The following is a 57,671-nucleotide window of genomic DNA, read 5'->3' on the forward strand; positions in this document are numbered from 1 at the left end:
GTCAACCACCCGTCGAAACCGACTGCCGTACCGCGCTCCGTTCAACCATCCAACCGTCGACCGGGCCGCGCATCTTACAGCTTCGTTTCAGTTCGTCAACACTCACCGAAACCGCTGTTTTCTGCGCCCCGACAAACCATCCAACCGTCTGCCGGGCCGCGCATCTTACAGGCTCGTTTCGATTCGTCAACACGTTTCGAAGCCGCTGTTTTTTGCGCGTCCCGCGGACCGGAGAAAGCGTCGTTGGGAGCCGCACATTATGCTCAGATGAATGGGGCTTGGGAAGGGGGTCTGCCGGGTTTTCGGCAGAAATTTTCCGGGACCGGTTCAGGAGACTGAAACGGCAAAGTCCTGGAGGGGTTTCGGCGGCGGGAGGCCCTCATCCCCCCCCACGCCAGCCCGAACGCATAGCGCTCGGTGCTTCGCGAGCCGGTGGCTCGCAAGCGCAGCCCCTCACCCTGCAGGCGGGAGAGGGGCTTTGGAGACGCGGCGCTTAGGCGGAGACGAGGCGGACGCGGGCGAAGGTGCGCTTGCCTACGGTCAGGACGCCTTCGAACCCTGGGGCGAACACTTGCTGGGCGTCTTCTATTACGACGCCGTCGACCTTGACCGCGCGCTCCTTGAGCTTGCGGTTGGCTTCCGAATTGCTCGGGGTCAGCCCGGCCGCGGTCAGCAGCGCCGCGATGCGCAGGCCTTCGGCCGGCACCGTCACGTCGGTCAGCGGCAACGACGACAGGTCGCCCTCGCCGCGCACCGCCGCATTCCAGCCTTCCACCGCCGTCTCGGCCGCAGCGGCGCCATGGAACCGCGCCGCCAGCTCGCGCGCCAGGCGCAGCTTGAGGTCGCGCGGGTTCAGCTGACCGGCCTCGATGTCCTGCTTCAACCGCGCGGCCTCCGCGATCGATATCTCGAAGCTCAGCAGATCGATCCACCGCCACATCAGCGTGTCGTCGATCTTCATCGCCTTGGTGACGATGTCGATCGCGGGCTCGTTGATGCCGATGTAGTTGCCCAGCGACTTGGACATCTTGTTGACGCCGTCCAGGCCTTCCAGCAGCGGCATGGTCAGCACGATCTGCGGCGGCTGGCCGTGGTGCTCCTGCAGGCCGCGGCCCATCAGCAGGTTGAACTTCTGGTCGGTGCCGCCGAGTTCGACGTCGCACTTCAGCGCGACCGAGTCGTAGCCCTGCACCAGCGGATACAGGAATTCGTGGATCGCGATCGGCTGCTGGCCGGCGTAGCGCTTGGCGAAGTCGTCGCGCTCGAGCATGCGCGCCACGGTGTGCTGGGCCGCCAGCTTGATCATGTCGGCCGCGCCCATCTTGCCGAACCACTCGGAGTTGAAGCGCACTTCGGTGCGCTCCTTGTCGAGCACCTTGAACACCTGTTCGGCGTAGGTCTCGGCGTTGGCCAGCACGTCCTCTCGGGTCAGCGGCTTGCGGGTGACGTTCTTGCCGGTCGGGTCGCCGATCATTCCGGTGAAGTCGCCGATCAGGAAGATCACCTGATGGCCGAGGTCCTGGAACTGCCGCATCTTGTTGAGCAATACGGTGTGGCCGACGTGCAGGTCGGGCGCGGTGGGGTCGAAGCCGGCCTTGATGCGCAGCGGGCGGCCGAGCTTCAAACGGGCCTCGAGCTCCTCGAGCTTGATGATTTCGTCGGCGCCGCGGGCGATCAGGTCCAGGGCTTCTTGTACGGATGTCGACACAGGGGGACTCGCAAGACGGTCGCGAGCGGTTTTGTTAACCGCGTCACGAATTCAGGTTAATTGGGGGTTAAACGAAACGGTACCCATCGGAGGCGAAAAACCCTATTCAGGACAAGGGTTTGACGCGTACTGCTCGCGTGTCTATGGTAGCGCCGCAACGTGGCCTTCACACCTCGTCCGAGGATTCCTTCCATGACAGTACCCGAGCAGGCTTCCAGTGTGGGCGCCGAACGACGCGAACGCCTGAGAGCCCTGCGCGAGAAAGCACTGAAACGGAAGGTGTTGGCGCGCCATTTGTCCGACGGCTTCAACGGCCGCTGGAGCGGGCGCCAGTGGGTCCAGGCCGGTCTGTTCGCGACCCTGGGCATGATGGTCGCCGCGGTGATTCCCGGTTTCAGCCAGTCCACCGCCTCGGTGCGCGCGCACGAGCCGCGCCAGTCGCTGGCCTTGGCGCTGCCGCCGCTGACCCTGGCCCGGCTCAAGGGCGAGACCGGCGACAGCTGGCAGCTGGTGCGGGTCAACCGCGGCCAGACCCTGGGTTCGGTGTTCAAGGACATGGACATTCCCAAGTCCACGATGAGCCAGATCCTCGAGCAGCCCGGCGCGCGCGACGCGCTGATGCGGATGAAGCCGGGCACCGAGCTGGGCTTCGACATTCCGGTCAACGGCTCGCTGCGCACCTTCCGCTACGACCAGGACGAAGGCCACCGGGTCGAGCTGAGCATCGCCGGCGACAAGGTCACCGACAAGAAGGTCATCGCCCGCCAGAGCCAGGTCCGCACCGTGGTGCTCAGCGGCAAGGTCGGCAAGTCGCTGTTCCGTTCGGCGCGCAAGGTCGGGCTGACGCCGGCCAACATCAACACGCTGACCGACGACATCTTCAAGTACGACATCGACTTCAACGAGGACGTCGGCGCCGACGACCGCTTCAGCGTGGTGGTCGAGCAGACCTGGCGCGAGGGCGAACTGATCAGCACCGGCCCGATCCTGGCCGCGACGTTCACCAGCGACGGCAAGCTGCACACCGGCTTCCGCTTCGACCGCGGCGGCAAGCCCGAATACTTCACCGGCGAAGGCCGCCCGCTGAAGAAAAGCTTCATCCGCATGCCGATTCCGTACGCGCGCCTGACCTCGGGCTTCGGCACCCGCCGGCATCCGGTGCTCGGCAGCATCCGCATGCACGCCGGCGTCGATTACGCGGCCGGCACCGGCACGCCGATCATGGCCGCCGGCGACGCGCGCGTGCAGTTCGTCGGCTGGAAGGGCGGCTACGGCCGCGCGGTGATCCTCGACCACGGCCGCGGCTACACCACGCTGTACGGGCACATGTCGAACTTCAGCAAGATCAAGCCGGGCCAGCGGGTTCCGCAGGGCACGGTGATCGGCTACGTCGGCAGCTCGGGCCTGGCCACCGGTCCGCACCTGCATTACGAATTCCGCGTCAACGGCGTGCACCGCAATCCGCTGTCGATCACCATGCCGCCGCCGGAGCCGCTCAGCGGCGTGGCGCTGGCGCAGTTCCGCCAGCAGAACGCGGTGGCGCTGGGGCGCATCCGCCAGGTCGAGAACGTCATTTACGCCGATGTCGGCCCGGCGCCGGCCGCGGACCCGACCGCGGCGCCGGTGGCCAAGACGGTCGCGGTGGCGAAGAAAGCCGGCAAGAAGAAGACCTCGCGCGGCTGAGCGGCGCGGCGGTCGCGAACCAAAGGGCCCTGCGGGGCCCTTTTGCTTTTGTCGCCGACGCCGCCGTGCCGAGCCTCTCGGCTTTTGTTGCCGATACCGCCCTGCGGGCCTTTGTTTTTGCCGCGAATGCCGGGATGCTGCGCGGCAGTGCGCCGCGACCTGGGCGCGGACGCGAACCTTAGTCGCCGCTACGGAACCGACTCATGAGCGAAACCTCCACTCCCGCCGCGGGCCTGTTCCTGGGCATGATTTCCGGCACCAGCGCCGACGGCATCGACGCCGCGCTGGTGCGCTTCGAGGCAGGCGCGCCGACCCGCTGCGAACTCGTGCTCGGCCGCACCTACGCCTGGGACGCGGCGCTGCGCGAGCGGCTGGTCGCGCTCGGCCAAGGCGGCGATGCGCGTTCGCTGGAGGAGTTGGGCACGCTCGACATCCAGACCGCCGAGGCCTTCGCCGCGGCCGCGCAGGCGCTGCTGGCCGAAGCCGGCGTGGCCGCGTCCGCGGTCGCGGCGATCGGCTCGCACGGCCAGACGGTGCGCCATCGCCCGGCCGGCGCGGGCTTCGACGGGCGCCATCCCTTCACCTGGCAGATCGGCGACGGCGCGGTGATCGCCGAACGCAGCGGGATCGCCACGGTCGCCGACTTCCGCCGCCGCGACGTCGCCGCCGGCGGCCACGGCGCGCCGCTGATGCCGGCGTTCCACGCCGCGCTGCTGGGTTCGCCAGCGCAAGACCGCGCCGCCTTGAACCTCGGCGGCATCGCCAACTTCACCCTGTTGCCGGCGCGCGGCGAGGTGCGCGGCTTCGACACCGGGCCGGCCAATTGCCTGATGGATGCGTGGGCGCTGCGCCATCTCGGCCAGGCCTTCGATGCCGACGGCGCGTTCGCCGCGCAGGGCCGGGTCGATGCGGACTTGCTGGCGCGGCTGCTCGACGAGCCGTGGTTCGCGCTGGCGCCGCCCAAGAGCACCGGGCGCGAGCAGTTCCATCTGGCCTGGGTCGAGGCGCGCCTGCGCGGCGGCGAGCGGCCGCAGGACGTGCAGGCGACGCTGCTGGAGCTCAGCGCGGTCAGCATCGTCCAGGCGCTGCGCGCGCAGCAGCCGGCGACGCAGCGGGTGCTGGCCTGCGGCGGCGGAGTGCGCAACGGCGCGCTGCTGGCGCGGCTGGCGGCGCTGCTGCCGGAGGCGGTGGTCGAGACCACCGCGGCGTACGGGCTGGATCCGGATTTCGTCGAGGCGATGGGCTTCGCCTGGCTGGCGCGGCAGACCCTGGCGGGGTTGCCGGGGAATCTGCCGAGCGTGACCGGGGCGCGCGGGTTGCGGGTGTTGGGGACGGTGCATCCGGCGGCGTAGGCGCGGGGGCGGTCGATCGCTGGAGCGAAGCGAACCCCCAGCCGGGCTGGATCCGGGCTGCGGCAAGTGGCGCGGGAAGTCGCGGTGGCGCGGTCGCGGCTTGCGCCGCTCCTACAGGGGGATTCCTGCCGGGGAGACGGATCAGCCGTCGCGGTCGGGGCGGAATTCGTCGAGCAGTTCCAGGCCGCTGAGGTCGGGGCCGGCGGCGCGGCGGACCGGCGCGTCCTTGGGCTCGGCGCGGCCGATCATGGCGAAGCCGGGGTCGCTGGGGATGCCTTCCAGCGCCTCGATCGCTTCGCGCAAGGCGCGGCTGTCGTGATCCTCGAAACGGCCGGCCATCTCGGCCTCGACCGCGAACAGCCCGGTCTCGATCAGGTGCAGGGCCGTGCGCTGCAGGCTCCAGCCGCGCGTCTCCGCCACCCGGCGCAGCCGGTCGGAGATCACAGGGTCCAGGTTGTGCAGGAGAATGTCGGTCACTGCGTGGCAAGTTGCCATCCGGGCATGCGCCGCGCAACACAAAATTGGCCAAATCGCGTTCAGGAACGCTACTTTTCGGCCTGTTCGCTGCGCGCTAGACGGACCCGGGCGGCGGCGCGGCCGGCCGGCGCCAGGCCAGCGCGAGGCACAGCACCAGCGCCGGCACGCCGACCAGGGCGGTGCCGACGAAGAACAGCGCATAGCCTTCGAGCAGGGTGCGGCCGACGGCCAGTTCGGTCACCGCGACGCCGGACAGTCCCTTGAGCAGCTTGCCGAGCAAGGCATAGAACGAACTCAGCAAGGCGTACTGGGTGGCGGTGTAGCCGACGTTGGTCAGGCTCGACATGTAGCCGACCAGGGCCACGCCGGCGTAGCCGTTGCAGAAGTTGTCGATGACCATCGCCGCCGCGAACACGGTCGGGTCGTTGCCGTGCAGGGCGAGGTAGGCGAAGGCCAGATTCGACACTGGGCCGAGCACCGCGCCGGCGACCAGGGTCGGCATGAAGCCGAAGCGCACCGCGGTCAGGCCGGCCGCGGCGACGCCGGCGATGGTCGCGACGAGGCCGAACGAGCCGCGCACCGCGCCGACGGTTTCCTTGTCGAGCTTGAGGTCGGCGTAGAACGGGTTGGCCATCGGCCCGAACAGGAAGTCCGGCAGCCGGTACAGGCTGATCGCCAGCAGGATCAGCAGGGCCAGCCGGCCGTGCTGGCGGAAGAACGCCACGAACGGCCCGATCACCGCGTCGAACAGGCCGCGCGCAGTGAACAGCGCCGGATGCGGCGCGGCCGCGGCCAGCACGCTGGCCTGCGGCTCGCGCGCGGTCAGCGTGGCGACCACGCCGACGCCGAGCAGCAGCGCCATGATTTCGTACGACAGCGACCAGCCCGCGTGCGCGGCCAGGATCAGGATCAGCGAGTCGGTGACGAGCAGCGCGCCGCGATACCCCAACGTCGAGGTCGACGTCAGCAGGCCTTGCTGCTCGGCGTTGTCGGCGCTCTCGATCCGCCAGGCGTCGATGACGATGTCCTGGGTGGCCGAGGCGAACGCGACCACCAGCGCCAGCGCGCCGAACACCGTCAATTGGTTCAGCGCGACGCCGCCGAGCAGCAGCTCGCCCGAGCGCGGTTCGACCAGGGCCATGCCGACCAGGGCCACGGCGGCGACCAGTTGCGACAGCAGCATCCAGCCGCGGCGGCGGCCGAGCCAGCGCCCGGCCAGCGGCGCGTCGATCTTGTCGACCAGCGGCGCCCAGGCGAATTTCAGCGAGTACGCCAGGCCGACCCAGGACAGGAAGCCGATCGTGCTCAGCTCGATGCCGTTCTCGCGCATCCAGTAGCCGAGGGTGTTGCCGACCAGATAGATCGGGATGCCCGAGCTGAAGCCGAGCAACAGCATCGTCAGCACCTTGGGCTGGCGCAGGTTGCTCAGCACCAGCCGCCAGCCCTTGCGCGCCGGGCGCGCCGGCGCGGCGGAGGCGTCCGCCTCAGACGTCATAGTCGACCGTGAACGGCGCGTGGTCGGAGAAGCGCGGGTCTTTCAGGATCGAACAGCCGCGCAGCTTGGCGCGCAGGCTCGGGGTCGCGAACTGGTAGTCGATGCGCCAACCCACGTCGTTGGCGCGCGCGGCGCCGCGGTTGCTCCACCAGGTGTAGTCCTGGCCTTCGGCGTTGAGCGCGCGGTAGGCGTCGACCCAGCCGCTGTCGTCGGCGCACACGCCGTTGAGCCAGTCGCGTTCGGGCGGCAGGCAGCCGGAGTTCTTCTGGTTGCTGGTCCAGTTCTTGATGTCCAGGCGGCTGCGCACGATGTTCCAGTCGCCGCACAGGACGTAGTCGCGGCCACTGGCCAACCACTGGTCGAGGATCGGCTTGAGCCATTCCATGACTTCGAACTTGAAGCCCTGGCGCAGGTCGCCGGACGAACCCGAGGGGATGTAGAACGAGACCACGCTGAGGTTGCCGAAGCGCGCCTCGATGTAGCGGCCCTCGTCGTCGAACGGGGCCCAGCCCAGCGCGGTGCGCACTTCGTCGGGTTCGCGCTTGGCGTAGATCGCCACGCCGCTGTAGCCCTTCTTGGTGATCGCGTCGCGGAAGAACGCGCGGTAGCCGTCGGGCAGGAATTCCGGGCCGCTGAGCTGGTGCTCCTGGGCCTTGGTCTCCTGCACGCACAGCACGTCGGCGCGCTGGGTCTTGAACCAGTCGAAGAAGCCTTTGGTCGTGGCCGAACGCAGGCCGTTGGCGTTGAAACTGATGATGCGCATGCGCGTTCCGGGGCAGGAAGTGCGCACGATCATAGCAACCGGCCGGGCGCGGGTATCATGCCGCGCATGACCGATACGCCCCCGCCCGACCGTCCCGCGCCGCCCGCCGTGCGGGTCGGCGTGGTCTCGCCGATGCTGGCCCCCGCGGTGCGCAGCCTGCAGGTCGCGCCCGAGCAACTGCCCTTCGTCGGCGACACCGCCTACAACCTCGAACAGACCCGCCTGGACCGCAACAGCGAAGCGATGGCGGTGCTGGCCGGCGAGCGCGTGGTCGGCTTCTACCGGCTCGACTTCAGCGTCGAGGCGATCGCCGGCCGCGCCCTGGGCGAACCCAGCGTCGGCCTGCGCGCCTACGTCATCGACCGGCGCGAACAGGGCCGCGGCTACGGCACCGCGGCGATGCGCGCCTGCATCGAGGACCTGCGCCGGCGCTACCCGCAGCGCAGCCTGCTGGCGCTGACGGTCAACGTGCGCAACCAGGCCGCCATCGCCGCGTACCTGAAGGCCGGCTTCCACGACACCGGCGAGCTTTACCACGGCGGTCCGTCCGGCCCGCAGCACCTGATGCTGTACCGGCTGGCGCCCGCGCCGGCCCCCTCCCCTTCCCCCATCGCGACCGCGCCATGACCGACCACCGCACCCGCTTCCTGCAACTGGCCCTGAAGGCCGAGGCCCTGCGCTTCGGCGAATTCACCCTGAAATCCGGGCGGGTCAGCCCGTACTTCTTCAACGCCGGACGCTTCGACTCCGGCGCCGCGCTGGCCGCGCTGGCGGCCTGCTACGCCGACGCGATCGACGCCGCCGGGCTCGATTTCGACCTGCTGTTCGGCCCGGCCTACAAGGGCATCCCGCTGGCCAGCGCGCTGGGCTGCGAGTACGCCGGCCGCGGCCGCGACCTGCCGCTGGCGTTCAACCGCAAGGAAGCCAAGAGCCACGGCGAGGGCGGGATGCTGATCGGCGCGCCGCTGGCCGGGCGGCGGGTGCTGATCGTCGACGACGTGATCACCGCCGGCACCGCGATCCGCGAAGCGCTCGGGCTGATCCGCGACGGCGGCGGCACGGTCGCCGGCATCGTCATCGCGCTGGACCGGCAGGAAGCCGTGGACCCTGCACAATCCCGACGCTCGGCGGCAGAAACTGTCGCAATCGAACACGGCCTGCCGGTCGTGGCGATCGCCGGGCTCGACGATCTGCTCGCCTTCACCGGCGCCAGCGCCGAGTTCGCCGCCCAGCGCGAGCGCCTGCTGGCCTATCGCGCCGCCTACGGCCGCGAGGGCTGAGCGCCGGCCGCGCCCGCGCCGCCGCGGCGGCCGGGCGCGCCAGCGTCGAAATGAGCGGTCGGTCACAGGTAAATTTTCCGCCGTGGCCCGACTCTTGCGTCACGCCTTGTCGACCGACAGCCCCCGAAGGCGGGAACGCGACATGAAATCCATCCATACCCTGATCGCCGGCGCGGTGTTGCTGGCGCTGGCCGCGCCGCTCGCCTTGGCCCAGGACGGGGCGAAGAAGAAGCTGTATTGCTGGGACGAAGGCGGCCGCAAGGTCTGCGGCGACGCCCTGCCGGCGAACGCGGTCGACAGCGCGCGCACCGAGATCAGCGCCAAGAGCGGCCTGGCCACGGCCCGGGTCGAGCGCGCCCAGACCGCCGAGGAGCGCGCCGCCGCCGAACAGGCCGCGCGCGACGCGCGCAGCGCGGCGATGAAGGCCGAGGCGCAGAAGCGCCGCGACCATGCCATGGCCGAGTCCTACGCGACCGAGGAAGACCTGCGCAAATCCTTCCAGGAGCGGATCGTGCTGCTGGACGAGACGGTCAAGGCCTCGCAGCTCGGCATCGAAGGCCGCCGCCAGACCGTGCTGGCCCTGCTGCGCAAGGCCGGCGAAGCCGAACTCAACGGCAAGCCGGTGGGCTCGGGCCTGGCGGAGAACATCCGCGGCCAGCACGACGAACTGCTGCACCAGCAGGAAGTGCTCAAGCAGCAGTTGGTCGAACGCGGCCTGGCCGACCAGGACCTGGCCACCGCGCTGGATCGCTACAACGCGCTCAAGGCCAAGAACGCCGGCGGCTGAGCGGCGCGCCCGAACGCGCGATCGCCTGTCGCATCGTCCGGAAACGAAAAACGCCGCGGCTGGGCCGCGGCGTTTTTCGTTGGGCGGGCGGCGCACGCGCCGCCCGTCGGCCCGGCTCAGAACGGCAGCGCCAGATCCGGCTTGATCGCGTGCAGCTGGGCGCGGAACAGGCCCTGGATGCGTTCCATCGCCGCCTGGCTGTCGGCGTCGAAGCGCATCACCAGGATCGGCGTGGTGTTGGACGCGCGCACCAGGCCCCAGCCGTCGGGGAAGTCCACGCGCAGGCCGTCGATGGTCGACAGGCGCGCGCCCTCGAACGAGGCCTCGTTGCGGAAGCGCTCGACGAAGCTGTGCGGGTCGCCGTCGGGCGCGTCGACCTTGATCTCCGGGGTGGCCACGCCGTTGGGCAGCTCGTTGAGGGTCTGGGTCGGCGTGTCGGCCTGCGCGGCCAGGATCTCGAGCAGGCGCGCGGCCGAGTAGATGCCGTCGTCGAAGCCGTACCAGCGCTCCTTGAAGAAGAAGTGGCCGCTCATCTCGCCGGCCAGCTCGGCGTCGGTCTCGCGCATCTTGGCCTTGATCAGCGAGTGGCCGGTCTTCCACATCAGCGGGCTGCCGCCGTGGCGCAGGATGTGGCCCGGCAGGCGGCCGGTGCACTTCACGTCGTAGATGATCATCGCGCCGGGGTTGCGCTCGAGCACGTCGGCGGCGAACAGCATCAGCAGGCGGTCGGGGAAGATGTTGTGGCCGTCGCGGGTGACCACGCCGAGGCGGTCGCCGTCGCCGTCGAAGGCGATGCCGAGGTCCGCGTCCAGGCGCTGCACCATCTTGATCAGGTCGATCAGGTTGTGCGGCTCGCTCGGGTCGGGGTGGTGGTTCGGGAACTCGCCGTCGATCTCGCAGTACAGCGGGGTGACCTCGGCGCCGATCGCGGCCAGCACGCGCGGGCCGATGTCGCCGGCCACGCCGTTGCCGGCGTCGACCACGACCTTGAGCGGGCGGTCGATCTGGATGTCGGACGCGATCCGCTGGACGTAGTCCTCGGAGATGTCGCGCGGGGTCAGCGTGCCCGGCTCGGCCGCGGTGTGCAGGCGGCCGCCGACGATGCGCCGGTACAGGTCGGTGATCGCGTCGCCCGACAGGGTTTCGCCGCCGACCACGATCTTGAAGCCGTTGTAGTCCGGCGGGTTGTGGCTGCCGGTCAGCGAAATGCAGGAGCCGGCGCGCAGGTGGTAGGCGCCGAAGTAGACCACCGGCGTCGGCGCCATGCCGATGTCGACGACGTTGCGGCCGGCCTTGCGCAGGCCGGCGATCAGGCCTTCCATGAGGCTCGGGCCGGACAGGCGGCCGTCGCGGCCTACGACAATTTCGGTCAGGCCCTGGTCGTGCATCACCGAGCCCACCGCCTGGCCGATCAGTTCGGCGATGCCCGGATCGAGGCTTTGGCCGACCACGCCGCGGATGTCGTAGGCGCGGAAGATGCCGTTGTCCACGGCCAGCGGCCGCGGTGCGGCTTCGAGGGTGTTATCGCTCACGTTTATCGCATTCGCATCGGCAATAGGAGCGCTCATGGTCTCAGCCAGCGTCTGAACGGGACCTTCGTCCTCGACCGGACCGGTCGTCCGGCCCAGGCGCTGACGCAGCCGCGCCGCCACGAACGCGAGCAGGGCCAGCACCACCGCGGCGATGAAGCACGGCAGCGCGCCCATGCCGAGCGGGCCGCCGGCGATGTCGGGCACCGCCGCGGCCACGCGCAGGTCGCTGCCGGGGATCGGCGCGGCCATCGCCTCGGCGCCGTTGTTGAGCGCGGTGTCGCCGCGCTCGATCGCGCTGAAGCCGCCCTGGCGCAGGGCCAGATAGCTGCTGCCGCCGATCTCGGCCTTTTCCACGCCGTCGCTGACGCGCTGCAACGGCAGCTGCACGTAGGCCACGCCGACCAGCTGCTCGCCGGCGCGCGCCGGCGCCGCCAGCGCCAGCACCGGCTTGCCGCCTTCGCGCACGATCGCCGCCATCGGCTTGTCGGCGACGATCGCCGCCTCCATCGCGCCGAGCCGGCCGTAACCGCTGCCGGGCAGGGCCGCGTACTGCTCGGCCAGATCGGCCGGCAGCACCGCGCCGTTGCTGGCGCCGGGCCAGTCCTTGCCGAGTTCGGCGCTGGCGGCCTTGAAGTCGCCGGCCTGCAGCGCGGCCTGCATCGGCGCGGTCGCGAGGCGGTCGCGCAGGCGCTTGTGCTCGACGCCGAGCGCGTTGTGGGCGCTGGTCACCGCTGCGTCGCGCACCTGGATCAGGTCGTTGCGGCGCGAGGAATCCAGATGCTGCTGCACCCCGGCCCAGGCCATCCACAACGCCAGCACGCCGCACAGCGCCGCGACCGGCAGCAGCGCGGGCCTGAGTTGCGCCGCGGAGATCTGCGGCTTTTCCAGCTTCACATCGACCATAACCGGCAACTTCCCCTAAAAATGTTCGGTCCTGCGCGTGCGCGGCGCGGGCACGGCCCCGCAGTCTGCCCCGCGGGGCGCGGCCGCGTCCGTCGACTGCGCCTCGTCGCACCTATTGACGTGACAAAAACGCGATCACGGTCGGTCGCCGCGGCACACCCGCTGTACGCACCCGCCACTAAGCACCCGCAAAGTACAAGCACGATGCGTGCCAGCCCTCCCCCCGACGGCGCGGCCGCGCTCAGCGCACGCCGGTATGGCCGAAGCCGCCCTCGCCGCGTTCGCTGGCCTGGAACTGTTCCACCACCTGCAACTGCGCGCGCACGATCGGCAACAGCACCAGCTGCGCGACCCGGTCGCCCGGCTGGATCGTATAAGCCTCGCGGCCGCGGTTCCACACGCTGATCAGCAAAGGGCCCTGGTAGTCGGCGTCGATCAGGCCGGTGCCGTTGCCGAGCACGATGCCGTGCTTGTGGCCCAGGCCGGAACGCGGCAGCACCACCGCGCACATCGTCGGATCGCCGACGTGCACGGCCAGGCCCGACGGCAGCAGCGCGGCGTCGCCGGGTTGCAGCACCAGTTCGTGCTCCAGCGCCGCGCGCAGGTCCAGGCCGGCGCTGGCCGGGGTCGCGTAGGCCGGCAGCGGCCATTCGTCGCCGAAACGCGGGTCGAGGATCTTCAGTTCCAGGGTGTGGTGCATGCGTCTTCCAAAAACGTCCAAACAAAAAAAGGGCGGCGCGCCGGTCGGGGCCGGCGCGCGGACGCGCTCAGGCCGGCCAGCGCGCCAGGATCAGGTCGAGCAGTTGGTCGGCCAGCGCGGTCTTCGGCGCCGGCCCGAGCGCGCGCTCGCCGCCGATCCAGTACACGGTCAGGGCGTTGTCGTCGCTCTCGAAACCGCTGCCGGACACGCCGACGCGGTTGGCGGCGATCATGTCGACTTTCTTCTTCTCGAGCTTGCCGCGCGCGTAGAACTCCACGTCGTGGGTCTCAGCGGCGAAGCCGACCACCACGGTCGGGCGGCGCGCGTGCACCGCGACTTCGGCCAGGATGTCGGGCGTGCGCACCAGCGCCAGGGTCAGCTGTTCTTCTTTCTTCTTGATCTTGCCCGGGGCGATCTCGGCCGGCGCGTAGTCGGCGACCGCGGCGGCGCCGATGTAGACGTCGGCCGGAAGCTGGCCGATCACCGCCTCGCGCATCTGCCGGGCCGAGCGCACGTCGACCCGCTCCAGCCCGGCCGGGGTCGGCAGCGAGACCGGGCCGGCGACCAGCACCACCTGGGCGCCGCGGCGCGCCGCGGCTTCGGCGATCGCGAAGCCCATCTTGCCGCTGCTGCGGTTGCCGATGAAGCGGACCGGGTCGATGTCTTCGAAAGTCGGGCCGGCGCTGACCACGATGCGGCGCCCGGCGAGGTCGGCGGCGCTCATGCGCGCACCTCCCGGGCCAGGGCGGCGACGATCTCGAGCGGTTCCAGCAACCGGCCGGGGCCGGATTCGGGTTCGGCCATGCGGCCCTCGCCGGGTCCGAAGAAGACCACGCCGCGCCCGCGCAGGGTGGCGACGTTGGCCTGGGTCGCCGGGTGGCCCCACATGCGGTGGTTCATCGCCGGAGCGATGCGGACCGGCGCCTCGGACGCCAGGCACAGGGTACTGATGAGGTCGTCGGCGAAGCCGTGGGCGAGCTTGGCGATCATGTCGGCGGTGGCCGGCGCGATCAGGATGCGCTGAGCCCAGCGCGCCAGTTCGATGTGGCCCATCGCCAGTTCGGCGGCTTCGTCCCACAGCGAGGTGCGCACCGGCTGGCCGGACAGCGCCTGGAAGGTCGCCGGCCCGACGAAGCGGGTCGCGTTTTCGGTCATCGCCACGCGCACCTGGGCGCCGGCGTCCTGCAGGCGGCGCACCAGGTCGGCGGCCTTGTAGGCGGCGATGCCGCCGCAGACGCACAGCAGGATGCGTTGTGAGTGCAGCGGCAAAGAAGGGTCTTGCGCCATGTTCGGCGGGGCTCGCTGGTGTTCGTAGTGCATGCGGGGCAGGTCGCTGCGGCCGCCGCGGCGGCCCGGCGATTTCCTACCTCCGCCCGGGCCGATAGCTTACCCGATGGGCCGCAGGCTCCCGATCACGCGTGGCCCGCGCCCCCGCCAGGATGGCGGCATGCGAATCCAAGAATGGCCCAGCGCGGAGCGGCCGCGCGAAAAACTGCTCGCCAGCGGCGCCGCCGTCCTCTCGGACGCCGAGCTGCTGGCGCTGATCCTGGGCTCCGGCGTGCGCGGCCACGACGCGGTCGGCACCGCGCGCCGCCTGCTCGCCGAACACGGCCCGCTGGCGACGCTGCTGGAGCAGTCGCCGGCGCGGCTGCTGCGCATGCGCGGCATCGGCCAGGCCCGCGCCTGCGCGCTCAAGGCCGCGCTGGAACTGGCCGCGCGCAGCCAGATGGCCGACCTGGAGCGCGGCAGCGCGGTCACCGATCCGCCCTCGGCCGGGCGCTATCTGGCGCAGAAGCTGCGCGGCCGCCCGCACGAGGTGTTCGCGGCGATGTTCCTCAACAGCCGCCATGGCGTGATCGGCTACCAGGAGCTGTTCCACGGCAGCGTCGACGGCGCCGAGGTGCATCCGCGCGAAGTGGTGCGGCAGGCGCTGCAACGCAACGCCGCGGCGGTCATCGTCGGCCACAACCACCCCAGCGGCAACGCCGAACCCAGTCCGGCCGACCGCGCCGTGACCCTGCGGCTGAGGGAGGCGCTGGCGCTGATGGACATCCGCCTGCTCGACCATTTCGTGGTCGGCGACGGCAAGCCGGTGTCGATGGCGCTGCGCGGCTGGGTGTGAGCGCGCGATCGCGCGCCGCCGCCGGCAGACAGCGCAGGCCGCGGCGTTCACTTTTCGCCCGCCGGCGCGCCGATGCCCGGCCCCAAAGCCGGCGCGGAAACGCGTAAAATGCGCGGTTCCGCAACGCCCCGCGAAAGCGCATCTCACGTGAAAACCACCCTCCACGCTCTGGTCGCGCAGGCCATCGAAGCACTGCGCGCCGCCGGCACCGTGCCGGCCGACCTGCCCACGCCCGATTTCGTGATCGAGCGCCCGAAGAACCGAGGCCAGGGCGATTTCTCGACCAACGCCGCGATGCTGCTGGCCAAGCCGGCGCGCGCCAATCCGCGCGAACTCGCGCAGAAGCTGGTCGCCGCGCTGCCGGCCGACGCCGACATCGGCAAGGTCGAGATCGCGGGCCCGGGCTTCATCAATTTCCATGTCGACGAAGCCGCCTGGCGCCGCCAGATCGGCGAGGTCTTCGCCCAGGGCGCCAACTACGGCCGCAACGCCAGCGGCGCCGGCCGCCGCGCCGGCGTCGAATTCGTCTCGGCCAACCCGACCGGCCCGCTGCACGTCGGCCACGGCCGCGCCGGCGTGATCGGCGACTGCATCGCGCGCGTGCTCGACGCCAACGGCTGGGACGTGATGCGCGAGTTCTACTACAACGACGCCGGCGTGCAGATCAACAATCTCGCCGTCTCCACCCAACTGCGCGCGCGCGGCCTCAAGCCCGGCGACGAGGGCTGGCCGGACAGCGCCTACAACGGCGACTACATCGCCGACGTGGCCCGCGCGTATCTCGACGGCGCCACGGTCGAGTTCGAGAACCACGCCGTCACCGGCAAGGGCGACATCGACGATCTCGATGCGATCCGCCAGTTCGCCGTGGCCTACCTGCGCCGCGAGCAGAACGAGGACCTGGCCGCGTTCGGCGTCGGCTTCGACGTGTATTTCCTGGAAAGCTCGCTGTACGAGCAGGACAAGGTCGAGGAGACCGTGCGCGAGCTGGTCGCCCACGGCCACACCTACGAGGAAGGCGGCGCGCTGTGGCTGCGCTCGACCGACTTCGGCGACGACAAAGACCGGGTGATGCGCAAGTCCGACGGCACCTACACCTACTTCGTGCCGGACGTGGCCTATCACCTGAGCAAGTGGCAGCGCGGCTACGAGCGCGCGATCACCGAGCTGGGCTCGGACCACCACGGCTCGCTGGCGCGCGTGATCGCCGGCCTGCAGGCGCTCGACGCCGGCATCCCGAAGGGCTGGCCGGAGTACGTGCTGCACCAGATGGTCACGGTGATGCGCGGCGGCGAAGAAGTGAAGCTGTCCAAGCGCGCCGGCAGCTACCTGACCCTGCGCGACCTCATCGACGAAACCGGCCGCGACGCGGTGCGCTGGTTCCTGATCGCGCGCAAGCCCGATTCGCAGCTGACCTTCGACATCGACCTGGCGCGCTCGCAGTCGATGGACAATCCGGTCTACTACGTGCAGGTCTCGCACGCGCGCATGCACGGCCTGCTGCGCCAGCTGAACGAGCGCGGCCTGTCCTACGACCAGGCCGACGGGCTGGCCCAGCCGCTGGACCTGAACGACGTCGCCGCGCACGAACTGATCGCCGCGATCGCGCGCTATCCCGACGTGGTCGCCGCCGCCGGACGCGATCTGGAGCCGCATCAGGTGGCCGGCTACCTGCTGGAGTTGGCGCAGACCTTCCAGACGTATTACAACGATCACCAGTTCCTGGTCGACGACGCCGCCCAGCGCCACGCGCGGCTGGTGCTGGCGATGGCGACCCGCCAGGTCCTGGCGAACGGTCTGGAACTGTTGGGGATCCACGCCCCGGAGGTGATGTAAGTGGCAGCACGACGCGGCAAATCGCAGGCCAAGCGCAACCACCAGAGCAACGACGGCCTGCCCGGCTGGGCCTGGGGCGTGCTCGGGCTGCTGCTCGGGGTCGTGCTGATCCTGGTCGTCCCCAAGTACCTCAAGTCCGACGGCAAGGGCGACGGTTTCTTCCGTCCGCAGCCCAATCCCGACGCCCAGCCCGCCGCGGTCAGCGCCGACGAGGATTCGGTGGCGCCGGAAGGCAGCCCGCGCCCGGCCCGCGCCGACGCCGCGCAGGGCAAGAACGGCAAGCCCAAGGACGCGGCCGGCAAGGACCCCAAGTCCAAGGACGGCACCGAGTACGACTTCTACACCCTGCTGCCGGGCCGCGAAGTGGAAATGAGCGACGCCGAGCTGGCCGCGACCGAGGCCGCCGAGGAGCAGCGCCGCGCCGCCCAGCAGCGCCGCGCCGGGCAGACCGCCGCGGCCAACCCCGCGGCCGCGAATCCTGCGTCCAGCCACGCCGCGTCCAATCCGGACGCCGCCCAGCCGCGCAACGCCGCGCAGACCTCGGGGCCGGCCACGGCCAGCCTGCCGCGGCCGGTCGACACCATCGCCCCGGCCGCGTCGAAGCCGCCGACCCAGGTCGCCAGCGCCACGCCGCCGCCGTCCACGGTGACGCCGAAGCCGCCGGTCGTGTCCGCCGCGCAAGGCAGCGCCGCGACGCCGGCCGCGACCGTCGCCAGCGCCGCCGCGGCGGCCGCCGACGACAACACCCGCTACCTGCTGCAGGCCGGCGCGTTCCAGGCCTCCGGCCAGGCCGAGGAAATGAAGGCCAAGATCGCCATGCTCGGCCTTGGCGCGCGGGTCGAATCGGCGCAGATCAGCGGCAAGACCGTGTACCGGGTGCGCATGGGGCCGTACGGCACCGCCGGCGATCTGGCCGAAGCCAAGCGCAAGCTCGCCGACGGCGGCTTGCCGGGGATGGCGATCAAGGTTCAGTAAGCCGCCAGCGCATCGGTCGCCCTCCGCAACGCCCGGCACTGCCGGGCGTTGTGCGTTGGGCCCGACCTTCCCGGCGCCGCGAGGGCCGCGGCCCGATGCTTGCGTTCGGGATCGCCGAGGCCGCAGCGGAATGCGTCGGGGCCAAGCCCGTCCCATCGTTCTCAAGCGCCTCGCGCAGGACTGCGCGGCGGATCCGGCACGCGCTGCGCGGACGATCCGATCCGCACGCGGCGCAGTTCGGCGCCGGAAAGGCCGCAACCCGACGCCTTCGTTCAGGATCGCGGAGATCGGAGCGAAAAATGTCGGGGCTGAAGCCCTCCCACAGTTCTCGAGCGCCTTGCGCAAGACTGCGCTGCGGACCCGCCGCGCACTGCGCGGACGACCCGATCCGCGCGCGCGGCGCAGCGGAAGACACAACCCAGAATGCCGATTGCCCGCAACCGTGCGTCGGCGCGCGGGCGCCTTCCGGCAGCGCGCCCGGCTACAGCGCGACGCCGGTCACCCTGGCCCGTACCCGCCGCGCATAGACTTCGCCGGCTGATGCACGTCGTTGGGGATGGGATGGACAAGCGCATTCTTCTGGGCTGCCTGGGCGGAGCAGGCATGCTCTTGCTGTTCGCGTTGTTGACCAAGCTGTTCGGCCTGGATGCGCGCCAGGCGATCGATACCGGCGTCGGCCCGCTGCCGGTGATCGATGTGTTCGCCGCGCTGGTCGCGATGTTCCTCGGCGGCGCGCTGGCCCGCCACGCCTGGTTCCGCTGGATCGCCGTGTTGCTGATGACGGCGATGTGGGCCCTGACCCTGTACACCGTGGTGTCGATGGCGCTGCCCGACAGCCCGCCGCCGATGCGTTCGATCGGCGGCGCGCTGAAGTTCAACGCGCTGGCGATCGTGCTGACCCTGGCCGCGGCGTTCGCCGGCGCCCTGCTCGGCGAACGCTTCGGGCTCAAGCGCGCCGGCGCGCTCGGCCGCGACGGCTTGATGCGCCGCTAAGGCCGCCGCCAAACGACCGCGAACCTGTCCGCTCCTGTAGGAGCGGCGCAAGCCGCGACCGCGCCACCGCGCCTACGGCGCAATCCTCTGGCCCCCTCCGCCATACGACTTGCGGCGCAATCGTTCGAGCCGCGCAAGCGCCCACGACGCCGCCCGCGCGAACTCATCCTCGCCGCCGCATCGCTCGCGCGCGCATGAAGCGACGTGCAGCGGGCGCCGGCGGTCGAGAGCGGTCGTCGTAGTTGCAGTGTCGCGGTCGCGGCTTGCGCCGCTCCTACAGGGGGCCGCCGCGAGATCTCGGCGTCGCGCGGCCCGGCATCGCGCCGGGCCAGCGCCGACGCGGCTCAGGCCGCGTCGCTCTCCGCCTGCGCCCGCGCGCGCTTGAGCGCGATCAGCGCCGAGGTGTCGGCTTCGCCGTAGCCGCGTTCGATCAGCTCGGCGTAATCCGCCGCGGCCTGGTCGAGGGTCGCGGTGCGCACGCCGGTGTCGCGGGCGATGCCCTGGACGATGCGCAGGTCCTTGAGCATGTGCTGGCACTTGAAGCCGGGCGCGAACTCGTCGCGCAGCATGGTCGCGCCGCGCTTGTCGAGGAACCAGTTGCTGGCCGCGCCGGCCATCAGCGTCGGCAGCAGCTTGTCCGCCTCCAGGCCGAGCTTCTCGGCCAGGGCCAGGCCCTCGCAGACCGCTTCGTTGATGCCGGCGACCAATACCTGGTTGATCGCCTTGGTCGCCTGGCCGGCGCCGGTCGCGCCCATGTGGGTGATGCGCGCGGCGTAGCTGGCGACGATCTCGTGCACGCGTTCGAGCTGCGCTTCGTCGCCGCCGACCATGATCGACAGCTTGCCGTTGCGCGCGCCTTCCGCGCCGCCGGAGACCGGCGCGTCGAGGAAGCCGATGTCGTGCACGGCCAGCATCGCCGCGGAACGGCGCGCGGTTTCGATCGACACGGTGGAATGATCGACCACGATCGCGCCGGGCTTGAGCACCTCGGCCAGCGCGGCGACGTTCTCGAGCACGTCCGCGTCGAGCGAGACGCACAGGATCACCACGTCGCAATCGGCGAAGTTCGCCGCCGAACGCGCCGCGCGTACGCCCAGTTCCGACGCCAGCGCGTCGGCCTTGGCCTGGGTCCGGTTGCCGACCGCGGTCAGCCCGCCCATGGCATGTACGTAACGCGCCATCGGCGCGCCCATCGCTCCCAGACCGATCACCCCTGCTTTCATTTCGACCTTCTGCCCGTCCGGGCGTTGATTGTTGCCAAACCATGATGCGGCATCGCCGCCCTGCGCGCTCGCTCTGGCGCTACGCGATGCGGCCGCGGCCGCCGAAAACGCGGCAGCCCCGGCGCGGATCGCGCGCCGGCCGGCCCCGCAGGGCGCCCCTGTCGCCTGTCCCCGCCGCCCGGCTGCCCGTCCCACGGGCCGCCGGGCGGCTCAAGCGGCGCTCAGGCCGCCTTCCACTCGTAGACGTCGACCCGCGACGAGCCGGTCAGATGCAGCGGGTCGGCGAACGCCAGCACCCGCGCCTCCTCCAGGTCGGCCGCGCGCAGCACGTAGGCGCCGCCGCTCTTGTCGGCGAAGCCGCCGGCCAGCTCCAGCCGCGCCTGCGCGCGCAGGCCGTCGAGGAAATCGCGGTGCGGGCCGATCTGATCGGTATCGAACTGCGGCAGGCGCATGACCATGACCAAATAGCGGTTCATCGCGCCTCCTCAGGCCAGCGGGGTGTCGTCGAGATAGGTATACCCGGTCAGGCCGGTCTCCAGCGCCGCTTGCAGGCGCGCGGCCTCCTCGGCCGGCAGGCCCGCGGCGGCGACCTTGGCGGCATAGGCCTCGCGCAGCTCGGACAACTTGTAGCCGACGTAATCGAGCATGACGTCGGTGGTGTCGCCGCGGCGCTGCTGGGCGAAGCGGTAGCCGTCGCCGTCGGCGCGCACTTCCACCGCGTCGGTGTCGCCGAACAGGTTGTGGATGTCGCCGAGGATTTCCTGGTACGCGCCGACCAGGAAGAAGCCCAGCCGGTAACGCTCGCCGGGCTGCAAGGCATGCAGCGGCAGCGAGCTGTCCAGGCCCTCGCTGTCGACGTAGGTGTCGATCTTGCCGTCCGAATCGCAGGTCAGGTCGGCGATCACGCCGCGCCTTAGCGGCTTCTCGTTCAAGCGCTCGATCGGCGCGATCGGGAACACCTGATCGATCGCCCACACGTCGGGCATCGATTCGAACACGCTGAAATTGACGAAGTACTTGTCGACCAGCCGCTCGTTGAGCTCGTCGAGCAGGTCGCGGTGGCTGCGTTCGCTGACGTCCAGCCGCGCGCGCACGGCGTGGGCGATGGCGTAGAACAGGTCGTCGATGCGCGCGCGGTGGGTCAGGTCGATCTGGCCCAGCGCGTACAGCGATAGGCCTTCGCCGTGGTGGTGCTGGGCCTCGTGGAACAGCTCCACCGCCGGGCGCTGGCCGAGTTCGTCGTGGATCTCGCGCAGGTGGCGGATCACCGCCGGCTCGTCCTCGTGCGCGGGCGGCACCCGGCCTTCGGGCGCCTCCTCGATCTCCGACACGTTGGCGACCAGCACCGCATGGTGCGCGGTCATCGCGCGGCCGCACTCGGTAACCACGCGCGGCGGCGGCAGCCCGTATTCCTGGCAGGCCTCGGCCAGCGGCTGGACGATGTTCGAGGCGTATTGGTTGACGCCGTAGTTGATCGAGCAATAGCTGCGCGAACGGGTGCCTTCGTAGTCGATGCCGAGGCCGCCGCCGACGTCCATGTAGCGCACCTTGGCGCCGAGCTTGGACAGTTCGACGAAATAGCGCGTGGCCTCGCGCATGCCGTTGGCGATGTCGCGCACGTTGGAGATCTGCGAGCCCATGTGGAAGTGCAGCAGGCCCAGGCAGTCCTGCAGGCCGTTGTCGCGCAGCTGCTTCCACAGGTCCAGCACCTGGCGCGGGCTGAGCCCGAACTTGGCCTTGTCGCCGCCGCTGTTCTGCCATTTGCCCGCGCCGAGCGAGGCCAGGCGCATGCGCACGCCGAGGCCCGGCTTGACCCCGAGCGCCTTGGCTTCCTCGAACACCAGCGCCAGCTCGGACGGCTTTTCGACCACGATGTAGGTCTCCATGCCGAGCTTGCGGCCGATCAGGGCCAGGCGGATGTACTCGCGGTCCTTGTAGCCGTTGCACACGATCAGCCCGCCGGGCCGGCTCAGCGCCAGCACCGCCATCAGCTCGGGCTTGCTGCCGGCTTCCAGGCCGAAGCCCTCGCCCGCGTGCGAGGCCAGCGTGCCGGCCACGCCCTGGTGCTGGTTGACCTTGATCGGGTAGACCGCGGTGTAGCCGCCGGCGTAGTCCCAATCCTTCATCGCCTGCTCGAACGCGCCCTGCAGCTTGCCGAGGCGGTCGCCGAGGATGTCGGGGAAGCGCACCAGCAGCGGCAGCTTGGCGCCGGCTTCGCGCGCGGCGTCGACGACCTCCGGCAGCGGCACGGTCGGGCCGCGCTCGCCGCGCGGCTTGACCACGATGCGGCCGGCGCCGTCGATGTCGAAATAGCCTTCGGACCAATGCGGGATCGAATAGGTCTTGCGGGCCTGATCGAGCGACCAGTCGGACATCGGCGCGGTACCGTAAAAATCGTGGGGAAGGCGCATTCTACAGGCCGCGTCCGGTTGGGGGGCCGTTCGCGCGCGGCGGGTGAGCGCGCCGGGCCGTCCGGACTCGGCCCGATCCGGCCGGATCGGCAAAAACCGCCGCGCCCAGGCGCCGGCAAGCGGTCGGCGCGGGCGCTGAGGCCGCTGGCCGGACACCCTCGCGACGAGTGTTCATACCGGTCCGCTACAATTCGCGCCCCAAGCCGGGTCCCCAGCCCGGCGCCGCCGGCCGGGCCCGCCCGCACCGACCCCACAGGCTGGCCGCACCAGCAACCGTCTTACTTCAGGAGCACGCGCATGACCAACGAAGCCCAGTGGCACTACGAGAACTTCGAGCCGACCGGCTCGTCCATCGGCTATCGCATCACCCGCAAGCTCGATGAGGTGCAGTCGCCGTTCCAGAAGATCGAGATCTTCGAGACCACCGACTGGGGCAACCTGATGCTGATCGACGGCGCGGTCATGCTGACCACGCGCGACAACTTCCTCTACCACGAGATGATGTCGCACCCGGCGCTGTTCACCCACGCCGCGCCGAAGAACGTGGTCATCATCGGCGGCGGCGACTGCGGCACCCTGCGCGAAGTGCTCAAGCACCCGGGCGTCGAGGAAGCCGTGCAGTGCGACATCGACGAGCAGGTCACGCGCATGGCCGAGAAGTGGTTCCCGGAACTGTGCGACAGCAACGGCGACAAGCGCGCGCAGCTGCTGTTCGACGACGGCATCGCCTACATGGCCAACCGCCCGGCCGGCAGCGTCGACCTCATCATCGTCGACTCCACCGACCCGGTCGGCCCGGCCGAGGGCCTGTTCAACAAGGCCTTCTACGACAGCTGCTTCCGCGCCCTGCGCGAGGACGGCATCCTGGTGCAGCAGTCCGAATCGCCGCTGATGCTGCTCAAGCTGATCCAGGAAATGCGCACCGAGATGGGCAAGGCCGGCTTCAAGACCTTCAAGACCCTGCCGTTCCCGCAGCCGTGCTACCCGACCGGCTGGTGGAGCTGCACCCTGGCGCGCAAGGCCGGCGGCTTCGAATTCCGCCAGGACGATGCGCAGGGCAAGGCGTTTGCGACCAAGTACTACAACGCCGGCATCCACCATGGCGCGTTGTCGACGCCGGCGTTCGTGGCGCAGGCGCTGGGCGAGTAAATCGCCTTTGCCGGTGCTGCAAAGAAAAAGCCCCGCACTCGCGGGGCTTTTTCGTAGTACGACTGTAGGAGCGGCGCGAGCCGCGACCGCGACAACGCAACCACGGCGCAGGTTTCGGCATAGTTGAGTTGTCGCGGTCGCGGCTTGCGCCGCTCCTACAGACCCGGAGCCCGCCGGGCTCCGGGTCGCAAGGCGATCAGCGGAACGCCGCCATCGCCGCCGCGCGCTCGCGCATGACCCGCTCGTTGTCGCGCGTGCTCGTTCCCAGCGACCGGCTCACGCCGCCGGACACATAGCTCTGGTCGGTCGTGGAGAAGTAACCGATGCGCGGCTGCGGATTCGAGTTCACCGCCATGATCGTGCGGAAATTGCCGGCCGAATTGACGTAGCCGTGGCCGTAGGAGAACGGCGTGGTGTTCGGATCGTTGTCGTGGCGCGCGCCGAACAGATGCGCCGCCTCGTGCACGAAGGTGAAGGTGCTGCACGAATGGTTCTGCACGAAGAATCCGTTCGCCGCGCTCGCGCCGATCGCCGCGGCCTGGCCGCACAACAGGCCGCCGCTGCTGCTGACCAGGCCGTCGCGCACGACCAGGGTCACCAAGTCCGCCGCGGTGTTGTTGCGCTCGGTGGTGGAATAGGCGTCGTACCAGCCGTCGCTGGTGCCCTTGATGCGCGACACCAGGGTGTCGGAGTTGTCGGTCGCCTGGCCCTGGGTCGGGAAACGGGTCCCGGCGCTTTCGAAGCGCACCGCCAAACCGTTGTTGGCGAACGCGGTGTTGGACTGGGCGATGAAGAACGCCGCGCGGTCGTTGGCCGAGTTCACTCCGCCGAGTTCGGCCACCGCTTCCGGGGTGTAGACCTGGAGGACGCGCACCACCGGATCGGCCAGCAACGGCGCCGCGGCCAGCGAGCGCGCGGCGCGGTCGGACTGCGGCGGCAGGTCGACATGGGTCGGCGTGTCGTCCGCGCCTTCCAGGCTGGCCGGATCGCGCTTGACCAGATACTGCTGCGCGCCGTTCTCGGAGGTCAGCAGTTCGTACACCTCGCCGGTGGTCGCGACGATCTGGCCGGTCACGCGCTCGCCGCGCACCACGAACAGCGCGGTCGACGGCGCTTGCGCGCCGAGCGCGAGACTGCCGTCGGGCCGCAGCCGGTCCGCGCCGGACCACACCACCTCGCCGCCGGGCGCGCGATACGACTTGGCAAGACGCATCTGCATGCGCGCGCCTTCGGGCAGGCTCAAGCTCAGCTCGCGACGGCCGTCGACCAGCATCTTGCGGTCGACCGACACCGCCGCCGCCCACTGCGCGGTCTTGCCGCGCAGCATGCCGGCGACGTGGGCCGGCGCCGCGGCCGCGGCGCGCGACGACTGCGCCTGGAACAGTTCCGGCGCGGCGGCCGATTGTGCGCTGGCGGCGTTCGCCGTGAGCGCGATGGCGCCGGCGATGGCCGCGACCAAGAGTGCTTTTTGCATCGGTTCTCTCTCCCTAATGCGTTGCAGCGATGATGGGCGGCGGTAACCGCCCGCGAAGTTCATGGCTGCATCGCCGCTGACCGCTCGCTGGCGAACGAGGGCGCAGGGGTACGGTCGAGCTACCGCGAACGGAGCTGAGCTTAGGCACGCGGGGTGTGGCGCGAATCGTAGTCGCAAGCGTCGTGTGTGCGCTGAAGTACGCGGCACATCACATATTCACAGATAACTACCGTTGCTGCGGTAGCGCAGGTATACGGCTCAAGACGGTCTACTCACGTCTGACGCGCACTTGCTGCGCGAAATCCTCAAGCAAAACGACTGTAGGAACTGCGCGAGCTGCGACCGCGTTACCACGCTTGCGACGTAGGTGCGGTGTCGCGGTCGCAGCTCGCGCAGCTCCTACAGACAGTCAGCCGAACAGCTTCGCCGCGCCGACATTGAGCGCATAGCCGCCGACCGTCAGCGTCGCGAACAGGATCGCCGCCAGCAGCATCGGCTTGGCGCCGGCCTGGCGGATCGCGCCGATGTGGGTGCGCAGCCCCAGCGCGGCCATCGCCATCGCCAGCAGCACCGTGTCGATCTGGATGATCGCGGCCTTCCACGCCGCCGGCAGCAGGTGCAGCGAGTTGATTCCGCTGACCGCGACGAACAGCAGCGCGAACCACGGAATCACGATCTTCGACTGGGTCGCGCCCGCGCCGCCCTGGCCGCCCAGACGCGAGGACAGGATCAGCAGGAACGGCGCCAGCAGCATCACCCGCAGCATTTTCTCGATGACCGCCGCCGATGCCGCCTGCTCGCTCACTGCGCGTCCGGCGACGACAACCTGGGCGACTTCGTGGATGGTCGAACCGGCGAACACGCCGTACGCGTGCTCGCTCAGGCCCAGATACGGATAAGCCCAGGGGTAGACGAACATGCCCACGGTGCCGAACACCACCACCGTGGCGACCGCGACCGATACCTTGTGCGCCTGCCCCTTCACCACCGGCTCGGTCGCCATCACCGCCGCCGCGCCGCAGATCGCGCTGCCGGCGCCGATCAGCATCGAGGTTTCGCGGTCGAGCTTGAGCACGCGCGTGCCGAGCCAGGTCGCCAGGCAGAAGATCCCGGCGACCACGACGATGTCGACCGCCAAACCGGCCGCGCCGACTCCGGCGATCTCCTGGAACGTCACCCGGAACCCGTACAGCACGATGCCGGCGCGCAGCAGCATCGCCTTGCTGAAGTCCACGCCGCTGCCGACCCGCCCGGCGATGGCCGGAAACACGGTGTTGCCGACCGCGATGCCGAGCATGATCGCCAGGGTCAGCGCGCTGAGCCCGGCCGACTGCAGCGCCGGCAGCCCGGCCAGGCCGGTCGCCGCGGCCGCGATCGCCGCCGCCAGCGCCAGTCCCGGCCAGAACCCCGGCTGCCGGTGCGCGCCTTGCGGGGCGACGGGGGCGGACGAGGTCGGAGTCATGGCGGCGGACACGGGGGCGTACTCGGGCTGGAAAGAAGGCGCCACGGTAGGCCCGCCCCCAAACGGAGTCCAATACATATAATTCAAGAATCCATGAGTTGGACTCATAGCCATGAACCTGCACCTGCTGCGCGTGTTCCTGACCGTGGTCGAACAGCAAGGCTTCTCGCGCGCGGCCGAAACCCTGTTCGTGAGCCAGTCGGCGGTGTCCAAGGCGGTGCGCGAGCTGGAAAGCCAGCTCGACCTGCCGCTGCTGGAGCGCACCGGCAGCGACGGCAAGGCGGTGCGCGGCGGCGTCCACGGCATCGCCCTGACCGACCACGGCCGCGCCCTGTTCGAACACGCCCGCGCGATCTTCGCCCTGGAGCGCATCGCCATCGAGGACATCCGCGACCGGGTCGAACTGCGCCAGGGCCGGCTGCGCATCGGCGCCAGCACCACGGTCGCGGCGTACTGGCTGCCGCAGCAGCTCGGGCCGTTCATGCGCCGGCACCCGCAGTTGGCGACCGAGCTGATCGTCGGCAACACCGAACAGATCAGTCGCGCGGTGATCGATTGCGCGGTCGACATCGGCTACGTCGAAGGTTCGGTCGACGACCCGCGCATCGCCGCCAGCCATTGGCGCGACGAACCGCTGCGCCTGATCGCCGCCGCCGACAGCGCGCTCGGCGCGCGCCGGCGGCCGACCATCGGCGAACTCTCGCGCCAGACCTGGCTGCTGCGCGAACCCGGCTCGGGCACGCGCCAGGTCGCCCAGTCGCTGTTCGCCGCGCGCGCCATCGCGCCCGCGCGCACGGTCGAGATCGGCAGCAACGAAGCCATCGCCCGCGCCGTCGCCGCGGGCGCCGGCATCGCCCTGCTGCCGGCGACCGTGGTCGCCGACCTGATCCTGATGCAGCGGGTGCGCCCGATCGCGCTCGGCGAAGACGAAACCCTGAGCCGGCCGCTGTACCGGCTGGAACTGGCCAATCGGCCGCGCGCGCCGGCGTTGCAGGCGTTTCTCGAGGAAGAACGCGAGGCGTGAGCGCGCGTGCCGCGCCCGGCGAATGCGATCGCGGTGTGGAGGCGGCGGAACGTGCTGGGTGGATGCGCGCTCGGTCGATGCGCGCTCGATGGACGAACGCTAGAGCGCGCGCGGCGACGTCACGTCGCGCAGACCGACCGGAACTTGGCAGCGCTCGAGCGCTGCGTGCGCTCAGCCAAGGAGCATCCGGCTTACAGCGCGTCGCCGTCCATTTCGCCGGTGCGGATGCGCACCGCGCGTTCCAGGTCCCAGACGAAGATCTTGCCGTCGCCGATCTTGCCGGTGCCGGCGGCCTTCATGATCGCCTCGACCACGGTGTCGACCTGATCGTCGGTGACCGCCACTTCGAGTTTGATCTTGGGCAGGAAGTCGACCACGTATTCGGCGCCGCGGTACAGCTCGGTGTGGCCCTTCTGGCGGCCGAAGCCCTTGACCTCGGTGGCGGTGATGCCGGCCACGCCGGCCTCGGCCAGCGCTTCGCGCACGTCGTCGAGCTTGAACGGCTTGATCACCGCCATGACCATTTTCATTCGCTGTCTCCGCCAGTGGCGCGGCGCCGGTGGGCGCCGGCGCGTTCCGATTTGGCGCGCAGGATAGCGCGCCGGCGCGCCGCGACCTAGCCGCGCCGCCGGTCGGCTGGCGTTCACATCGCCTGCGCGGCGTGCGTCGGAGGATGGCAACGGCACATGAAAGCTGCGGCGAATCGCCTGCACGGAGGCTTGCCGCACGCGCCAAGGCCGTGATGTAGTGACCGCGTCATCCACTTCGGACTTTTCCGACAGCCCGCCCCGGCCCCGGCCGACGGCGTCGCCCCGGTCCGGCGGTCAAGCTGACCCCAATACCGGAGGAGTTTCATCTACATGATCGACCTGAACTATATCGACGACCTCGCCCGCCGCCTCAGCACCCTGGTTCCGCCGGGCGTGCGCGAAGGCCGCGAAGAAATGCAGCAGAACTTCAAGTCCGTGCTGCAGACCGGCTTGACCAAGCTCGACCTGGTCACCCGCGAGGAATTCGAGGTGCAACGCGCGGTGCTGCTGCGCACCCGCGAGAAGCTCGAAGAACTGCAGCGCACCGTGGCCGAGCTCGAAGCCCGGCTCGACGACGCGCCCGCGCCCCAGCACTGAGTTCCCGCCATGAACCTGGCGCTCGTGCACAGCCGTGCGCGAACGGGGGTGCGTGCGCCGGCGGTACGCGTCGAAGTGCATCTGGCCGGCGGCCTGCCGTGCATGAACATCGTCGGCCTGCCCGAGGCCGCGGTGCGCGAGGCCAAGGACCGGGTGCGCGCGGCGATCCAGTCGGCGCAGTACGAATTCCCGCAGCGACGCATCACCGTCAACCTCGCGCCCGCCGATCTGCCCAAGGACGGCGGCCGCTACGACCTGGCCATTGCGCTCGGCATCCTCGCCGCCAGCGGGCAGCTGCCGCTGCCGGCCTTCGCCGACTGCGAATTCCTCGGCGAACTCGGCCTCACCGGCGAGCTGCGCGCGATCGACGGCGTGCTGCCGGCGGCGCTGGCCGCGGCCGACGCGGGGCGCCGGCTGGTGGTGCCGGCCGGCAACGGCAGCGAAGCGGCGCTGGCCAGCCGGGTCGAGGCGCGCACCGCGCGCACGCTGTCGGAAGTCTGCTCGATGCTGTGCGAACGCAGCCAGCTGCCGCGCGCGCAAGCGCCCGCGATCGTGCGCGCGCCCGAGCCGGACATGCGCGACGTGCGCGGCCAGGCGCAGGCGCGGCGCGCGCTGGAGATCGCCGCGGCCGGCGGCCACCACCTGTTGCTGATCGGCCCGCCCGGCTGCGGCAAGACCTTGCTCGCCTCGCGCTTGCCCGGCCTGCTGCCCGAAGCCAGCGAAGACGAAGCGCTGGAAACCGCGGCGATCGCTTCGGTCGGCGGCGGCGGCCACGGCCGCGCGCTGGATCCGGCGCGCTGGCGCCAGCGGCCGTTCCGCGCGCCGCACCACACCGCCAGCGCGGTCGCGCTGGTCGGCGGCGGCGCCGATCCGCGTCCGGGCGAAATCTCGCTCGCGCACCACGGCGTGCTGTTCCTCGACGAGTTGCCCGAATGGGAGCGGCGCGCGTTGGAAGTGCTGCGCGAACCGCTGGAATCGGGCGTGGTCACGGTCGCGCGCGCGGCGCGCAGCGCCGAGTTTCCGGCGCGCTTCCAGCTGGTCGCGGCGATGAATCCCTGCCCCTGCGGCTGGGCCGGCGACAGCAGCGCGCGCTGCCGCTGCAGCGCCGACCTCATCCATCGCTATCGTTCGCGCCTGTCCGGCCCGTTGCTGGACCGCATCGACCTGCACATCGAGGTGCCGCGGCTGCCGCCGGCGGCGCTGCGGCCGGACCAGCCCGACGGCGAGTCCAGCGCGGCGATCCGCGAACGCGTGAGCGCTGCGCGCCGCCTGCAGACCGAACGCAGCGGCAAGCACAACGCGCGCCTGGACCAGGCCGACACCAACCGCCATTGCCGCTTGAGCGAATCCGATCAGGCCCTGCTGGAACGCGCGGTCGACGCGCTGCAATTGTCGGCGCGGTCGATGCACCGGATCCTGCGCGTGGCCCGCACCATCGCCGACCTCGCCGGTTGCGAGGCCATCGCCACCGCGCATCTGAGCGAAGCCATCGGCTATCGGCGCGCGGACCGCGACAGCGCGACGCGGGCGGCGTAACGCAGCGTTCCGGCCGCGGCCGCCGGGACCTCGCCGCCGCCCGCCGGGACACGCTTTCGCCGCGAAAAAGCGCGGCGGCGCGGGTTCGCGACCGCGCTGCACGCTTGCGCCACGGCCCACGGCGGCCCGCGCCGCGGCCGCCGGCCTGGGCTATAGTCGCCGCGCGGACCCGGCCACGGCAGGCGACGGCCCGCCGGCCGCGGCGCGCGGCGCCATCGAGGCCTCCGGCATGTCCGAGTTCACCGTCCATAGCCTGCTCAAGACGCCGACCGTGACGGTCCGCGATGTCTATTGCCGCGGCGAGTGCAAGCACCGCAGCGCCGAGGAATGCGCCGCCGCGACCCATCTGGTGTTCCCGTATCGCGGCGTGTACGTACGCCATGTCGGCGAGCAGGCGACCGTGGCCGAGGCCAGCCAGGTGCTGTTCTTCAATGCCGGCGAGGGTTACCGGGTCAGCCATCCGATCGAAGGCGGCGACGCCAGCCTATCGGTGTCGGTGGCCGAGCCGATGCTGCGCGAAATGGCGCCGAAGACGCTGTTGCGCGACGGCGAGGAACTGTCGTTCCGCCAGCCGCGCCTGCGCATCGACCCGCGCGCGCAGTCGCTGGCGATGCTGCTGCGCCACAGCCTGCGCCAGGGCATCGCCGAGCCGCTGGAAGCCGAGAGCCTGGCGCTGACCCTGGTGCAGCGCGCGCTCGGCCCGCGCACCGCGCACATCGCCGGCGCCAGCGCGGGCCAGCAGCGGTTGGTGGAACGGGCCAAGCTGGTGCTGGTCAGCGATCTGTCGCGGCGCTGGACCCTGGCCGAGATCGCCGCCGAAGTCGGGGTGTCGCCGGTCTATCTGACCCAAGTGTTCCAGCGCGTGGAAGGGCTGCCGCTGTACCGCTACCAGTTGCGCTTGCGCCTGGCGCGGTCGCTGGATCTGCTCGGCGAGTACGAGGACCTGAGCGCGTTGAGCCAGGATCTGGGGTTTTCCAGCCACAGCCATTTCAGTGCCGCGTTCCAGCAGACCTACGGGCGTTCGCCGTCGGAATTCCGGCAGTCGGCGCTGTATCGCTGATCTCCCGGCGAAGCCGCTGCCACCGCGGCCGCAGGCCGCGCGATGCAGGAGCGGCGCGAGCCGCGACACCGGATGCGGTGGGCGCAAACGGACCGACCCAAGCCCGGCCGCGCAGGGTTCCAATCGACGGCCCGGCATCGCCAGCTTCGGCAGGAAGCGTGGTATCGCACCGCATCCGGTGTCGCGGCTCGCGCCGCTCCTACAGGGGCCCCGGCCGGCCCCTCGGACCCCGATCGCTAAATTTTCTGACAGCGCCTACCCCGCCCGCGGTGGCCTACTGTGCCTGCCCACTCCCGGGCGCCTTCGGAGAATCCCCATGAGCGAGAAGACCTGCGCGGCCTGCGACTGTCCGCTCGACGAGAACGCGTTCCAGGTGAAGGTCGGCGGCAAGACCGTCGAGGTGTGCTGCGAGGAATGCGCGCAGAAACTCGACGCGGCCTACGTCTCGGCGCAGTCGCCCGGCGGCAACTGATCGTTCCGAAAAACGCACGCGGCGCGCTCTGGAAAACGCGTCGGCCCGTGCCTAAGTCGCCTGTGTGCGGATCCTGGCGCATCGCCTGCCGATAAGGGGGTAGCGGGCGCCGGCTGCACGCATTCAAGACATCGCGGCGCTCGCGCCGCATTCCGATAACGCAACGTCCCAAGGCGGCGCCCGCAGCGCCGTTGCGGGCCTCTGCACGCCCGCGACGGCGCTGCGCACCCTAGGAGTTCCCCCATGAACCGCAGAAATTTCCTGTTGGGCGGCGCCGGCTTCATCGCCGCCGGCAGCCTCGGCGCCATCGTCCACGCCGCCGCGCGCGGCGCCGCCGCGGGCGGCGCGCAGGCGACCGCCGGCCTCGACCTCAGCGCCGCCGAGTTCCACGCCAGCCGCAAGTTCGCCCACACCGCGTTCGGCGACATCGCCTACGTCGAACGCGGCGAAGGCCCGGCCGCGCTGTTCCTGCACGGCTTCCCGCTCAACAGCTATCAATGGCGCGGCGCGCTGCCGCGGCTGGCGCCGTACCGGCGCTGCATCGCGCCGGACTGGCTGGGTCTGGGCTACACCCGCGTGGCCGACGGCCAGGCCGTGGATCCCGATGCGCAGGTGGCGATGATCGTGGCGCTGATGGACCAACTCGGCATCGACAGCGCCGACCTGGTCGCCAACGACAGCGGCGGCGCCATCGCCCAGTTGCTGCTGACCCGCCATCCCGAGCGCGTGCGCACGGTGCTGCTGACCAACTGCGACACCGAATTCGACAACCCGCCGCCGAAGCTGGTGCCGGTGATCGAACTGTCCAAGCAAGGCCGCTTCGTCGACGAATGGCTGGCGCCGTGGTGGCAGGACAAGGCGCTGGCGCGCTCGCCGAACGGTTTCGGCGGCATGTGCTACGCCGATCCGTCGCATCCCGACGACGACGCCATCGACATGTACTTCGGCCCGCTGCTGTCGACCGACAAGCGCAAGGCGCTGACTCATGCGTACGCGATGGGCCTGGAGCGCAACGTGCTCGAAGGCATCGGTCCGTTGCTGGGCAAGAGCCGCGCGCCGACGCGGGTGCTGTGGGGCATGGCCGACGACATTTTCGACAACAAGCAGGCGCAGCCGCTGGCCGATGCGTTCGGGCAATCGCGCGGGCTGCGCAAGCTCGACGGGCTCAAGCTGTTCTGGCCGGAAGAACGCCCGGACGTGATCGCCGAGGAAGCGCAGCGCTTGTGGGCGGCGTGGGCGCCGCAGCGGGTGCGGTGAGCGTAGCGGGTACACGGACGCGGACGCCGCTACGTTGCGTGGAGCGCAGCGGCTGTGTGGGTGTGGACGCCGCAACGACGCATTGAGCGCTGTGATTGTTGCAACACAAACGTCGTCGTGTTGCGTCCATCGTAGCGGTTGCGAATACGCGCACGCTGCAGCGGCCCGTTGAGCGCAGTGATTGTGGAAACGTCGACATTGCCGCGTTGCGTCGAGCGAAACCGCTGCATGCGGCGTTTTGCGCGCAGCGGTGCAGCGTTCAACCGACGTCGCTGCGGCCGCCGTCGCGGCCGCGATCGAGCAAGTCCTGAGCCTGCCGCGCCAGTTCGCGGGTCAGCGCGAACGCGTCCAGCGCATGCGCGCGCCGCGCCTGGCCCGACCACAGCGACATGAAGCCGTCGTCGCCGGCGGCCTCGGCGTTCGCCCGCAGCGGCGCCAGCGCGGCGCCGGCGCCGGGGAAGGCCGGCGCCAGCGGCGACAGCGGCCCGAGTTCGCGCATGACCCGGTTGACCACGCCACGCGCGGGCCGGCCGCTGAACAGGTTGGTCAGCGCGGTGTCGTCGCCGTCGCCGGCGTGCAGCGCGCGCCGGTGCAGCGGCGAGATCGTCGCTTCCGGGCAGAACAGATACGCGGTGCCGACCTGCACCGCCGCCGCGCCGAGCGCGAACGCCGCGGCGATGCCGCGGCCGTCGAAGATGCCGCCGGCGGCGATCACCGGCACGCCGACCGCATCGGCCACGCGCGGCAGCAGCGCGAACAGGCCGGCTTGCGCGCTGACGTCTTCGCCGTCGAGGAACACGCCGCGGTGGCCGCCGGCTTCGTTGCCTTGCACGACGATCGCGTCGCAGCCGCGCCGTTGCAGCCACACCGCCTCGGCGACGGTGGTGGCCGAGGCGATCGCGCGCGCGCCGCTGGCGCGCACGCGTTCGAGCAAGGCCGGCTCGGGCAGGCCGAAGTGGAAGCTCGCGACCTGCGGCCGCAGTTCTTCGACCAGCGCGCACCACGCCTCGTCGAACGGCGCGCGCGCGGCCGCGGCGACGGCGGCGTCGGGATCCAGGCCGAATTCGAGGTAGTACGGGCGCAGCCGCTGGCGCCACGCGGCGTCGCGCGCCGGGTCCGGCGCGGCGGCGCGATGGCAGAAGAAATTGAGGTTCACCGGCGCGTCGACCGCGGCGCGGAACTGCGCGACCTGTTCGCGCGCCTGCGCCGGCGACAGCATCGCGCACGGCAGCGAGCCCAGCGCGCCGGCGCGCGCGGCGGCGATCGCCAGCTCGGCGTTCTGCGCGCCGGCCATCGGCGCCTGCACGATCGGCAAGGCGATGCCGAACAAGTCCTGGATACGGCGGTCTGGCCACATGCGTGCGCGCTCCGTGGAGGATGCGCGCAGCATGCCACCGGCCGCGCGCGCCGTGTTGGCGCGCTGTGGCGAACGTGCGCGCGCGCTCAGTCCCGCGGCCAGACCGCGCCGGCCGGATCGAACTCGGAGGTGCCCATGCGTTCGCCGCGCCAGCCGAAGCCGCAGACCGCGAGCGGGCCTTCGGCCAGCGGGTCCAGGCCGAAGCCGCGCTCGATGTCGACTTCGTTGATCGCCGAGGTCACGAACGCGCCGAGCCCGAGCTCGGTCGCGCTCAGATACAGCGTCTGCGACAGATGCCCGCTGTCGAGCAGCAGCGCGCGATACGCCTTGGCGTGGCGGCGGTACTTCCAGAAGCTGCGCGCATAGCGCGGCGCCAGCACCGCCAGCGCGTGCGCGTCGGCGAACCAATGCTGGCCGGCGACCGCCTGCGCGGCGAACTCGGCCAGCGGCGCGGCCGGCGCCGGCATCGGCTCCAGTGCGTGCTCGACCGGGTGGTAGTGGTACAGCCCGGGCGCCACGCCGTCGACGTTCTGCACGATCAGATACGCCTCGGTCGCGTGCAGGCCGCCGCCGGACGGCGTGTGCTTCTTCAGGAACACGGTGTCGTCGCTGATCCGCACCTGCGCCTGCGCGGCGAACACGCGCCGTAGCATGCGCGCGAAGCGCTCGTACGGCAGCGCGCGCGCGGCGTCGAAGTTGCGGCAGGTGGCGCGGCGCGCCAGCAGCCGCTCGAACTCGCCGTCGTCCAGCCGCGGCAGCGGCAGGCGCGCGGCGGCCGGCGCGCGCTCGACTACGTGCGGCGGCGGCGCGCCGAGGCGGCGGCGGATCTCGGCCGCGGTGGTCAGTTCGTTCTCGTCCATCGCCGCGGCGCTGTCCGTGCCCTGCCAGCGCGCCATGCGGTGGGCCAGCGCGGCCGGCGGCCACCAGTGCGCGGCGCGCACCGCCTCGTCGCGCTCGCGGTGGGCGGCGCGGGCTTCGTCGTCGCCGATCAGCAGGCCGGCCTGCAGCAAGGCCTCGCAGGCCTGCGGGGCCAGCGCGCGCACGTCCTCGGCCGGCAGCCACGCGTGCGCGCCGACCGCGCCGAGCAGCTCGCGCTCGTCGGCGCCGATCTCCACCTCCGCCTCCAGGTGCGGCGCCAGCGCCAGCCATTGGCGCTGGCTGTGCAGGCCGTTGCCGCCGCTGAGCAGCGAGTTCAGGTCGAACGACAGGGTTTCGCGCGGTTCGATGAATACGATGGAGCAGCGGCGGATGCGCATGGCGGCGGGCGGGTCTCGGCGACGGCGGGCTCGGCGGCGGTGCACGAACCGCGGCCTGCGCGTGCCGGACAGCACGGCGGCCGCGGCTAGAATAGGCGATGGACGCCGCACCGGCTCGCACACGCCGCGCGGCGGCCCGGCGCCGGGCGCCGACCCGACTTTGCTGAACGACGCATTTGACCTGTCGCTGCGGGTTGTCGCGTTGTCCCTGCTTGACCGGGGCGGCCGTACGGCGCCGCTTTACGCCCGAATCGGGCAATCACGGGGGAACTGGGGAACTACCTATGGCTACGAAAAAACCTGGCGGCGGACACACGCCTTTGGATCCGAAAGTCGCCGACAAGCTGCTGGAGTTGTTGAGCACCGATAACGAATTCCGCGCGAACTTCGAGAAAGACCCGAAGGCCGCGGTGCAGTCGCTCGGCCACGACGTGCCCGAGGGCGTGCAGCTGCTGTGCATGAACACGACCCAGATGGCGAGCAAGGAAGAGATCGCCCAGGCGCGCGAGGCGATCAAGGAGTTCCTGACCTCGGCGGCCGCTTACAGCAATCCTCACTGCTTCGAGGCCGGCAACCTCGGCCCGGCGCTCGACGACAAGTAAGCCGGCGGCGCATTGGCGGCCCAGGCGGCGGAGTACGCCTGGGCTTCCTTGTCCGCTTCGGCCGTACGGCCCAAGGCCTTGAGCGCCTGCGCGGCGCGCAGCCGCGCGATCCGGGTGTCGGCCACGTTCAGCGATTGCAGCGACTGGCCGCCGGCCAGTTCGATGTACGCCAGGCCGCGGTGCGCGGCCAGCCAGCGCGCTTGCTCGAGCGCCTTTTCGTTGTCGCCGGCGGCCTCGAAGGCCTGCATCAGCGCGGCCCGGGTCTGGAACAGTTCGTGCCCGTTGAGCAGGCCGGCCAAGCGCCGCACCGCTGCCTCGGGCTTGCCGTCCAGCCGCTCCTGCCCGGCCAGCACCACTTCGCGCAGTTCCGCCAGCTTCGGCGTCGCCCACAGCTTCGGTTGGTCCTTGAGCGCGTCGAGCACGCTGGTCGCCAGGCTGGCATCGTCCTGGCGCTGGGCCAGGTAAGCGCTGGCCAGGGCCAGGAACACGTAGTCGCTCTCGTCGAAACCGGCGCCCTTGGACGCGGCCAGGGCGTTGCGCGCGCTCGCGCCGAGCAGTTCGCGCGCCCGCGCGCGTTCGCCGTTGAGCATGGCCACGCTGGCCTCGGTCACCGCCAGCACGTGCTTGAGCAGGTCGTTGCCTTCCACCGGCAGCTTGGCCGCGGCCTCGATATGGCGCTGGGCCTCTTTCCAGCGGCCCTGGTCGAGCAGCAGCGAGGTCTTGTCGAGATCGCGCACCGCGGCATAACCCTTGCGCGCGGCGCCGCCGCCGTCGAGCCGGCGCGCGGCGTCGTCGAGCGCGCCCTGCGCGGCGGAGACGTTGGCGCGGCGGCGCGCCGCATCGGCGATGTCGAGCTTGAGCGCCTGGTCGAACGCGGCGCGCGCGGCGCCGTAGTTCTCCTGGCCCAGCTCGGTGCGGCCGACATAGTCGTAGCCGTGGCCGCGCAGCGGGTTCTGCGGCACGGTGGCGCGCTGGGCGTAGGTGCGGGCCTCGGCGAAGCGGCTCTCCTGCATCAGCTGGAACGCGTAGTTGGCGGCGCCGGCGAAGTAGTCCGGATACAGGTCGGCCAGCAGCTTCCACTTGCCGACCGCCTCGCGGCCGCCGGCGAACTCGGCCGACCATGCGTCCAGGTACAGCGCGTCGCGCGGCGGCAGCCGGTCGCGGTGTTCCAGCGCCTGGGCCAGGAACGGTTTGGCGTGGGTGGCGTCGATCCGCGAGACCGCGGTGCGCACGCTGCCGAGGTAGGCCAGGGCGAAGGTCGGGTCGAGGGTGGTGGCGCGCTGGTAGAAGTCGGCCGCCTCCTCCATGCGCCCGCGGCCGAACGCCTTCTGGCCCAGGGCGTAGGCGCGCAACGCGTCGAGATTGGAGGTGGCGACCTTCGGCAGCGGCTCGGAATCGCGCTCGATCGACTTCATCGCCTCGCCGAGCTTTTCGCGCAGCGCCGCGGTGACGGTGTCGATCGAGTTCAGCGTGGACTCTTTGCCGGCGCCGTCGGCGGACTCGGCGTAGACCGTGGTCTGGGTATGCGGATCGATGACTTCGGCGCTGACCCGCACCCGCCCGCCGACTTCGGCCACGGTCGGCAGGATCACCGCGCGCGCGCCGTCGCGCAGGGCGATTTCCGAGGCGATGGCGCGGTCGAGCACGGTGTCGTTCTTGCGCTGCATGCGCTCGAGCGCGTCGCGCGCCTTGAGGTCGCTGAGCACGTTGACGTAGCGCGACTGCTCCAGGCTGATGCGGAAGGCCTGTTCCAGCGAATCGTCGAGCACGCTCTGGCCGGTGAGGTTGCGCAGGTCGCCGATCACCACCCAGTCGCGCTGGCCGAACGCGATCGCCGGCTGCGGCCGGGTCGCGAACCAGATGCCGCCGCCGACCGCCGCCAGCAGCGCGACCTCGGCGACCAGCGCCGCCGGGCGCCGCCACAGCGGAATGTCGCGCCAGGCCTTGGGCCCGTTCGGCGGCGCGCGCAGCGGGGCGATCCCGGGCTCGCCGACTTCGTAGATTTCCTGCGGCTCGGGCACGCCCTTGAAGCGCCAGCGCCCGTGCGACTTCCACAGCAGCTGCTGGCCGCGTTCGCCGAGTTCGCGCGCGGCGCGGTGCGCCAGCGGCTCGGCCACCGCCGACAGCAGGATCTGGCCCGGCCGCGCGGTCGCCATCAGCCGGCCGGCCATCGGCTTGGCCAGGCCTTCGACTTCGACCGGCTTGGCGCCGACCTTGACCGCCTCGTCGCTGTTGCGCCAGGTCAGCACTTCGCCGACGTGCAGGCCGGCGCGGGCCTTGAGTTCGAACTTGCGCGCCGCGCCGATCTCGCGCAGGCCGCGGGCGTAGTCCAGGGCGAAACCGAGGCCGTCGATGGGCCGCTCGAACAGCAGCAGCAAGCCGTCGGAGCGGTCGATCAAACGCCCGCGCCAGCGTTGCTGCAACGACAGCACCAGCCGGTCGTGTTCGCGGAACAGCTCCGCCGCGGGGCCGTCGCCGATGCGTTCGACCAGGGTGGTCGAATCGCACAGGTCGGTCAGCAGCAGGGTACGCAGCTGCGGGCCGTCGGCGTCGGGGCGGTGGGCGTCGTTCATCGCGGCATCCTTGTCCACGCCGATCAAACGGCGCTCAGTTCGGCGTCCTGCCAATGCACCCGGTTGCCGCCCAGGCGCTTGGCCTGGTAAAGCGCGGCATCGGCTTGCGCGTACCAGTCGTTCCAGTCGCGCTTGGCGCTGACCAGGCAGGCGCCGACGCTGACCGGGCAGATCGTCGGCGGCGATTGCGGGATCAGCAGCAGCCCGTGCACGGTATGGACGATGAAGTCGGCGAAGCGCATGACGTCCTGGCGGGTGTGCGCGGCGACCAGCAGGCAGAACTCGTCGCCGCCGAGGCGGCAGGCGATGTCCTCGGTGCCGGCCACCGAACGCAGGATGTTAGCCACGCTCTGCAGCACGCGGTCGCCGGCCAGATGGCCGTGTTCGTCGTTGACCTGCTTGAAGCGGTCGCAGTCCACCAGCACCAGCCCGATCGTGTCGGCCATGCCGGCCGCGCGCACTTCCTGCAGGTGCAGGGTCAGGCCGCGGCGGTTGTACAGGCCGGTGAGGTCGTCGGTGCGCACCAGCTCCTCGGTCTGGTTGAGCTGGTGGGTGGTCGCGTAGAGGCTGTCGAGCGCGGCTTCCAGGTCCTGATTGCGGCGGCGCAGGCGGCGGATCAGGCTTTGTTCGTTGAGCACCACGCGCATGATCGCGCGGCGCAGGAAGTAGGACACCAGCGAGGGATCGCGGTCGACCAGGCGCTGGAATTCCTCGTGGCGCAGTTCCACCAGCAGGCCGTCGGTGGCGGCGATGGCGTCGGCGCTGCGGGCGTGGTCGCCGATCAGCAGGCCGAGTTCGCCGAAGAATTCGCGCACGCCCAGGCGCTTGGTGACCAGGTCGTCGCCGAAGTCCAGGACGATCGCGCCGCGCGCGATCACGAACATGGTGGTGCCCAGCTCACCGCGGCGGAACAGCACCTGCCCGGCCTCGACCCGGCGCGGGCGGCCGATCTCGGCGAACAGTTCGAATTCGCCCGGGGTCAGCACCGCCATCGCCACGTCCGTCGGCGCCGCGGTCGCTGCCGAATTGTCGGTTTCGCGGCCCACCGAAGGCGCCGCCGTGTCGCGATTCATCCCGATCTCCCCGAGCCCCACATCCCCTGTGAAGCTTTGACGGCAGGATAGCACCTGAGTCTGAGCAGCTAACGCCGCAAGGGGGCAGGAGCGGCCACCCCCCGCCGTCCCGATGCGCGCTGTTGCGTATACGGCCGCGAGTGTAGTCCCGCGGTCCGCTCCGGCGCGGGCGCGCCGCGTTGCAGGTGTGCAACAGATGCGCAGTACGACCGCGGTCGCGGTCGCGGTCGCGGCCGCGCCGGCATGGCCTTCGGCACTGCGCGGGCCGGGGCGGATGCTGTTCATACTCGACCCCGACCTGCCACGGAAACGGAGAACCGCCATGCCCGCTCGTCCGCACCGCCACCGCTTGTCGCCTGCCGGCCTCGCCCTCGCGCTCGCCGCCGCCACCGCCGCGCCGGCCTTCGCCGCCGGGTCGGCGCAGGTCGAGCTGATTCCGCGCTCGGCCCTGTTCGGCAATCCCGAGCGCAGCAGCGCCCAGCTCAGCCCCGACGGCCGTTACCTGAGCTGGCTGGCGCCGGTGAACGGCGTCATGAACGTGTGGGTGGCGCCGGCGGACGATCCGGCCAAAGCGCGCGCGGTCACCGACGACGCCGCGCGCGGGATCCGTAGCTATGTCTGGAGCTATCGCGAAGGCACCCTGCTGTACCTGCGCGACAGCGGCGGCGACGAGAACTTCCACCTGTATGCGGTCGACGTGGCCAAGCCGGGCCAGGCGCGCGACCTCACCGCCTATCCCAAGACCCGCGCCAGCCTGGTCCGCCTCGCCCATCGCCATCCCGACCGGATCCTGGTCGGCATGAACGACCGCGACCCGAAGTGGCACGACTTGTACGAAGTCGACCTGGCCAGCGGCGAACGCAAGCGCGTGCTGGAGAACAAGGACCGCCTGTCCGGCTATCTCGCCGACGGCGATCTGAAGGTCGGCCGCGCCACCCGCTCGCGCGAGGACGGCGGCGGCGAACTGCTGGCCGCCGACGGCAAGGGCGGCTGGACGGTGATCGACACGATTCCGTTCGAAGACAGCCAGACCACCAAGTACGAGGGCTACAGCGACGACGGCCGCACCTTGTATCTGACCGACTCGCGCGGCCGGAACACCGCCGCGCTGTACGCGGTCGACGCCGACGGCAAGAAATCGCTGCTGCTCGAGGACGCCCGCGCCGATGTCGGCGCGCGCCTAAGCGATCCGCGCAGCGACCGGGTCCAGGCGGCATCGGTCTATTACCTGCGCCAGCAATGGAAACCGCTGGACCCGGCCGTCGGTCGCGACCTGACCTGGCTGCAGGGCAAGCTCGGCGCGGGCGAAGTCTCGGTCGCCTCGCGCAGCCTCGACGACCGCGCCTGGGTGGTGTCCTACAGCGCCGCCGAGGAACCCGGCACGACCTATCTGTACAAGCGCGGCGGCAGCGGCGAGCCGAGCCTGACCCGCTTGTTCTCGACCCGCCCGGCGCTGGACGGCCAGCCGCTGGTGCCGATGTGGCCGGTCGAGATCGGCGCGCGCGACGGCAAGACCCTGGTCAGCTACCTCAGCCTGCCCAAGAGCGCCGACGCCAACGGCGACGGCAAGCCCGACCGCCCGGTGCCGCTGGTGCTGTTCGTCCACGGCGGCCCGTGGGCGCGCGACTACTACGGCTACCACGCCTACGCGCAGTGGCTGGCCAACCGCGGTTACGCCTCGTTGCGGGTCAACTACCGCGGCTCCACCGGCTTCGGCAAGGACTTCATCAACGCCGGCGACGGCGAATGGGCCGGCAAGATGCACGACGACCTGATCGACGCGGTCGACTGGGCGGTCAAGCAAGGCGTGACCAAGAAGGAAGACGTCGCGATCATGGGCGGCAGCTACGGCGGCTACGCGACCCTGGTCGGCCTGACCTTCACCCCCGACGCGTTCAAGTGCGGCGTCGACATCGTCGGCCCGTCGAACCTGGAAACCCTGCTCAAGACCATCCCGCCGTACTGGGCCAGCATCTTCGAGCAGTTCGCCCGGCGCATGGGCGACCCGCGCACCGAAGCCGGGCGCAAGCAACTGGCCGAACGCTCGCCGATCGGCCGGGTCGACAAGATCGACAAGCCGCTGCTGATCGGCCAGGGCGCCAACGACCCGCGGGTCAACCAGGCCGAGAGCGACCAGATCGTCGAGGCGATGCGCAAGAAGAACATCCCGGTCACCTACGCGCTGTTCCCCGACGAAGGCCACGGCTTCGCCCGGCCGGAAAATTCGATGGCGTTCAACGCGGTCGCCGAAGGCTTCCTGGCCCAGTGCCTGGGCGGCCGCGCACAGCCGATCGGCGAGGACTTCAAGGGCTCCAGCATCACCGTGCCGGCGGGCGCGGATGGGGTGAAGGGGCTGGAGGCGGCGTTGAAGACGCACAAGCAGGAAGTGAAGAAGTAAGCCGCGCAGTCGGCCGCTGCCTGCACAGGCGGCGGCCGATTCGTTGCGAGCGTCGGTCGGCGCGGCGTGGTCCGTCGACGCGTCCGGATCGTTATCGCCGCGCTACCGTCTCGATCCGCCGCGTCCGCTGCCGGTCGCGGGTTTCGATACAGTTTTCATGCCTCGCAAGAATTCTCCGACCGCTGCACCGACCCGAGCTCCGTCGGGCTATGCCGCGCTACTCGCGCAGATCAAGCAACGAATCGGCGATTCCCGGCTCAGGGCGTCGCTGTCAGTCAACCGCGAACTCAACCTGCTGTACTGGAGCATCGGCCGCGACATCCTGGCGCGGCAGGACCGGCAGGGCTGGGGCGCCAAGATCGTCGACCGCCTCGCCGCCGACCTGACCCGTCTGTTCCCGGAAATGCGTGGTTTTTCGTCGCGAAACCTGAAATACATGCGGGCCTTCGCGCAGACCTGGCCCGATGCCGAAATAGTGCAACAGCTTGTTGCACAATTGCCCTGGGGCCATAACCTGCGTCTGATCGAAGCGGTCAGGAGCGACGACGAGCGCGAATGGTACGCGCGACAGGCGCTGGAGCACGGCTGGAGCCGCAACGTCCTGGTCCATCAAATCGAAAACCGCTTGTACGCGCGCCAAGGCCGCGCCCTGACCAATTTCTCGCGCACGCTGCCGGCGCAGCAATCCGAACTGGCCCAGCAGATCGTCAAGGATCCCTATGCGTTCGATTTTCTGTCGCTGAGTCCGCAGGCGAAAGAACGCGACCTGGAACTGGGGCTCATCGACCACTTGCGCTCGCTCATCATGGAGCTCGGCAAGGGCTTCGCCTTCGTCGGCAACCAATACCGGCTGGAGATCGGCGGCGAGGACTACTTCATCGACCTGCTGTTCTATCACCTGCATCTGCGCTGCTTCGTGGCGTTCGAACTCAAGATGGAGGAATTCAAGCCCGAATTCGCCGGCAAGATGAACTTCTATCTCTCCGCCGTCGACGACACCCTGCGCCATGCCGACGACCGCCCGACCATCGGCATCGTCCTGTGCAAAAGCCGCAACCGGATCGTGGTCGAGTACGCGCTGCGCGACTCGCTCAAGCCGATGGGCGTGGCCGAATACAAACTCTCCGCCGCCCTGCCCGCGCGCCTGCGCAAACAGCTGCCGACCGCAGCGGACCTGAAGCCGCTGCGCGAGGACGCCTGAAACGACGAAGGGCCCCGCGGGGCCCTTCGCGCGCAAGACCGCCGCGAAGACTCAGGCGACCTTCTTCGACTCGTGGAACTGCTCCTCCTCGGTCGAGCCCTTCAACGCCACCGTCGAGGACTGCCCGCCCTGGATGGTCTGGGTCACCGCGTCGAAGTAGCCGGTGCCGACCTCGCGCTGGTGCTTGACCGCGGTGAAGCCCTTCTCGGCGGCGGCGAACTCGGCTTCCTGCAACTCCACGAACGCGCTCATCTGCCGGCGCGCGTAGCCGTGGGCGAGGTTGAACATGCCGTAGTTGAGGCTGTGGAAACCGGCCAGGGTGATGAACTGGAACTTGTAGCCGTAGCTCGCGATTTCCTTCTGGAACTTGGCGATGGTCGCGTCGTCGAGGTTCTTCTTCCAGTTGAAGCTCGGCGAGCAGTTGTAGGCCAGCAGCTTGCCCGGGAACTTGGCGTGGATGGCTTCGGCGAACTTGCGCGCGAATTCCAGGTCCGGCTTGCCGGTTTCGCACCACACCAGATCGGCGTACGGCGCGTACGCCAAGCCGCGGCTGATCGCCTGATCCAGGCCGTTGCGGGTCTTGTAGAAGCCTTCGTTGGTGCGTTCGCCGGTGGTGAACGGCTGATCGTTCGGGTCGATGTCGGCGGTCAGCAGGTCGGCGGCTTCGGCGTCGGTGCGCGCGACGATCAGGGTCGGCACGCCCATCACGTCGGCGGCCAGACGCGCGGCGACGAGCTTCTCGACCGCTTCGCGGGTCGGCACCAGCACCTTGCCGCCCATGTGGCCGCACTTCTTGACCGAGGCCAGTTGGTCTTCGAAGTGCACGCCCGAAGCGCCGGCTTCGATCATGCCCTTCATCAGCTCGAACGCGTTGAGCACGCCGCCGAAACCGGCCTCGGCGTCGGCGACGATCGGTTGCAGGAAGTCGATGTCGCCGGTCCCTTCGGCGCACTGGATCTGATCGGCGCGCAGCAAGGTGTTGTTGATCCGGCGCACGACCTGCGGCACCGAGTTGGCCGGGTACAGCGACTGGTCGGGATACATCTCGCCGGCGATGTTGGCGTCGGCAGCGACCTGCCAGCCCGACAGGTAGATCGCCTTGAGCCCGGCCTTGACCTGCTGCATGGCCTGGTTGCCGGTCAGCGCGCCGAGCGCGTTGACGAAGTCTTCGGTGTGCAGCGAGTTCCACAGCTTGGCGGCGCCGAGCTTGGCGATGCTGTGTTCGACCGGCACGGTGCCGCGCAGGCGCACCACGTCCTCGGCCGAGTACGGGCGGGTGATGCCGGCCCAGCGCGGGTCGGTGGCCCATTGGTGGCGCAGTTGGTCGGCGGTCGGCAGCGTGTGGCTCATGACATCGATTCCTTGCGTGTGGGTCGTAGCGACGTGGGTATGGGGTGAGGCGGGTGCTGGACGTCTGGCTGTAGGAGCGACGCGAGTCGCGACCGCGGGGTTGCAGGCTCGCGTCGCAAGCGGTGTTTCGCGGTCGCGGCTCGCGCCGCTCCTACAGGGGGTCAGTCGATGCGTTCGTAGGCGGGTAGGGTCAGGAACTCGGCCAGCGTCGGCGCGTGGGTGAGTTCGTCGAGCATCGCGATGGCCTCGTCGAGCTTGCCGCCGCCCGGCAGCGCGGCGCGGTCGGCGAACCGGCTCGGCAGGCCGATCAGCGCGCGTTCGAGCAGGGCGAAGTCGACCGGCGTGCCGTCGTCGAGGAACAGCGACGGCGCGTGCAGCCACTGCCACAGCTGGGTGCGGGCGATCTCGGCGGTGGCCGCGTCTTCCATCAGCCAGTGGATCGGCACGCAGCCGCTGCCGTCGAGCCACGCGGCGAGATATCGCACGCAGACTTCGACGTTGCCTTCGAAACCGGCGCGGGTGATGGTGCCGAACGAAGGCTTGATCAGGTCCTCGGCGATGATCAGCACGTCCTCGCGCAGCACGTGCTGCTGGTGCGGGGTCGGCATGCGCTCGTCGAAGATGCGCATCGCCAGCGGAATCAGCGCCGGATGCGCGACCCAGGTGCCGTCGTGCCCCGCGGTGACTTCGCGCAGCTTGTCCGCGCGCACCTTGGCCAGCGCCGCCTCGTTGGCGGCTTCGTCGCCGTTGATCGGGATCTGCGCGGCCATGCCGCCCATCGCGTGGGCGCCGCGCTTGTGGCAGGTCTGGATCAGCAGTTCCGAGTAGGCGCGCAGGAACGGCTGGGTCATGGTGACCTGGCCGCGCTCGGGCAGGATCTTGTCGCGGTGCGCGCGGAAGGTCTTGAGGTAGGAGAACACGTAGTCCCAGCGGCCGCAGTTGAGCCCGGCGATGCGCGTGCGCAGCGCATGCAGGATCTCGTCCATCTCGAACACTGCCGGCAAGGTCTCGATCAGCACCGTGACCTTGATCGAACCCGGCTCCAGCTCCAGCTCGCGCTCGATGTGTTCGAGCGCGTCGTTCCACAGCTGCGCCTCCTCCATCGACTGCAGCTTGGGCAGGTAGAAGTACGGGCCGCGGTCCTTGGCGGCGAGCGCGGCGGCGTTGTGGAAGGCGAACAGGCCCAGATCGAACAGGCCGCCGGACACCGCCGCGCCGTCGACGCGCAGGTGCTTTTCGTCGAGGTGCCAGCCGCGCGGGCGCACCATCAGCACCGCTTGCTCCTCGAACGGCTTGAGCGCGTAGCGCTTGCCGGTGTCGGGCGCGGTGAATTCCAGGGTGCCGGCGACGGCGGCGGCGAGCGCGCGCTGGCCGGCGATCAGGTTGGCCCAGGTCGGCGCGGTGCTGTCCTCGAAGTCGGCCATGTAGACCTTGGCTCCGGAGTTCAGCGCGTTGATGACCATCTTGGGATCGACCGGGCCGGTGATCTCGACCCGGCGGTCGAGCAACGCGGTCGGCAGCGGCGCGACCCGCCAGTGGCCGGCGCGGATCGCGGCGGTGTCGGCGCGGAAGCCCGGCAGGCCGCCGGCGTCGAACAAGGCCTGGCGCTCGCGGCGCGCGGCCAGGCGGGCTTGGCGGGCGGGTTCGAAACGGCGGTGCAGGTCGGCCAGGAACTCGAGGGCGGCCGGGGTCAGCACCTGCTCCTGGCCGGCGGCGCGGCCGCTGAGCTCGATGCCTGCGCCCGGCCCGCGTTGCCCGGGACGGGGTTCCTGCCACTGCGTCATGACTGCCGACATGGTGCGACTCCTGTGGGGGAGGACCGCTCCCAGCGAGCGAGTCCCTGGACCAGACCATGCGGCGGCGTGTTGTATTTGACAATCAAGTTTTTTCAATGCATATCATTTGCTTAGCTTATATATGGAATTCACGTGACTTCGACGCGCTCGCTAAGTCCGCGATTTGCCTACAAAAGCGACAAGCTCAAGCCGCTGCGGGCGTTCTGCCAAACCGCGCGCCTGGGCTCGGTCTCACGCGCGGCCGAGGCGCTGTACCTCAGTCAGCCGGCGGTGACCCTGCAGTTGCAGGCGCTGGAACGCGAAATGGGCGTGCGCCTGCTCGAACGCAGCGGCCGCCGGCTGGCCCTGACCCGCGAAGGCGAGGCGCTTTACGAACTGGCCCGGCCACTGGTCGAGGGCCTGGACGGGCTGGAAGGCGTATTCCGCGAACGCATCCGCGGCCTCGACGCCGGCGAGCTCAACGTCGCCGCGGGCAGCTCGACCATCCTCTACCTGCTGCCGAAGATCGTCGAAGCCTTCCGCGCCGCGCACCCGGAGGTGCGGCTGACCCTGCACAACGTCACCGGCGCCGGCGGCCTCGACCTGCTGCGCTCCGACGGCGTCGACCTCGCCGTCGGCTCGATGCTCGACGTGCCCGGCGACCTCAGCTACGCCCCGGTCTACCGCTTCGAACCGATGCTGATCGCGCCGCGCGACCATCCGCTGGCCAAGCTCGACACGCTGACCCTGCAGGACCTGAGCCCGTACGGCCTGATCCTGCCGCCGCAGCGACTGACGACCTACCGCATGGTCGATCTGGTGTTCCAGCAGAACCGGGTGCCGTACACGGTGGCGCTGGAAGTCGGCGGCTGGGAGGTCATCAAGCAGTACGTGGCGATGGGCTTGGGGATCAGCATCGTCACTGCGATCTGTCTGACCGAGGCCGACCGCGCGCGGCTGTCGGCGCGGTCGCTGGCGGATTATTTTCCGTCGCGCAGCTATGGCGTGGTGGTGCGCAAGGGCAAGTATCTGTCGCCGCAGGCGCGGGCGTTCACCGAATTGATCCAGCCGGCGTTGTTCGAGCGTGGCGACTATTACGCGACCGGCCAGTCGGATCGCTGATCGGTGGGCCCTCATCCGCCCCTCCGGGGCACCTTCTCCCGCAGGCGGGGTGAGGGGGCGCGCTTGCGAGCCACCGGCTCGCGCGCCACCGAACGCCCGAACGCTCTGCGTTCGGGCTGGGGAACGCCGTGACCCATTGCGGCGCAGGTTGCCGCCCTCATCGGCCCCTTCGGGGCACCTTCTCCCGCAAGCGGGAGAAGGGACAGCAATCAGCGTCGCTGCTTGAAGCCCCTCTCCCGCTTGCGGGAGAGGGGTTGGGGTGAGGGCAGCCCCAGCGAAACCTCAGTACCGCGCGCTCACCTTGACGCCCGAGAACGCGCTCGCCGCATGCACGGCCACATACACATACCCCGCCGGCGCATTGGCGATCGTCACCGACTCGCCGTTGCCGGCCTTGGCCGAACGGTACTGATACGACTCGCGCGACGGCCAGTTGCCGGCGCTGACGTACAGATCGGCGTTGCCGCTGCCGCCCGCGGTATCGATCCGCAGCTGGCTCACGCCGGCCGGCAGGTACAGATAGAAGTAGGCGTAGTTGCCCGCCGTGGCCGCCGCGTTGCTGCGCGAGCAATTGCGGCCCAACGCGCGCGCGTCGCTGCCGGCGCACTCCGGCAGGCCCGGCTCGCTGACGCTGACCGAACGCGTGACCGTCGCGGTCGCGCCGCGATCGTCGGTCACGGTCAAGCTGACGCTGTAAGCGCCCGCCGCGGCGTAGGTCTTGCTCGGATTGGCTGCGGTCGAACCGCTGCCGTCGCCGAAGCTCCAACTGCGCGAAACGATCCGGCCATCGCTGTCGCCTGATGTATCGGTGAAGCTCACGCTCAAACCGCTGGCGACCGCGCTGAAGTTCGCCGTCGGCGGCTGGTTCGGCGTGCCGCCGCAGCCGCTGCCGGCCGGATCGGCCACGCACGGCAGCCAGGCCTTGAACGCGGCGTCGTTGCTCTGGCCGATGCCGGCCATATAGGTCGCATAGCCGGTGTAGTCGCCCGGACGGAACCGCGCCAGGATCGCGTTCACCTGCTCGCGCCGCTGTTCGAACATGAAACGCACCGCCAGATAGCCCCAGCGATAGACCCGGTTGGTGCCGCTGTCGTAATCGTTGGCGTAGACCGTGCTCAAGGCGTAGGTCGCGCGCGCGGCCTCGGCGATGGCGGCGTCGTTGCTGACCTGCCGGTACTGATACGACAGGTACTCGGCGAAGCCTTCGACCCACCACACGGTCTTTTGCTGCATCGCCGCCTGGAAGTCGCCCCACATGTCGAAACGGCCGTCGAGGTAGTGCACGTACTCGTGGGTCAGGTTCCAGATCTCGAAGGTCGGGCGCAGCCACTCGGCCTCGTAGGCGATGAAGCGCGCCTGGTTGCCGGGTGCGGACGGATCGCCTTCCAGGTACATGCCGCCGTTGTTGGTGTCGATGCCGAAGATCGCGCCGGCGTAGATGCCGTAGTCGTCGCTGCTGTCGAACACCGCCATTTCCAGGCTGGCGTTGTTGTCGCCGGCGACCGGCACGCCGCCGGTGGCGAGTTCGCGGTGGAAGTAGGCCTCCTGTCCGGACACCGTGGCGCAGGCGCTGGCCAGTTCCGACGCGCTCATCTGCTGCGCGCGCAGGGTCAAGGTGGCGCTGCAGGTGTGGCGGACCGGCAGCGCCGCCGCTTCCAGGCGCGGCACGAAATCGCACTGGCCGTAGTAGGCGCAGTTGCCGGCGTCGTAGTACTGCGCCATTTCGCCGATGCCGACCCACAGCCGCGCGGTCGCGCCGGTGATCGAGCTGCGGTCGATCAGCGCCTTGGCGCGGGCGCGCGCCAGCGTCTTGAGCGCGCCGTCGTATTGCAGGAAGCGCGCCATCTCGCGGCCGGCGTTCGACGCCAGATACGCCCGGTCGGTGCCGAGCAAAGCGAAGTTGCGGTTGGCGAAGTTGTACAGCGTGTCGACGATGGAGGTGTCCGACTGCACCAGCGCGCGGAACGCCGCGTCCTGGTGGCCGCGGAAGGTCACGGTGTAGGCGTTGTTGACCGCGACCTTCATCCAGTAGAACGCGTCGTAGCGGCTGTCGTAGCTGTCGAGCAGGCGCTTGACGACGTACAGGTAGCGCGCGTTCTCAGCCGCGCTGTCGATCAGGGTCACGTACTCGGCCAGGATCTCGCCGTGCGCATCGTCGATGCGGCCGAAGTTGGCGTTGGCGGCGAACGCGTCCAGCGCCGGCCGAATCGCGTTGCGCAGCGCGGCGCCATAGCTGCCGACCGCGCTGTCGTAGTACTGCACGTAATAGCCGGCGCGCAGGAACAGCACCAGTTGCAGAGTGCCGCCGGCGTTGGTGCCGTCGTAAGCGCGCGCCGAAGCGGCGAACGCGTCGGCGACGCTGACCATCTGCGCCTCGCGGAAGGTCGCGTACGCCTGGCTGCCGCTCAAACCGAACAACTGGTTGACGCAGTCCGGCGCGGCCGCGCGTACCGCCGAGGCAAGCGCGGCGCCGCTGAGCGAACCGAAGCTGTTCGGATCGCAGGCCGCCGCGGCCTTGGCCGTGCGCGCGAACGACAGCAGCGACGGCCGCTTGAGCGGGTCGCGGCGCACACCCGCGCCGTCGTAGGCGCTGTCGGCGCGATCGGGCAACAACGGCTGCTGCGGCGCGCGCTGCGCCGGCGCCAGCGAGCGCGGTTGGCGGTGTTCGCCGAACAACTGGCGTTCGGTCGCGGGCTGCTTGCGCGCGGCGCCGGCGACAACGGTGCGCGAGGCCGCGAATGCAGCGGCGACGGCGCTATGGCCGGGCGCCGACGGCGCGGATGCGGCGGCGGACGACGCGGCGGCGGCGGTGCCGGCGGTCGGCGACGGCGCCGCTTCGAACGCGGACGGCAAAGCGAAACTGGCGAACACCGCCAACGCGGCGGCGCCGGCGAACAGGGCCCGCAACGGGCCCGGACGGAAAACGAAAGACATCGCGAATCTCCTTGATGGCAGGACGGCCGCGGCGGCCGCGCGGTGCGCGGCGACGCCCGCATCAGCGAACACGGCCGGGACGAATCGGACGACGGAACGGCGATACGGCTGAGCGACGACCTGCGCAGCGGCGGCGGCGGAAGACCTGCGCGAAACGGCTGCGCGGATCGGCCGCAAGCGCGCGGCTGAGCAGCGGCCGCGCTGAGGCGCGGCGCGAAAGCTGGCGATGGATCGGGCGGCTGCGCTCGGCGAACGGGCGCGGCGGCCGCCGCGCGGGACGCGCAGTCCCGTGCGGCCGCGTCGCCGCGTCCGTCGCGTCTGCGCTCTCTTGCTGCGCGCCGCCCGGCCGCGCCGCGCGCACGCACGCCGGCACGGCCGGCCCAAGGCCGAACCCGGCATGCGCTGCGACGGCACGGCCGCCCCTGACGGCCGCGAGCCACCGATCGGCCGCGGCCCCGCGCGGTCGGTCATCGCCGCGACATCGAAGGCTGCTAATCGGTATACCGTATACGATATGTGCGGAATCCGTGGCGATTCCGTGACTGCGGTTGTGGCTCCGCGCGAACTTCCTGCCGCTCATCGGCGCGCACGGCGGCACGTTCTGGGCGTGCAATGCGCGCTTTTGCGAAGCGCATCCCACTAAAGTACTAAGTCGCTCACGCTCGCTCGCCGCATAGCCGCGACCGCCGCCACATTTCCGGCGCAAGCCTTGGATAGACTGGCCGCATGAGCATCCTGCCGCGTTCGCTGTCCGACCAAGCCTTCGAAGTGGTGCGCGAGCGCATTTTGTCGACCCAGATCCCGCCGCTGGCGCCGATCCGCCAGGAGCTGCTGGCCGAGGAACTGGGGATCAGCAAGATCCCGCTGCGCGAGGCGCTGAGCCGGCTGGAAGAACAGGGCCTGCTGTCCTCGCACCCGAACCGCGGCTTTTTCGTGCCGCCGCTGACCTCGACCGAGGCCGAGGAAGTGTTCGCGCTGCGCCTCAAGATCGAGCCGGAAGCCGCCGCCCAGGCCTGCCTGAGCGCCTGCGAGGCCGGCCAGGAGGCCGCGCGCGCCGCGTTCCTGGCCTGGGAGCAGGCCGACCACGGCGACCCCAACGCCAGCGTGCGCTGCAACCGCGCCTTCCACCTCGCCCTGGTGACGCCGGGCGGGCGCCAGGTCACCGCACAACTGATCGAGCGCCTGCAGGTGCTGGCCGAGCGCTACGTGCGCAAGCACCTGGAACCGGTCGGGCGCGAAGCGCGCGCGGCCAACGAACACCTCGGCATCCTGCAGGCCTGGCTGCAACGCGACGCCGCGCTGGTCGACCAACTGCTGTCGACCCACATCCTCAGCACCCTGCACGACCTGCGCGCCCAGCTCGAACAAATCCCGCTGACCGGCCCGCTGCTGCCGGATTTCCGCCGCGCCCCGCGGCGGCGCCGCGAACCGGCCTGAGCGAACCCGCTTGAAAAAATGAAAACGGATTCCGGCTCACACCGGAATCCGTCTTTGATTTTTCCGTTGCCGTTGCCGTTGCTTCTTGCTCCCCCCGCCGCCCCGAACTCGCTACAGGCAAACGCAGACCCGAAGGGCGCGCGCATGGATGCGCGCGTGCGGGACCGGGCCAGGATGGCCCTTGTCCCGCATCCCCGCGCAAGCTCCGAACCATAGTGGCTCTTGATTCGAGAACAAGGAAAGCGCCTTTCTTTGGTTACTTTCTTTGGCAAGACAAAGAAAGTGACCCGGCCGCTTGCGGACGGAAGCCGTTGATTGCGGCTGGTCGCCACACGACACACCGCCCACGGCGAAACCAACAGCAAAACGACAGAAAGAAAGGGGGCACAGTAGTCGAGTTGTCGCGGTCGCAGCTTGCGCAGCTCCTACAGGGGCCTCGTATCCGACTGTAGGAGCGACGCGAGTCGCGACCGCGAAACCACAGCCACTGCGCAGGTTTCGTCGTAGTTGCGTTTTCGCGGTCGCGACTCGCGTCGCTCCTACAGGAGCTCCAGCAGGTTTCGTTCGCGGCGACAGGCGCTGCGACCACGCCACCCCGACACCGCCCTCAAACCGTCCCGCGGTTCTTGCCGATAAACGGCCGGCAATACTCGCGAATCCGCCGCATGTCCGCATCCATATCGTCGCCCAGATGAAACGCCGGCCCGATCCCGATCACCTTGTCGGGATAATGGAAATACGCCAGCACCACCGGCACGTCCGCGTTCTTGGCGATCTTCCAAAAGCCCGCCTTCCACTTCTCGACCCGCTTGCGCGTGCCTTCCGGCGCGATGCCGAGCCAGAGCTTCTCCGCGCCCTTCATCATCGCCACCGCCTGATCGATGACCCCATGGGCGGCGCTGCGGTTGATCGGAATCACCCCGAAGCGGCGCAGCATGAACCCCACCACCGGCACCTTGAACAGCGATTCCTTGGCGATGATGTTGACGTTCAGGCCCATCGCCGCCTTGGCCGCGAACGCCCACACCCCGTCCCAGTTGGACGAATGCGGAATGCCGATCAGCACCGCGCGCGGGATGTCGGGGAACTGGCCGACCATGCGCCAGCCGCCCAGGCGCAGGATCGCGCGGCCGGTCCACTGCGCCAGCCGGCTGCGCTTGACCCGCGGCACGTTCGGCGGCAGCGGCAGCACGATCGAGCCGTCGGGCGCGCCCGGCGGATGCTGGTAGGGGGCGTGGGGCGGGCCGTTCGGCGCGTGGTCGGCGGGGGTCTCGGGTTCGGCTGACATGCAGTCTCCGTGCGTGGTTCGCGGGTCAATCCCACTCGCGCTGCGAGCGCCCGCGCTTGGTCTGGCCGCGCTCGCGTTTGGCGCCCAGACGGCGTTCCTTGGCGGCGCGGCTGGGCTTGGTGGCCACGCGCGGCTTGGGCGCGCGCAGGCCGCTGTCGACGAACGCGGCCAGGCGCTCGCGCGCGTCCTCGCGGTTGCGTTCCTGGGTGCGGAAGCGTTGGGCGCTGATCACCAGCACGCCGTCGTTGGTCACCCGCCGGTCGCGCTTGGCCAGCAAGCGTTCGCGCACGGCTTCGGGCAACGACGGCGACTGGGCGACGTCGAAGCGCAATTCCACCGCGGTGGCGACCTTGTTGACGTTCTGCCCGCCGGGACCGGTCGACCGCACGAAGCGTTCGACCAGTTCCGTCTCGGGGATGGTGATGGCCATGCTCTCCTCCGTCGGCGATTGTAGTCGGCGGCGGCCATTCGTCCATGACGGGCGTTTCGACCCGGATCGCGCTGCGTGCGGATTGGGCGACGTTGCCGGCGCGATCGCGCCCGGTCACCGCCGCATCGTTGACGCGGCCGCCGCCGCGGGGGGACGATGGCCGTCCGCGCCCCACCGGGCGCGATCCGGTCGGTCCCGTCCGATACCCGAGCGATACCCGAGCGATCCAAGGAGGAAGCCCGCATGAAACGCCCGTCCCGTCCGTCCGCGCCGCGTTGGCCGGCCGTCCTGGCCCTGGCGGCGGCATGCATGGCCGCGCCCGTCGCCGGCGCGCAGGCCATCGACCAGCGTTACGACCCGGCCAACGTCAACAACCGCATCGACAACCCGGCCTTCCAGCGGCAAATGAACCATCAGGCCCAGTCGATCGCCGAAAGCATGATCGGCCGTCAGGCCAACGGCACCGAGCAGCAGATCCTGAGCCAGTTCAACCAGGTCCAGACCCAGGCGCTGCGGCAGATGCAGGGCGCGCTCGACCGCATGCCCGCGCAGGGCGCGGGCGCGGCCTACGGCGGCCAGCCGCAGCTGGACGCGCGCGCGATCCAGCAGTTGCAGCAGTCGCCGGAAGGGCGTTACGTGCTCGAGCAGATGGCCGGGCAGCAGCGCGGCGGCGGCGGCAGCGGCGGTTATCCGGCCCAGTACCAACAGCAGGCGCGGCAGCCGCAGAACGAGTACGAGCGGCTGTATCAGCAGGCCTATGGCCAGCTGCCGCCGCAACCGGCACCGCAATATCAGGGCGGCTATCCGCAGCAGGGCTACGGCGCCCAGGGCGGCTACGCGCCGCCGCAGTCCTCGGTCGGCCGCGCGCTCGGCGGGGCGCTGCTGCAGGACGTCACCAACGCCGCGATCCAGCGCTCGATCGGGCCGCGCGTGCAGGTGCAGGGCAATCCGTATTACGTGCCCAGCAACAATCGCGGCCGCCGGCCCTGAGGGTGATGGGCTTGCGGCGGGTTCGCCGCTGCTGAGACGAAAGCGTCGGGCCTGAAAGCCCTCCCACAACAGCCGTCGCGCTGTGGCAGAGCCTTCAGGCCCGATGTTTTGGCTGTTGCCGGAATACCCTCGCCGCCGGCGCCGCGGTCGTTGCGGGTGGTCGACGCTTCGCGCCCCGCCGCCCTACTGCGCCCGCTCGAACAGCGCCAACGCCTTCGCGAACTCCGCATCCGCCGGCGCCACCGCCTCGACCCGCTCGCCGCTGTGCGGATGCACGAACGCCAGCCGCTGCGCGTGCAGCAGCATGCGATGGATCCCGAGCATGCGGAAGCTGCGGTTGTGGCGGCCGTCGCCGTGGCTGGTGTCGCCGATCAGGTGATGCGACAGGTGCTTGAGGTGGCGCCGGATCTGGCGGAAGCGCCCGGTCAGCGGCTGCGCGCGCAGCAGCGCGTAGCGCGAGGTGTCGAAACCCGCCGACGGCAGCGCCAGTTCGGTCCGCGCCAGCACCGCGAAGCGGGTCTGCGCCGGCTTCTTCAACGGCTTGCCGGGCCCGCCGTCGAGATCGTGGTCGACTTCGAACGCGTCTTCGCCGGGCCAGCCGCGGCACACCGCCAGATAATCCTTTTCGACCTCGCGCGACATCAGCACCTTGCCCAGCGCCGAGGCGGTCTCGCGGTCGAACGCCAGCAGCAGGCAGCCGCTGGTGGCGCGGTCGAGGCGGTGGACCAGGAAGATCGGCCGGCCGAACTGCTCGCGCAGGCGGTCGGCGGCGAAGTCGGTCTCGCCGCGGGCCAGCGCGCTGTCGTGAACCATCAGCCCCGCCGGCTTGTCGATGATGGCCAGGGCCTCGTCGGCGTACAGCACCGGCAGGGCAGCGGCGGGTTCGTTTGCATCGGCGGGACGGGTGTCTGAACTGAACATCGGATGGATGCGCGCTGCAAGCCGGCTGGGGAGGTGTGCTCCCATTGTCGTCTATGCCTGCAAGCGGCGCAGCCCCGCCCGCGTAGTCCGCCGTTCGCGCTGTTTGTGCGTTGCATCGCCGCAGTTCGCACGGTTCGAGATCGCAACCGTTGAATATCGGCACTGTTCGACATCGCCACCGTTCCACATCAGCACCGCCCGACACCCGCAGTCCTCCACCGGAGTTTCCATGTCCGCACCGCACCGCCTCGCCGTTCCGCTCGCCCTCGCCCTGAGCCTGGCCCTCGCCGGCGTCCATGCCGAACCCGTGCGGCTGCCGCAGGGCGCGAGCGCCGGCCCCTGCGTGGAAGGCATCTGCGAGTACCGCCTCGGCAACGGCCTGCGCGTGCTGCTGTTCCCCGACGCCAGCCGGCCGACGGTGACGCTGAACCTGGTCTACGCGGTCGGCTCGGCGCAGGAGAACTACGGCGAAACCGGCATGGCCCACCTGCTCGAACACATGCTGTTCAAGGGCACGCCGACCAATCGCGACATCCCCGCGCAGATGAAGAAGCGCGGCATCGACTACAACGCCACCACCACCCTCGACCACACCGATTACTACGCTTCCTTCCCCGCCGACGAAGCGACCCTGGACTGGGTGCTGGCGCTGGAAGCCGACCGCATGGTCCATTCCGACATCGCCAAGGCCGACCTCGACAGCGAGATGACGGTGGTGCGCAACGAGATGGAATCCGGCGAGAACAGCCCGCTGCGCGCGCTGTACGAGCGCGTGCGTTCCACCGCCTATCTGTGGCACCACTACGGCCAGAGCACCATCGGCGCGCGCAGCGATGTCGAAGCGGTGCCGATCGAACGCCTGCGCGGCTATTACCGCACCTGGTACCGTCCCGACAACGCGACCCTGGTGATCGCCGGCCGCATCGATCCGCAACGCACCCTGGCCGCGGTCGCGCGCAGCTTCGCTGCGGTGGCCAAACCGGCGCAGCCGCTGCCCGCGTTCTACACCCGCGAGCCGGCCCAGGACGGCGAACGCGAAGTCACGGTGCGCCGGGTCGGCGACCTGCGCCTGCTGATGTCGGCCTACCACACGCCCGCGATCACCCACGCCGACGCCGCGCCGCTGGCGGTGCTGGACGACGTGCTCGGCCACATCCCCGGCGGGCGCCTGCACAAGGCGCTGGTCGCGGGCGGGCTGGCCGAGAGCGTCGGCGTCGGCGCCGATGCGCTGCGCGATCCGGGCCTGTTCTCCGCGCAAGTCGCGCTGGCCAAGGACGGCGACTCGGCCAAGGCGCAGCAGCTCCTGCTGGCGCAGCTGGAAGGCATCGGCGCGCAGCCGGTCAGCGCCGCCGAGGTCGACGCCGCCAAGCAGCGCATCCGCAACGCCTACGAGCAGGCCTACACCAACGTCTCCGGCGTGGCGATGGGCCTGTCCGATCCGATCGCCGCCGGCGACTGGCGCCTGTACTTCCAGTTCCGCGACGCGCTGGAGAAAGTCGACGCCGACGCGGTCAACCGGGTCGCCAAGACCTATCTACGCGCGAGCAACCGCACCCTGGGCCGGTTCGAACCCAGCGACAAACCCGATCGCGTCGAGGTGCCGCAGGCGCCGGACGCGGCCAGCGCGCTCAAGGGCTACGTCGGCAAGGCCGCGGTCGACGCCGGCGAGCAGTTCGATCCCAGCCCCGCCAATCTCCAGGCGCGCACCCAGACCGTGACCATCGACACCGGCGTCGGCCGCGGCCTCAAGCTGGCGCTGTTGCCGAAGAAGAACCGCGGCGGCACGGTGACCTTCAGCGCCAACTTCCGCTTCGGCGACGAAGCCTCGCTGCGCGGCCGCGAGGCGGCCGGCAGCCTGGCCGGCTCGATGCTGATGCGCGGCGGCGCCGGCCTCAGCCGCGAGCAGATCGACGCGCGCTTCGAAGCGCTCAAGACCACCGCACGCGTCGGCGGCGGCCTGCAATCGGCGTCGATCGGCCTGCACACGCGCCGCGAGCAACTGGCCGACGCGGTCGCGCTCGCCGCGCAGCTGCTGCGCCAACCGGCGTTCCCTGAAACCGAATTCGAACAACTGCGGCGACAGGCGATCGTCGGCCTGGAATCGCAGCGCCGCGAACCCGACGCGCTGGCCGGGCAGGCGCTGGCCAAGCACTTCGACCCGTG

At 70.3% G+C, this 57,671-nt stretch carries 45 protein-coding genes and 1 pseudogene (1 of these 46 cut by a window edge); 23 read left to right on the forward strand and 23 right to left on the reverse strand.

Annotation, left to right across the window (positions count from 1 at the left end; all coding sequences use genetic code 11):
* Positions 1-493: 493 nt before the first annotated feature.
* Positions 494-1,708 (reverse strand): tyrosine--tRNA ligase, encoded by a 1,215-nt coding sequence (gene tyrS / locus JHW38_RS15010; protein ID WP_207522151.1) that lies wholly within the window; start codon positions 1,706-1,708, stop codon positions 494-496.
* Between the two features lie 192 nt (positions 1,709-1,900).
* On the opposite strand from tyrS, the gene JHW38_RS15015 reads away from it, so the two are divergent.
* Positions 1,901-3,391 (forward strand): M23 family metallopeptidase, encoded by a 1,491-nt coding sequence (locus JHW38_RS15015; RefSeq protein WP_207522152.1) that lies wholly within the window; start codon positions 1,901-1,903, stop codon positions 3,389-3,391.
* A 203-nt stretch (positions 3,392-3,594) separates the two neighbouring features.
* Entirely contained in the window at positions 3,595-4,743 is a 1,149-nt protein-coding gene (locus JHW38_RS15020; protein ID WP_207522153.1) for an anhydro-N-acetylmuramic acid kinase, read from the forward strand.
* 141 nt (positions 4,744-4,884) lie between these two features.
* On the opposite strand, the gene JHW38_RS15025 is transcribed toward JHW38_RS15020, so the two are convergent.
* The 3 genes from JHW38_RS15025 to JHW38_RS15035 all read right to left on the reverse strand — a co-directional run bounded on the left by JHW38_RS15025 (position 4,885) and on the right by JHW38_RS15035 (position 7,478).
* Positions 4,885-5,220, reverse strand: coding sequence for a hypothetical protein (locus tag JHW38_RS15025; RefSeq protein WP_207522154.1), 336 nt, complete (start codon positions 5,218-5,220; stop codon positions 4,885-4,887).
* Between the two features lie 94 nt (positions 5,221-5,314).
* Positions 5,315-6,715 (reverse strand): AmpG family muropeptide MFS transporter, encoded by a 1,401-nt coding sequence (locus JHW38_RS15030; protein ID WP_207522155.1) that lies wholly within the window; start codon positions 6,713-6,715, stop codon positions 5,315-5,317.
* Positions 6,705-7,478, reverse strand: coding sequence for an exodeoxyribonuclease III (locus tag JHW38_RS15035; protein WP_207522156.1), 774 nt, complete (start codon positions 7,476-7,478; stop codon positions 6,705-6,707). The genes JHW38_RS15030 and JHW38_RS15035 overlap by 11 nt, the downstream gene beginning before the upstream one ends.
* Before the next feature lie 66 nt (positions 7,479-7,544).
* Here JHW38_RS15035 and JHW38_RS15040 point away from each other — a divergent pair, with 66 nt between their 5' ends.
* The 3 genes from JHW38_RS15040 to JHW38_RS15050 all read left to right on the forward strand — a co-directional run bounded on the left by JHW38_RS15040 (position 7,545) and on the right by JHW38_RS15050 (position 9,545).
* A complete protein-coding gene (locus JHW38_RS15040; protein ID WP_207522157.1) occupies positions 7,545-8,105 on the forward strand; it encodes a GNAT family N-acetyltransferase in 561 nt (186 codons plus the stop codon).
* Positions 8,102-8,758 carry an orotate phosphoribosyltransferase gene (pyrE, locus tag JHW38_RS15045; RefSeq protein ID WP_207522158.1) on the forward strand — a complete coding sequence of 219 codons (657 nt, stop codon included), beginning with the start codon at positions 8,102-8,104 and terminating at the stop codon, positions 8,756-8,758. The genes JHW38_RS15040 and pyrE overlap by 4 nt, the downstream gene beginning before the upstream one ends.
* A gap of 142 nt (positions 8,759-8,900) precedes the next feature.
* Complete coding sequence (locus JHW38_RS15050; protein ID WP_207522159.1) at positions 8,901-9,545, forward strand: hypothetical protein; 645 nt, start codon at positions 8,901-8,903, stop codon at positions 9,543-9,545.
* Positions 9,546-9,661: 116 nt separating this feature from the next.
* On the opposite strand, the gene JHW38_RS15055 is transcribed toward JHW38_RS15050, so the two are convergent.
* From JHW38_RS15055 to coaBC, 3 genes and pseudogenes are all read right to left on the reverse strand, one after another.
* Positions 9,662-11,980, reverse strand: coding sequence for a phosphomannomutase/phosphoglucomutase (locus tag JHW38_RS15055; protein ID WP_242690950.1), 2,319 nt, complete (start codon positions 11,978-11,980; stop codon positions 9,662-9,664).
* 241 nt (positions 11,981-12,221) lie between these two features.
* A complete protein-coding gene (dut, locus tag JHW38_RS15060; protein ID WP_207522160.1) occupies positions 12,222-12,680 on the reverse strand; it encodes a dUTP diphosphatase in 459 nt (152 codons plus the stop codon).
* A 67-nt stretch (positions 12,681-12,747) separates the two neighbouring features.
* Positions 12,748-13,967, reverse strand: a pseudogene (gene coaBC / locus JHW38_RS15065) (bifunctional phosphopantothenoylcysteine decarboxylase/phosphopantothenate--cysteine ligase CoaBC).
* A 160-nt stretch (positions 13,968-14,127) separates the two neighbouring features.
* On the opposite strand from coaBC, the gene radC reads away from it, so the two are divergent.
* From radC to JHW38_RS15085, 4 genes are all read left to right on the forward strand, one after another.
* A complete protein-coding gene (gene radC, locus JHW38_RS15070; protein WP_207522161.1) occupies positions 14,128-14,802 on the forward strand; it encodes a RadC family protein in 675 nt (224 codons plus the stop codon).
* Between the two features lie 147 nt (positions 14,803-14,949).
* On the forward strand, positions 14,950-16,638 hold the full coding sequence (gene argS / locus JHW38_RS15075; RefSeq protein WP_207522162.1) for an arginine--tRNA ligase: 1,689 nt from the start codon (positions 14,950-14,952) through the stop codon (positions 16,636-16,638).
* Positions 16,639-17,613, forward strand: a complete 975-nt coding sequence (locus tag JHW38_RS15080) for an SPOR domain-containing protein (protein ID WP_207522163.1) — start codon at positions 16,639-16,641, stop codon at positions 17,611-17,613.
* Positions 17,614-18,216: 603 nt separating this feature from the next.
* Complete coding sequence (locus tag JHW38_RS15085) at positions 18,217-18,606, forward strand: hypothetical protein (RefSeq protein ID WP_207522164.1); 390 nt, start codon at positions 18,217-18,219, stop codon at positions 18,604-18,606.
* A gap of 344 nt (positions 18,607-18,950) precedes the next feature.
* Here the strand turns inward: JHW38_RS15085 and JHW38_RS15090 are convergent, their stop codons facing one another.
* The 3 genes from JHW38_RS15090 to speA are packed head-to-tail and all read right to left on the reverse strand — an operon-like array spanning position 18,951 to position 22,204.
* Positions 18,951-20,024: an NAD(P)-dependent oxidoreductase gene (locus tag JHW38_RS15090; protein WP_242690951.1), complete on the reverse strand. Its 1,074-nt coding sequence runs from the start codon at positions 20,022-20,024 to the stop codon at positions 18,951-18,953.
* A 26-nt stretch (positions 20,025-20,050) separates the two neighbouring features.
* Positions 20,051-20,305 carry a YciI family protein gene (locus JHW38_RS15095; RefSeq protein WP_207522165.1) on the reverse strand — a complete coding sequence of 85 codons (255 nt, stop codon included), beginning with the start codon at positions 20,303-20,305 and terminating at the stop codon, positions 20,051-20,053.
* A gap of 9 nt (positions 20,306-20,314) precedes the next feature.
* Entirely contained in the window at positions 20,315-22,204 is a 1,890-nt protein-coding gene (gene speA, locus JHW38_RS15100) for an arginine decarboxylase (RefSeq protein ID WP_207526383.1), read from the reverse strand.
* Positions 22,205-22,537: 333 nt separating this feature from the next.
* On the opposite strand from speA, the gene speE reads away from it, so the two are divergent.
* A complete protein-coding gene (speE, locus tag JHW38_RS15105; protein WP_207522166.1) occupies positions 22,538-23,389 on the forward strand; it encodes a polyamine aminopropyltransferase in 852 nt (283 codons plus the stop codon).
* Between the two features lie 196 nt (positions 23,390-23,585).
* Here the strand turns inward: speE and JHW38_RS15110 are convergent, their stop codons facing one another.
* Positions 23,586-24,863, reverse strand: coding sequence for a M12 family metallo-peptidase (locus JHW38_RS15110; protein WP_207522167.1), 1,278 nt, complete (start codon positions 24,861-24,863; stop codon positions 23,586-23,588).
* Positions 24,864-25,272: 409 nt separating this feature from the next.
* A complete protein-coding gene (locus tag JHW38_RS15115) occupies positions 25,273-26,337 on the reverse strand; it encodes a YeiH family protein (protein WP_428995251.1) in 1,065 nt (354 codons plus the stop codon).
* A 100-nt stretch (positions 26,338-26,437) separates the two neighbouring features.
* Between JHW38_RS15115 and JHW38_RS15120 the strand changes: the two genes are divergently transcribed.
* On the forward strand, positions 26,438-27,349 hold the full coding sequence (locus JHW38_RS15120; protein WP_207522168.1) for a LysR family transcriptional regulator: 912 nt from the start codon (positions 26,438-26,440) through the stop codon (positions 27,347-27,349).
* A 191-nt stretch (positions 27,350-27,540) separates the two neighbouring features.
* On the opposite strand, the gene JHW38_RS15125 is transcribed toward JHW38_RS15120, so the two are convergent.
* Positions 27,541-27,879: a P-II family nitrogen regulator gene (locus JHW38_RS15125; protein ID WP_031371341.1), complete on the reverse strand. Its 339-nt coding sequence runs from the start codon at positions 27,877-27,879 to the stop codon at positions 27,541-27,543.
* A gap of 330 nt (positions 27,880-28,209) precedes the next feature.
* Between JHW38_RS15125 and ubiK the strand changes: the two genes are divergently transcribed.
* The 5 genes from ubiK (at position 28,210) to JHW38_RS15150 (ending at position 32,801) form a co-directional block, all read left to right on the forward strand.
* Positions 28,210-28,476 (forward strand): ubiquinone biosynthesis accessory factor UbiK, encoded by a 267-nt coding sequence (ubiK, locus tag JHW38_RS15130; protein ID WP_207522169.1) that lies wholly within the window; start codon positions 28,210-28,212, stop codon positions 28,474-28,476.
* A 9-nt stretch (positions 28,477-28,485) separates the two neighbouring features.
* Positions 28,486-30,012, forward strand: coding sequence for a YifB family Mg chelatase-like AAA ATPase (locus JHW38_RS15135; protein ID WP_207522170.1), 1,527 nt, complete (start codon positions 28,486-28,488; stop codon positions 30,010-30,012).
* A gap of 229 nt (positions 30,013-30,241) precedes the next feature.
* Positions 30,242-31,072, forward strand: a complete 831-nt coding sequence (locus JHW38_RS15140; RefSeq protein WP_207522171.1) for a helix-turn-helix transcriptional regulator — start codon at positions 30,242-30,244, stop codon at positions 31,070-31,072.
* A gap of 316 nt (positions 31,073-31,388) precedes the next feature.
* The gene (locus JHW38_RS15145; RefSeq protein WP_207522172.1) at positions 31,389-31,544 is read left to right on the forward strand and encodes a hypothetical protein; all 156 of its coding nucleotides are present in this window, start codon (positions 31,389-31,391) and stop codon (positions 31,542-31,544) included.
* Between the two features lie 243 nt (positions 31,545-31,787).
* Positions 31,788-32,801: an alpha/beta fold hydrolase gene (locus JHW38_RS15150; RefSeq protein WP_207522173.1), complete on the forward strand. Its 1,014-nt coding sequence runs from the start codon at positions 31,788-31,790 to the stop codon at positions 32,799-32,801.
* A 259-nt stretch (positions 32,802-33,060) separates the two neighbouring features.
* On the opposite strand, the gene JHW38_RS15155 is transcribed toward JHW38_RS15150, so the two are convergent.
* On the reverse strand, positions 33,061-34,158 hold the full coding sequence (locus tag JHW38_RS15155) for an NAD(P)H-dependent flavin oxidoreductase (protein ID WP_207522174.1): 1,098 nt from the start codon (positions 34,156-34,158) through the stop codon (positions 33,061-33,063).
* 86 nt (positions 34,159-34,244) lie between these two features.
* Complete coding sequence (locus JHW38_RS15160) at positions 34,245-35,414, reverse strand: putative peptide maturation dehydrogenase (protein WP_207522175.1); 1,170 nt, start codon at positions 35,412-35,414, stop codon at positions 34,245-34,247.
* A gap of 320 nt (positions 35,415-35,734) precedes the next feature.
* Here JHW38_RS15160 and JHW38_RS15165 point away from each other — a divergent pair, with 320 nt between their 5' ends.
* Positions 35,735-36,016 (forward strand): NHLP-related RiPP peptide, encoded by a 282-nt coding sequence (locus JHW38_RS15165; protein WP_207522176.1) that lies wholly within the window; start codon positions 35,735-35,737, stop codon positions 36,014-36,016.
* Here JHW38_RS15165 and JHW38_RS15170 read toward each other — a convergent pair.
* Together JHW38_RS15170 and JHW38_RS15175 are read right to left on the reverse strand one after the other, a co-directional pair.
* Positions 35,968-38,589, reverse strand: a complete 2,622-nt coding sequence (locus JHW38_RS15170; protein WP_207522177.1) for a putative peptide modification system cyclase — start codon at positions 38,587-38,589, stop codon at positions 35,968-35,970. The genes JHW38_RS15165 and JHW38_RS15170 overlap by 49 nt on opposite strands.
* A gap of 23 nt (positions 38,590-38,612) precedes the next feature.
* On the reverse strand, positions 38,613-39,662 hold the full coding sequence (locus JHW38_RS15175; RefSeq protein WP_207522178.1) for a GGDEF domain-containing protein: 1,050 nt from the start codon (positions 39,660-39,662) through the stop codon (positions 38,613-38,615).
* A 322-nt stretch (positions 39,663-39,984) separates the two neighbouring features.
* Here JHW38_RS15175 and JHW38_RS15180 point away from each other — a divergent pair, with 322 nt between their 5' ends.
* Positions 39,985-42,060 (forward strand): S9 family peptidase, encoded by a 2,076-nt coding sequence (locus tag JHW38_RS15180; protein WP_207522179.1) that lies wholly within the window; start codon positions 39,985-39,987, stop codon positions 42,058-42,060.
* A 43-nt stretch (positions 42,061-42,103) separates the two neighbouring features.
* A complete protein-coding gene (locus JHW38_RS15185; protein WP_242690952.1) occupies positions 42,104-43,261 on the forward strand; it encodes a PDDEXK nuclease domain-containing protein in 1,158 nt (385 codons plus the stop codon).
* A gap of 51 nt (positions 43,262-43,312) precedes the next feature.
* On the opposite strand, the gene aceA is transcribed toward JHW38_RS15185, so the two are convergent.
* Both aceA and aceB read right to left on the reverse strand, forming a co-directional pair.
* A complete protein-coding gene (gene aceA / locus JHW38_RS15190; RefSeq protein ID WP_207522180.1) occupies positions 43,313-44,611 on the reverse strand; it encodes an isocitrate lyase in 1,299 nt (432 codons plus the stop codon).
* Between the two features lie 161 nt (positions 44,612-44,772).
* Entirely contained in the window at positions 44,773-46,407 is a 1,635-nt protein-coding gene (gene aceB / locus JHW38_RS15195) for a malate synthase A (protein ID WP_428995252.1), read from the reverse strand.
* 132 nt (positions 46,408-46,539) lie between these two features.
* Here aceB and JHW38_RS15200 point away from each other — a divergent pair, with 132 nt between their 5' ends.
* A complete protein-coding gene (locus JHW38_RS15200; protein WP_207522181.1) occupies positions 46,540-47,508 on the forward strand; it encodes a LysR family transcriptional regulator in 969 nt (322 codons plus the stop codon).
* 282 nt (positions 47,509-47,790) lie between these two features.
* Here JHW38_RS15200 and JHW38_RS15205 read toward each other — a convergent pair whose 3' ends face one another.
* Entirely contained in the window at positions 47,791-50,442 is a 2,652-nt protein-coding gene (locus tag JHW38_RS15205) for a collagenase (RefSeq protein ID WP_207522182.1), read from the reverse strand.
* Between the two features lie 726 nt (positions 50,443-51,168).
* Between JHW38_RS15205 and JHW38_RS15210 the strand changes: the two genes are divergently transcribed.
* Complete coding sequence (locus JHW38_RS15210; RefSeq protein ID WP_207522183.1) at positions 51,169-51,879, forward strand: GntR family transcriptional regulator; 711 nt, start codon at positions 51,169-51,171, stop codon at positions 51,877-51,879.
* Positions 51,880-52,486: 607 nt separating this feature from the next.
* On the opposite strand, the gene JHW38_RS15215 is transcribed toward JHW38_RS15210, so the two are convergent.
* Together JHW38_RS15215 and arfB are read right to left on the reverse strand one after the other, a co-directional pair.
* On the reverse strand, positions 52,487-53,167 hold the full coding sequence (locus JHW38_RS15215; protein WP_207522184.1) for a 1-acyl-sn-glycerol-3-phosphate acyltransferase: 681 nt from the start codon (positions 53,165-53,167) through the stop codon (positions 52,487-52,489).
* Between the two features lie 25 nt (positions 53,168-53,192).
* Positions 53,193-53,597: an alternative ribosome rescue aminoacyl-tRNA hydrolase ArfB gene (gene arfB, locus JHW38_RS15220; RefSeq protein WP_207522185.1), complete on the reverse strand. Its 405-nt coding sequence runs from the start codon at positions 53,595-53,597 to the stop codon at positions 53,193-53,195.
* A 243-nt stretch (positions 53,598-53,840) separates the two neighbouring features.
* Here arfB and JHW38_RS15225 point away from each other — a divergent pair, with 243 nt between their 5' ends.
* Positions 53,841-54,587 (forward strand): hypothetical protein, encoded by a 747-nt coding sequence (locus JHW38_RS15225; RefSeq protein WP_207522186.1) that lies wholly within the window; start codon positions 53,841-53,843, stop codon positions 54,585-54,587.
* Positions 54,588-54,770: 183 nt separating this feature from the next.
* Here JHW38_RS15225 and JHW38_RS15230 read toward each other — a convergent pair whose 3' ends face one another.
* Positions 54,771-55,508, reverse strand: coding sequence for a pseudouridine synthase (locus JHW38_RS15230; RefSeq protein WP_242690953.1), 738 nt, complete (start codon positions 55,506-55,508; stop codon positions 54,771-54,773).
* A 229-nt stretch (positions 55,509-55,737) separates the two neighbouring features.
* On the opposite strand from JHW38_RS15230, the gene JHW38_RS15235 reads away from it, so the two are divergent.
* On the forward strand, positions 55,738-57,671 hold the 5' portion of the coding sequence (locus JHW38_RS15235) for a M16 family metallopeptidase (RefSeq protein ID WP_207522188.1). 847 nt of this gene lie beyond the right edge of the window; the window shows 1,934 of its 2,781 coding nt (coding positions 1-1,934); its start codon is at positions 55,738-55,740; the stop codon falls past the right edge of the window.

The sequence above is a fragment of the Lysobacter enzymogenes genome (assembly GCF_017355525.1).
Classification (GTDB): Bacteria; Pseudomonadota; Gammaproteobacteria; order Xanthomonadales; family Xanthomonadaceae; genus Lysobacter; species Lysobacter enzymogenes_C.

Bases quoted from the DNA above. Each gene is read 5' to 3' on its own strand.
- JHW38_RS15055 (WP_242690950.1), bottom strand. From the start codon at position 11,980: ATGGTCGATGTGAAGCTGGAAAAGCCGCAGATCTCCGCGGCGCAACTC.
- JHW38_RS15140 (WP_207522171.1), top strand. From the start codon at position 30,242: ATGTCCGAGTTCACCGTCCATAGCCTGCTCAAGACGCCGACCGTGACG.
- JHW38_RS15125 (WP_031371341.1), bottom strand. From the start codon at position 27,879: ATGAAAATGGTCATGGCGGTGATCAAGCCGTTCAAGCTCGACGACGTG.
- JHW38_RS15230 (WP_242690953.1), bottom strand. From the start codon at position 55,508: ATGTTCAGTTCAGACACCCGTCCCGCCGATGCAAACGAACCCGCCGCT.
- JHW38_RS15040 (WP_207522157.1), top strand. From the start codon at position 7,545: ATGACCGATACGCCCCCGCCCGACCGTCCCGCGCCGCCCGCCGTGCGG.
- JHW38_RS15150 (WP_207522173.1), top strand. From the start codon at position 31,788: ATGAACCGCAGAAATTTCCTGTTGGGCGGCGCCGGCTTCATCGCCGCC.
- JHW38_RS15135 (WP_207522170.1), top strand. From the start codon at position 28,486: ATGAACCTGGCGCTCGTGCACAGCCGTGCGCGAACGGGGGTGCGTGCG.
- JHW38_RS15170 (WP_207522177.1), bottom strand. From the start codon at position 38,589: ATGAACGACGCCCACCGCCCCGACGCCGACGGCCCGCAGCTGCGTACC.
- JHW38_RS15160 (WP_207522175.1), bottom strand. From the start codon at position 35,414: ATGCGCATCCGCCGCTGCTCCATCGTATTCATCGAACCGCGCGAAACC.
- pyrE (WP_207522158.1), top strand. From the start codon at position 8,102: ATGACCGACCACCGCACCCGCTTCCTGCAACTGGCCCTGAAGGCCGAG.
- JHW38_RS15035 (WP_207522156.1), bottom strand. From the start codon at position 7,478: ATGCGCATCATCAGTTTCAACGCCAACGGCCTGCGTTCGGCCACGACC.
- JHW38_RS15085 (WP_207522164.1), top strand. From the start codon at position 18,217: ATGCTCTTGCTGTTCGCGTTGTTGACCAAGCTGTTCGGCCTGGATGCG.
- ubiK (WP_207522169.1), top strand. From the start codon at position 28,210: ATGATCGACCTGAACTATATCGACGACCTCGCCCGCCGCCTCAGCACC.
- JHW38_RS15215 (WP_207522184.1), bottom strand. From the start codon at position 53,167: ATGTCAGCCGAACCCGAGACCCCCGCCGACCACGCGCCGAACGGCCCG.
- JHW38_RS15225 (WP_207522186.1), top strand. From the start codon at position 53,841: ATGAAACGCCCGTCCCGTCCGTCCGCGCCGCGTTGGCCGGCCGTCCTG.
- aceB (WP_428995252.1), bottom strand. From the start codon at position 46,407: ATGTCGGCAGTCATGACGCAGTGGCAGGAACCCCGTCCCGGGCAACGC.
- speE (WP_207522166.1), top strand. From the start codon at position 22,538: ATGACCAACGAAGCCCAGTGGCACTACGAGAACTTCGAGCCGACCGGC.
- JHW38_RS15210 (WP_207522183.1), top strand. From the start codon at position 51,169: ATGAGCATCCTGCCGCGTTCGCTGTCCGACCAAGCCTTCGAAGTGGTG.
- arfB (WP_207522185.1), bottom strand. From the start codon at position 53,597: ATGGCCATCACCATCCCCGAGACGGAACTGGTCGAACGCTTCGTGCGG.
- JHW38_RS15030 (WP_207522155.1), bottom strand. From the start codon at position 6,715: ATGACGTCTGAGGCGGACGCCTCCGCCGCGCCGGCGCGCCCGGCGCGC.
- JHW38_RS15110 (WP_207522167.1), bottom strand. From the start codon at position 24,863: ATGCAAAAAGCACTCTTGGTCGCGGCCATCGCCGGCGCCATCGCGCTC.
- radC (WP_207522161.1), top strand. From the start codon at position 14,128: ATGCGAATCCAAGAATGGCCCAGCGCGGAGCGGCCGCGCGAAAAACTG.
- JHW38_RS15145 (WP_207522172.1), top strand. From the start codon at position 31,389: ATGAGCGAGAAGACCTGCGCGGCCTGCGACTGTCCGCTCGACGAGAAC.
- JHW38_RS15120 (WP_207522168.1), top strand. From the start codon at position 26,438: ATGAACCTGCACCTGCTGCGCGTGTTCCTGACCGTGGTCGAACAGCAA.
- JHW38_RS15050 (WP_207522159.1), top strand. From the start codon at position 8,901: ATGAAATCCATCCATACCCTGATCGCCGGCGCGGTGTTGCTGGCGCTG.
- JHW38_RS15095 (WP_207522165.1), bottom strand. From the start codon at position 20,305: ATGAACCGCTATTTGGTCATGGTCATGCGCCTGCCGCAGTTCGATACC.
- speA (WP_207526383.1), bottom strand. From the start codon at position 22,204: ATGTCCGACTGGTCGCTCGATCAGGCCCGCAAGACCTATTCGATCCCG.
- JHW38_RS15175 (WP_207522178.1), bottom strand. From the start codon at position 39,662: ATGAATCGCGACACGGCGGCGCCTTCGGTGGGCCGCGAAACCGACAAT.
- JHW38_RS15205 (WP_207522182.1), bottom strand. From the start codon at position 50,442: ATGTCTTTCGTTTTCCGTCCGGGCCCGTTGCGGGCCCTGTTCGCCGGC.
- dut (WP_207522160.1), bottom strand. From the start codon at position 12,680: ATGCACCACACCCTGGAACTGAAGATCCTCGACCCGCGTTTCGGCGAC.
- JHW38_RS15015 (WP_207522152.1), top strand. From the start codon at position 1,901: ATGACAGTACCCGAGCAGGCTTCCAGTGTGGGCGCCGAACGACGCGAA.
- JHW38_RS15020 (WP_207522153.1), top strand. From the start codon at position 3,595: ATGAGCGAAACCTCCACTCCCGCCGCGGGCCTGTTCCTGGGCATGATT.
- JHW38_RS15155 (WP_207522174.1), bottom strand. From the start codon at position 34,158: ATGTGGCCAGACCGCCGTATCCAGGACTTGTTCGGCATCGCCTTGCCG.
- aceA (WP_207522180.1), bottom strand. From the start codon at position 44,611: ATGAGCCACACGCTGCCGACCGCCGACCAACTGCGCCACCAATGGGCC.
- JHW38_RS15180 (WP_207522179.1), top strand. From the start codon at position 39,985: ATGCCCGCTCGTCCGCACCGCCACCGCTTGTCGCCTGCCGGCCTCGCC.